The 55,290-nt window shown below is 43.9% G+C and carries 67 protein-coding genes, 4 tRNA genes and 1 pseudogene (1 of these 72 only partly in view); 54 read left to right on the top strand and 18 right to left on the bottom strand.

Annotated features, from left to right (window positions below):
* The 27 genes from rplD to FTU95_RS03095 all read left to right on the top strand — a co-directional run.
* Window positions 1-182, top strand: the final stretch of a protein-coding gene (rplD, locus tag FTU95_RS03225; protein WP_005094150.1) for a 50S ribosomal protein L4. It extends 421 nt beyond the left edge of the window; only the last 182 of its 603 coding nucleotides appear in the window; its start codon lies off the left edge, out of view; the stop codon is at window positions 180-182.
* Window positions 179-499, top strand: coding sequence for a 50S ribosomal protein L23 (gene rplW / locus FTU95_RS03220; protein WP_005094149.1), 321 nt, complete (start codon window positions 179-181; stop codon window positions 497-499). Before rplD ends, rplW begins: the two co-directional genes overlap by 4 nt.
* A gap of 11 nt (window positions 500-510) precedes the next feature.
* The gene (rplB, locus tag FTU95_RS03215; RefSeq protein WP_005094148.1) at window positions 511-1,335 is read left to right on the top strand and encodes a 50S ribosomal protein L2; all 825 of its coding nucleotides are present in this window, start codon (window positions 511-513) and stop codon (window positions 1,333-1,335) included.
* A 19-nt stretch (window positions 1,336-1,354) separates the two neighbouring features.
* Window positions 1,355-1,630 carry a 30S ribosomal protein S19 gene (rpsS, locus tag FTU95_RS03210; protein WP_004281508.1) on the top strand — a complete coding sequence of 92 codons (276 nt, stop codon included), beginning with the start codon at window positions 1,355-1,357 and terminating at the stop codon, window positions 1,628-1,630.
* An 11-nt stretch (window positions 1,631-1,641) separates the two neighbouring features.
* Window positions 1,642-1,971 (top strand): 50S ribosomal protein L22, encoded by a 330-nt coding sequence (gene rplV / locus FTU95_RS03205; RefSeq protein ID WP_001982638.1) that lies wholly within the window; start codon window positions 1,642-1,644, stop codon window positions 1,969-1,971.
* Between the two features lies 1 nt (window position 1,972).
* Window positions 1,973-2,725, top strand: a complete 753-nt coding sequence (gene rpsC, locus FTU95_RS03200) for a 30S ribosomal protein S3 (RefSeq protein WP_004281507.1) — start codon at window positions 1,973-1,975, stop codon at window positions 2,723-2,725.
* Window positions 2,726-2,728: 3 nt separating this feature from the next.
* A complete protein-coding gene (gene rplP / locus FTU95_RS03195; protein WP_004281506.1) occupies window positions 2,729-3,142 on the top strand; it encodes a 50S ribosomal protein L16 in 414 nt (137 codons plus the stop codon).
* Window positions 3,142-3,339: a 50S ribosomal protein L29 gene (rpmC, locus tag FTU95_RS03190; RefSeq protein WP_004281505.1), complete on the top strand. Its 198-nt coding sequence runs from the start codon at window positions 3,142-3,144 to the stop codon at window positions 3,337-3,339. The genes rplP and rpmC overlap by 1 nt, the downstream gene beginning before the upstream one ends.
* Entirely contained in the window at window positions 3,336-3,593 is a 258-nt protein-coding gene (rpsQ, locus tag FTU95_RS03185) for a 30S ribosomal protein S17 (protein WP_004281504.1), read from the top strand. Before rpmC ends, rpsQ begins: the two co-directional genes overlap by 4 nt.
* A 91-nt stretch (window positions 3,594-3,684) precedes the next feature.
* On the top strand, window positions 3,685-4,053 hold the full coding sequence (gene rplN / locus FTU95_RS03180; protein ID WP_005094147.1) for a 50S ribosomal protein L14: 369 nt from the start codon (window positions 3,685-3,687) through the stop codon (window positions 4,051-4,053).
* 9 nt (window positions 4,054-4,062) lie between these two features.
* A complete protein-coding gene (gene rplX, locus FTU95_RS03175) occupies window positions 4,063-4,380 on the top strand; it encodes a 50S ribosomal protein L24 (RefSeq protein ID WP_004281502.1) in 318 nt (105 codons plus the stop codon).
* 16 nt (window positions 4,381-4,396) lie between these two features.
* Entirely contained in the window at window positions 4,397-4,933 is a 537-nt protein-coding gene (gene rplE, locus FTU95_RS03170) for a 50S ribosomal protein L5 (protein WP_005094146.1), read from the top strand.
* Between the two features lie 9 nt (window positions 4,934-4,942).
* Window positions 4,943-5,248 (top strand): 30S ribosomal protein S14, encoded by a 306-nt coding sequence (rpsN, locus tag FTU95_RS03165; RefSeq protein ID WP_004732275.1) that lies wholly within the window; start codon window positions 4,943-4,945, stop codon window positions 5,246-5,248.
* A 12-nt stretch (window positions 5,249-5,260) separates the two neighbouring features.
* Window positions 5,261-5,656, top strand: coding sequence for a 30S ribosomal protein S8 (rpsH, locus tag FTU95_RS03160; RefSeq protein WP_005094144.1), 396 nt, complete (start codon window positions 5,261-5,263; stop codon window positions 5,654-5,656).
* A 13-nt stretch (window positions 5,657-5,669) separates the two neighbouring features.
* Complete coding sequence (rplF, locus tag FTU95_RS03155) at window positions 5,670-6,203, top strand: 50S ribosomal protein L6 (protein ID WP_005094142.1); 534 nt, start codon at window positions 5,670-5,672, stop codon at window positions 6,201-6,203.
* A 14-nt stretch (window positions 6,204-6,217) separates the two neighbouring features.
* Complete coding sequence (rplR, locus tag FTU95_RS03150; RefSeq protein WP_004281497.1) at window positions 6,218-6,568, top strand: 50S ribosomal protein L18; 351 nt, start codon at window positions 6,218-6,220, stop codon at window positions 6,566-6,568.
* 2 nt (window positions 6,569-6,570) lie between these two features.
* Window positions 6,571-7,068 (top strand): 30S ribosomal protein S5, encoded by a 498-nt coding sequence (rpsE, locus tag FTU95_RS03145; protein ID WP_004281496.1) that lies wholly within the window; start codon window positions 6,571-6,573, stop codon window positions 7,066-7,068.
* A 6-nt stretch (window positions 7,069-7,074) separates the two neighbouring features.
* Complete coding sequence (gene rpmD / locus FTU95_RS03140) at window positions 7,075-7,251, top strand: 50S ribosomal protein L30 (RefSeq protein WP_005094139.1); 177 nt, start codon at window positions 7,075-7,077, stop codon at window positions 7,249-7,251.
* 3 nt (window positions 7,252-7,254) lie between these two features.
* Window positions 7,255-7,695, top strand: coding sequence for a 50S ribosomal protein L15 (rplO, locus tag FTU95_RS03135; RefSeq protein ID WP_005094137.1), 441 nt, complete (start codon window positions 7,255-7,257; stop codon window positions 7,693-7,695).
* A 45-nt stretch (window positions 7,696-7,740) separates the two neighbouring features.
* Window positions 7,741-9,060 carry a preprotein translocase subunit SecY gene (gene secY / locus FTU95_RS03130; RefSeq protein WP_171063316.1) on the top strand — a complete coding sequence of 440 codons (1,320 nt, stop codon included), beginning with the start codon at window positions 7,741-7,743 and terminating at the stop codon, window positions 9,058-9,060.
* 20 nt (window positions 9,061-9,080) lie between these two features.
* Entirely contained in the window at window positions 9,081-9,197 is a 117-nt protein-coding gene (gene rpmJ / locus FTU95_RS03125; RefSeq protein WP_000867907.1) for a 50S ribosomal protein L36, read from the top strand.
* 105 nt (window positions 9,198-9,302) lie between these two features.
* Window positions 9,303-9,659 (top strand): 30S ribosomal protein S13, encoded by a 357-nt coding sequence (rpsM, locus tag FTU95_RS03120; RefSeq protein WP_004281492.1) that lies wholly within the window; start codon window positions 9,303-9,305, stop codon window positions 9,657-9,659.
* A gap of 19 nt (window positions 9,660-9,678) precedes the next feature.
* Window positions 9,679-10,065 carry a 30S ribosomal protein S11 gene (rpsK, locus tag FTU95_RS03115; protein ID WP_004281491.1) on the top strand — a complete coding sequence of 129 codons (387 nt, stop codon included), beginning with the start codon at window positions 9,679-9,681 and terminating at the stop codon, window positions 10,063-10,065.
* A gap of 12 nt (window positions 10,066-10,077) precedes the next feature.
* Window positions 10,078-10,704, top strand: coding sequence for a 30S ribosomal protein S4 (rpsD, locus tag FTU95_RS03110; RefSeq protein WP_005094132.1), 627 nt, complete (start codon window positions 10,078-10,080; stop codon window positions 10,702-10,704).
* A gap of 16 nt (window positions 10,705-10,720) precedes the next feature.
* A complete protein-coding gene (locus FTU95_RS03105) occupies window positions 10,721-11,728 on the top strand; it encodes a DNA-directed RNA polymerase subunit alpha (protein ID WP_005094131.1) in 1,008 nt (335 codons plus the stop codon).
* An 18-nt stretch (window positions 11,729-11,746) separates the two neighbouring features.
* Window positions 11,747-12,112 (top strand): 50S ribosomal protein L17, encoded by a 366-nt coding sequence (gene rplQ / locus FTU95_RS03100; protein WP_004281488.1) that lies wholly within the window; start codon window positions 11,747-11,749, stop codon window positions 12,110-12,112.
* A gap of 221 nt (window positions 12,113-12,333) precedes the next feature.
* On the top strand, window positions 12,334-13,824 hold the full coding sequence (locus FTU95_RS03095; RefSeq protein WP_180077506.1) for an NAD(P)/FAD-dependent oxidoreductase: 1,491 nt from the start codon (window positions 12,334-12,336) through the stop codon (window positions 13,822-13,824).
* 60 nt (window positions 13,825-13,884) lie between these two features.
* On the opposite strand, the gene FTU95_RS03090 is transcribed toward FTU95_RS03095, so the two are convergent.
* Window positions 13,885-15,057 carry an acyl-CoA dehydrogenase family protein gene (locus FTU95_RS03090; RefSeq protein ID WP_180077504.1) on the bottom strand — a complete coding sequence of 391 codons (1,173 nt, stop codon included), beginning with the start codon at window positions 15,055-15,057 and terminating at the stop codon, window positions 13,885-13,887.
* A 183-nt stretch (window positions 15,058-15,240) separates the two neighbouring features.
* Between FTU95_RS03090 and FTU95_RS03085 the strand changes: the two genes are divergently transcribed.
* The 5 genes from FTU95_RS03085 to FTU95_RS03065 all read left to right on the top strand — a co-directional run bounded on the left by FTU95_RS03085 (window position 15,241) and on the right by FTU95_RS03065 (window position 20,573).
* Window positions 15,241-15,498, top strand: coding sequence for a succinate dehydrogenase assembly factor 2 (locus tag FTU95_RS03085; RefSeq protein ID WP_005094125.1), 258 nt, complete (start codon window positions 15,241-15,243; stop codon window positions 15,496-15,498).
* Complete coding sequence (locus FTU95_RS03080; protein ID WP_180077502.1) at window positions 15,491-15,877, top strand: hypothetical protein; 387 nt, start codon at window positions 15,491-15,493, stop codon at window positions 15,875-15,877. The genes FTU95_RS03085 and FTU95_RS03080 overlap by 8 nt, the downstream gene beginning before the upstream one ends.
* 536 nt (window positions 15,878-16,413) lie before the next feature.
* Window positions 16,414-17,454, top strand: a complete 1,041-nt coding sequence (locus tag FTU95_RS03075; protein WP_180077500.1) for a hypothetical protein — start codon at window positions 16,414-16,416, stop codon at window positions 17,452-17,454.
* A gap of 67 nt (window positions 17,455-17,521) precedes the next feature.
* Complete coding sequence (rrtA, locus tag FTU95_RS03070; protein WP_180077499.1) at window positions 17,522-18,094, top strand: rhombosortase; 573 nt, start codon at window positions 17,522-17,524, stop codon at window positions 18,092-18,094.
* 196 nt (window positions 18,095-18,290) lie between these two features.
* The gene (locus tag FTU95_RS03065; RefSeq protein WP_180077497.1) at window positions 18,291-20,573 is read left to right on the top strand and encodes a TRAP transporter large permease subunit; all 2,283 of its coding nucleotides are present in this window, start codon (window positions 18,291-18,293) and stop codon (window positions 20,571-20,573) included.
* A 59-nt stretch (window positions 20,574-20,632) separates the two neighbouring features.
* Here the strand turns inward: FTU95_RS03065 and FTU95_RS03060 are convergent.
* The 6 genes and pseudogenes from FTU95_RS03060 to rnr form a co-directional block, all read right to left on the bottom strand.
* Window positions 20,633-21,285 (bottom strand): annotated as a pseudogene (locus FTU95_RS03060) (EamA family transporter).
* A gap of 53 nt (window positions 21,286-21,338) precedes the next feature.
* The gene (locus FTU95_RS03055; protein WP_180040655.1) at window positions 21,339-21,773 is read right to left on the bottom strand and encodes a hypothetical protein; all 435 of its coding nucleotides are present in this window, start codon (window positions 21,771-21,773) and stop codon (window positions 21,339-21,341) included.
* 18 nt (window positions 21,774-21,791) lie between these two features.
* On the bottom strand, window positions 21,792-22,001 hold the full coding sequence (locus tag FTU95_RS03050) for a YheV family putative zinc ribbon protein (RefSeq protein ID WP_171509128.1): 210 nt from the start codon (window positions 21,999-22,001) through the stop codon (window positions 21,792-21,794).
* A gap of 40 nt (window positions 22,002-22,041) precedes the next feature.
* Window positions 22,042-24,096, bottom strand: coding sequence for a M3 family metallopeptidase (locus tag FTU95_RS03045; RefSeq protein WP_180077668.1), 2,055 nt, complete (start codon window positions 24,094-24,096; stop codon window positions 22,042-22,044).
* A gap of 55 nt (window positions 24,097-24,151) precedes the next feature.
* Window positions 24,152-24,706: a hypothetical protein gene (locus FTU95_RS03040; protein ID WP_180077495.1), complete on the bottom strand. Its 555-nt coding sequence runs from the start codon at window positions 24,704-24,706 to the stop codon at window positions 24,152-24,154.
* Between the two features lie 79 nt (window positions 24,707-24,785).
* Window positions 24,786-27,233 (bottom strand): ribonuclease R, encoded by a 2,448-nt coding sequence (rnr, locus tag FTU95_RS03035; RefSeq protein ID WP_005168700.1) that lies wholly within the window; start codon window positions 27,231-27,233, stop codon window positions 24,786-24,788.
* A 263-nt stretch (window positions 27,234-27,496) separates the two neighbouring features.
* Between rnr and FTU95_RS03030 the strand changes: the two genes are divergently transcribed.
* The 4 genes from FTU95_RS03030 (at window position 27,497) to FTU95_RS03015 (ending at window position 28,176) form a co-directional block, all read left to right on the top strand.
* Window positions 27,497-27,586: transfer RNA gene (locus tag FTU95_RS03030), tRNA-Ser, on the top strand.
* A gap of 16 nt (window positions 27,587-27,602) precedes the next feature.
* Window positions 27,603-27,679: transfer RNA gene (locus tag FTU95_RS03025), tRNA-Arg, on the top strand.
* A 48-nt stretch (window positions 27,680-27,727) separates the two neighbouring features.
* Window positions 27,728-27,804, top strand: a tRNA-Arg gene (locus FTU95_RS03020).
* Between the two features lie 295 nt (window positions 27,805-28,099).
* Window positions 28,100-28,176, top strand: a tRNA-Arg gene (locus FTU95_RS03015).
* 105 nt (window positions 28,177-28,281) lie between these two features.
* On the opposite strand, the gene FTU95_RS03010 is transcribed toward FTU95_RS03015, so the two are convergent.
* Entirely contained in the window at window positions 28,282-29,580 is a 1,299-nt protein-coding gene (locus tag FTU95_RS03010; protein ID WP_074383571.1) for a hypothetical protein, read from the bottom strand.
* Window positions 29,581-29,740: 160 nt separating this feature from the next.
* On the opposite strand from FTU95_RS03010, the gene FTU95_RS03005 reads away from it, so the two are divergent.
* The 4 genes from FTU95_RS03005 to yddG all read left to right on the top strand — a co-directional run bounded on the left by FTU95_RS03005 (window position 29,741) and on the right by yddG (window position 32,900).
* A complete protein-coding gene (locus tag FTU95_RS03005) occupies window positions 29,741-30,238 on the top strand; it encodes a YcxB family protein (protein WP_005168696.1) in 498 nt (165 codons plus the stop codon).
* 42 nt (window positions 30,239-30,280) lie between these two features.
* Window positions 30,281-30,922, top strand: a complete 642-nt coding sequence (locus tag FTU95_RS03000; RefSeq protein ID WP_074383570.1) for a fumarylacetoacetate hydrolase family protein — start codon at window positions 30,281-30,283, stop codon at window positions 30,920-30,922.
* A gap of 155 nt (window positions 30,923-31,077) precedes the next feature.
* Window positions 31,078-32,016, top strand: coding sequence for a DMT family transporter (locus tag FTU95_RS02995; RefSeq protein WP_180077493.1), 939 nt, complete (start codon window positions 31,078-31,080; stop codon window positions 32,014-32,016).
* Entirely contained in the window at window positions 32,013-32,900 is an 888-nt protein-coding gene (gene yddG / locus FTU95_RS02990; RefSeq protein ID WP_180077491.1) for an aromatic amino acid DMT transporter YddG, read from the top strand. The genes FTU95_RS02995 and yddG overlap by 4 nt, the downstream gene beginning before the upstream one ends.
* Window positions 32,901-32,930: 30 nt before the next feature.
* Here yddG and FTU95_RS02985 read toward each other — a convergent pair whose 3' ends face one another.
* Window positions 32,931-34,178: a YihY family inner membrane protein gene (locus FTU95_RS02985; RefSeq protein ID WP_005168686.1), complete on the bottom strand. Its 1,248-nt coding sequence runs from the start codon at window positions 34,176-34,178 to the stop codon at window positions 32,931-32,933.
* A 114-nt stretch (window positions 34,179-34,292) separates the two neighbouring features.
* Here FTU95_RS02985 and wrbA point away from each other — a divergent pair, with 114 nt between their 5' ends.
* Entirely contained in the window at window positions 34,293-34,889 is a 597-nt protein-coding gene (gene wrbA, locus FTU95_RS02980) for an NAD(P)H:quinone oxidoreductase (protein ID WP_180077488.1), read from the top strand.
* A 53-nt stretch (window positions 34,890-34,942) separates the two neighbouring features.
* Here the strand turns inward: wrbA and FTU95_RS02975 are convergent, their stop codons facing one another.
* Window positions 34,943-35,347: a hypothetical protein gene (locus tag FTU95_RS02975; RefSeq protein WP_180077486.1), complete on the bottom strand. Its 405-nt coding sequence runs from the start codon at window positions 35,345-35,347 to the stop codon at window positions 34,943-34,945.
* Between the two features lie 868 nt (window positions 35,348-36,215).
* Between FTU95_RS02975 and FTU95_RS02970 the strand changes: the two genes are divergently transcribed.
* The 3 genes from FTU95_RS02970 (at window position 36,216) to FTU95_RS02960 (ending at window position 38,538) form a co-directional block, all read left to right on the top strand.
* The gene (locus FTU95_RS02970; protein WP_005094089.1) at window positions 36,216-36,593 is read left to right on the top strand and encodes a hypothetical protein; all 378 of its coding nucleotides are present in this window, start codon (window positions 36,216-36,218) and stop codon (window positions 36,591-36,593) included.
* Window positions 36,587-37,792 carry a CsgG/HfaB family protein gene (locus tag FTU95_RS02965; RefSeq protein WP_180077484.1) on the top strand — a complete coding sequence of 402 codons (1,206 nt, stop codon included), beginning with the start codon at window positions 36,587-36,589 and terminating at the stop codon, window positions 37,790-37,792. The genes FTU95_RS02970 and FTU95_RS02965 overlap by 7 nt, the downstream gene beginning before the upstream one ends.
* 83 nt (window positions 37,793-37,875) lie before the next feature.
* On the top strand, window positions 37,876-38,538 hold the full coding sequence (locus FTU95_RS02960; protein WP_034608358.1) for a hypothetical protein: 663 nt from the start codon (window positions 37,876-37,878) through the stop codon (window positions 38,536-38,538).
* A gap of 310 nt (window positions 38,539-38,848) precedes the next feature.
* On the opposite strand, the gene FTU95_RS02955 is transcribed toward FTU95_RS02960, so the two are convergent.
* The 3 genes from FTU95_RS02955 to FTU95_RS02945 all read right to left on the bottom strand — a co-directional run bounded on the left by FTU95_RS02955 (window position 38,849) and on the right by FTU95_RS02945 (window position 41,073).
* Window positions 38,849-39,424 (bottom strand): xanthine phosphoribosyltransferase, encoded by a 576-nt coding sequence (locus FTU95_RS02955; protein ID WP_005094083.1) that lies wholly within the window; start codon window positions 39,422-39,424, stop codon window positions 38,849-38,851.
* Window positions 39,425-39,512: 88 nt separating this feature from the next.
* A complete protein-coding gene (locus FTU95_RS02950; RefSeq protein ID WP_373686443.1) occupies window positions 39,513-40,196 on the bottom strand; it encodes a DUF3108 domain-containing protein in 684 nt (227 codons plus the stop codon).
* A 190-nt stretch (window positions 40,197-40,386) separates the two neighbouring features.
* Complete coding sequence (locus FTU95_RS02945) at window positions 40,387-41,073, bottom strand: hypothetical protein (protein WP_005094079.1); 687 nt, start codon at window positions 41,071-41,073, stop codon at window positions 40,387-40,389.
* Between the two features lie 261 nt (window positions 41,074-41,334).
* Here FTU95_RS02945 and FTU95_RS02940 point away from each other — a divergent pair, with 261 nt between their 5' ends.
* Window positions 41,335-42,192: an energy transducer TonB gene (locus tag FTU95_RS02940; RefSeq protein ID WP_005094077.1), complete on the top strand. Its 858-nt coding sequence runs from the start codon at window positions 41,335-41,337 to the stop codon at window positions 42,190-42,192.
* A 180-nt stretch (window positions 42,193-42,372) separates the two neighbouring features.
* Here FTU95_RS02940 and ybeY read toward each other — a convergent pair whose 3' ends face one another.
* The 3 genes from ybeY to miaB are packed head-to-tail and all read right to left on the bottom strand — an operon-like array spanning window position 42,373 to window position 45,450.
* The gene (gene ybeY / locus FTU95_RS02935; protein ID WP_005094076.1) at window positions 42,373-42,855 is read right to left on the bottom strand and encodes an rRNA maturation RNase YbeY; all 483 of its coding nucleotides are present in this window, start codon (window positions 42,853-42,855) and stop codon (window positions 42,373-42,375) included.
* Window positions 42,856-42,877: 22 nt separating this feature from the next.
* Window positions 42,878-43,954: a PhoH family protein gene (locus FTU95_RS02930; RefSeq protein ID WP_005094064.1), complete on the bottom strand. Its 1,077-nt coding sequence runs from the start codon at window positions 43,952-43,954 to the stop codon at window positions 42,878-42,880.
* 38 nt (window positions 43,955-43,992) lie between these two features.
* Entirely contained in the window at window positions 43,993-45,450 is a 1,458-nt protein-coding gene (miaB, locus tag FTU95_RS02925; RefSeq protein WP_180077480.1) for a tRNA (N6-isopentenyl adenosine(37)-C2)-methylthiotransferase MiaB, read from the bottom strand.
* Window positions 45,451-45,784: 334 nt separating this feature from the next.
* On the opposite strand from miaB, the gene FTU95_RS02920 reads away from it, so the two are divergent.
* The 6 genes from FTU95_RS02920 to FTU95_RS02895 all read left to right on the top strand — a co-directional run bounded on the left by FTU95_RS02920 (window position 45,785) and on the right by FTU95_RS02895 (window position 50,675).
* Window positions 45,785-47,719, top strand: a complete 1,935-nt coding sequence (locus FTU95_RS02920; protein WP_373688062.1) for a transglycosylase SLT domain-containing protein — start codon at window positions 45,785-45,787, stop codon at window positions 47,717-47,719.
* Between the two features lie 31 nt (window positions 47,720-47,750).
* On the top strand, window positions 47,751-48,389 hold the full coding sequence (locus FTU95_RS02915; RefSeq protein ID WP_005168674.1) for a hypothetical protein: 639 nt from the start codon (window positions 47,751-47,753) through the stop codon (window positions 48,387-48,389).
* Window positions 48,390-48,556: 167 nt separating this feature from the next.
* Window positions 48,557-49,543 (top strand): malate dehydrogenase, encoded by a 987-nt coding sequence (locus tag FTU95_RS02910; RefSeq protein ID WP_180077475.1) that lies wholly within the window; start codon window positions 48,557-48,559, stop codon window positions 49,541-49,543.
* Window positions 49,544-49,716: 173 nt separating this feature from the next.
* Window positions 49,717-49,977, top strand: coding sequence for a DUF2789 family protein (locus FTU95_RS02905; protein WP_180077473.1), 261 nt, complete (start codon window positions 49,717-49,719; stop codon window positions 49,975-49,977).
* A 70-nt stretch (window positions 49,978-50,047) separates the two neighbouring features.
* Entirely contained in the window at window positions 50,048-50,302 is a 255-nt protein-coding gene (locus FTU95_RS02900; RefSeq protein ID WP_180077665.1) for a DUF2789 family protein, read from the top strand.
* 115 nt (window positions 50,303-50,417) lie between these two features.
* Entirely contained in the window at window positions 50,418-50,675 is a 258-nt protein-coding gene (locus tag FTU95_RS02895; protein ID WP_005094049.1) for a DUF2789 family protein, read from the top strand.
* A 91-nt stretch (window positions 50,676-50,766) separates the two neighbouring features.
* On the opposite strand, the gene FTU95_RS02890 is transcribed toward FTU95_RS02895, so the two are convergent.
* Entirely contained in the window at window positions 50,767-51,294 is a 528-nt protein-coding gene (locus tag FTU95_RS02890; protein WP_004281425.1) for a hypothetical protein, read from the bottom strand.
* A 70-nt stretch (window positions 51,295-51,364) separates the two neighbouring features.
* Window positions 51,365-51,967, bottom strand: coding sequence for a 2OG-Fe(II) oxygenase (locus FTU95_RS02885; RefSeq protein ID WP_180077472.1), 603 nt, complete (start codon window positions 51,965-51,967; stop codon window positions 51,365-51,367).
* A gap of 117 nt (window positions 51,968-52,084) precedes the next feature.
* Between FTU95_RS02885 and FTU95_RS02880 the strand changes: the two genes are divergently transcribed.
* Genes FTU95_RS02880 through FTU95_RS02870 form a run of 3 tightly spaced genes read left to right on the top strand, consistent with a single transcriptional unit; the run spans window position 52,085 to window position 54,897 of the window.
* Window positions 52,085-52,942, top strand: a complete 858-nt coding sequence (locus FTU95_RS02880) for a 23S rRNA (adenine(2030)-N(6))-methyltransferase RlmJ (RefSeq protein ID WP_005094045.1) — start codon at window positions 52,085-52,087, stop codon at window positions 52,940-52,942.
* A gap of 38 nt (window positions 52,943-52,980) precedes the next feature.
* The gene (pssA, locus tag FTU95_RS02875; RefSeq protein WP_180077470.1) at window positions 52,981-53,802 is read left to right on the top strand and encodes a CDP-diacylglycerol--serine O-phosphatidyltransferase; all 822 of its coding nucleotides are present in this window, start codon (window positions 52,981-52,983) and stop codon (window positions 53,800-53,802) included.
* Window positions 53,803-53,820: 18 nt separating this feature from the next.
* Window positions 53,821-54,897: a DUF6670 family protein gene (locus FTU95_RS02870; RefSeq protein ID WP_180077468.1), complete on the top strand. Its 1,077-nt coding sequence runs from the start codon at window positions 53,821-53,823 to the stop codon at window positions 54,895-54,897.
* Window positions 54,898-55,290 lie beyond the last annotated feature (393 nt).

Below are 55,290 nucleotides of genomic sequence, written 5' to 3'. Positions count from 1 at the left end.
ATGCAACTCGTGCATTGATCGTTACCGATGCTGTTGATGAGAACTTGTATCTTGCTGCACGCAATATTCCACACGTAGATGTGGTTGATGCTGCTGCAATCGATCCGGTTAGCTTGATTGCGTTCGACAAAGTTGTTATGTCTGTAGCTGCTGCTAAGAAAATTGAGGTAGAACTCGGATGAACAACGAACGTATCTATCAAGTCCTGCAAGGACCTGTATTCTCAGAAAAAGCACAAGTTTTAGGTGAAACTGCTGGTGTTCAAGTGTTTAAAGTTGCTATCAATGCAAACAAGCTTGAAATCAAAAAAGCAGTGGAACAACTCTTTGGTGTAGAAGTTGTTAAAGTTAACACGACTATCACTAAAGGTAAGTCTAAACGCTTTGGTAAAACATTAGGACGTCGTTCTGATGTTAAAAAAGCATACGTCACCCTGAAAGCTGGCCAAGATGTTGAAATGGCTGACTTGGGCGATACCGCTGAAAGCACAGCGGAATAAGGACGAGAATTATGCCTATTCAAAAATGTAAGCCAACGTCTCCAGGACGTCGCTTTGTAGAGAAAGTGGTTCATGATCACCTTCACAAAGGCGCACCGTACTCTCCGTTGGTTGAAGCTAAAAAACGTACTGGCGGCCGTAACAACAACGGTCACATCACGACTCGTCACGTTGGTGGCGGTCATAAGCAGCACTACCGTCTAGTTGACTTTAAACGTAACAAAGATGGTATTCCTGCAACTGTAGAGCGTATCGAATACGATCCTAACCGTACTGCACACATTGCACTTGTATTGTATGCTGATGGTGAACGTCGTTATATCATCGCTCCTAAAGGCCTTCGCGCTGGCGATAAAGTACAGTCTGGTAACGATGCTCCAATTCGTCCAGGTAACTGCTTGCCGCTTCGCAACATGCCAATCGGTTCTACTCTTCACAACATCGAACTTAAAATCGGTAAAGGCGCGCAGATTGCTCGTTCAGCTGGTACTTCAGTTCAGCTGTTGGGTCGTGACGGTTCTTACGCTATCGTTCGTCTACGTTCAGGCGAGATGCGTAAAATTCACGTTGAATGTCGCGCTGTGTTAGGTGAAGTATCTAACTCGGAAAGCAACCTTCGTTCGCTTGGTAAAGCTGGTGCATCGCGCTGGCGTGGTGTTCGTCCTACCGTTCGTGGTATGGCAATGAACCCGGTTGACCATCCGCACGGTGGTGGTGAAGGGCGTAACAAAGGTATTCAACCTGTAAGCCCATGGGGTCAAAAAGCTAAAGGGTACAAGACACGTACCAATAAGCGTACGACTAAGATGATCATTCGCGACCGTCGCGTTAAGTAACAAGTAAAGGAATCTGACAATGCCTCGTTCTCTGAAAAAAGGCCCATTCGTCGATGCGCACTTGTTCGCTAAGGTTGAAGCGGCTATCGCGGCTAATAACCGTAAGCCGATCAAAACTTGGTCGCGTCGTTCGATGATCCTACCGGATTTTGTTGGTTTAACAATTTCTGTACACAATGGCCGTAACCACGTTCCTGTGATCGTTTCTGAACACATGGTTGGTCACAAGCTTGGTGAATTTGCACCAACTCGTACCTATCGCGGTCACGGTGTTGACAAGAAATCTAAACGTTAATGGGTGCTATGATGGAAGTAACTGCTAAATTACGCGGTGCCGCTATCTCGGCACAAAAAGCTCGTTTGGTTGCAGATCTTATCCGCGGCAAATCTGTTGCGCACGCGCTTAACATCCTTAACTTCAGCAACAAAAAAGCTGCAGTTCTAGTTAAGAAAGCGTTGGAATCTGCAATTGCAAACGCTGAACACAATAACAGTTTAGATGTAGACGACCTTAAAGTTTCTACGATCTACGTTGATGAAGGCATGAGCCTGAAACGTATTATGCCACGTGCTAAAGGCCGTGCAGATCGTATTACTAAGCGTACTTGTCACATCACCGTTAAGGTAGGGGTTTGATATGGGTCAGAAGGTTCATCCAATCGGTATCCGCCTAGGTGTTGTGAAACGTCATAACGCTAACTGGTATGCGAATCCGAAACAATACGCTGAATACTTGCTTAAAGATCTTCAAGTTCGTGAGTTTTTAATCAAAAAACTTAAAAACGCGATGATCAGCAACATTCTTATCGAACGTCCTACAGGCGCTGCTAAAGTAACTATTAGCACTGCGCGTCCTGGTATCGTAATCGGTAAAAAAGGCGAAGATATTGAGAAACTACAACGCGAATTAACATCTATCATGGGTGTTCCTGCGCAAGTAAGTATCAATGAAATTGATCGTCCAGACTTAGACGCGCGTCTAGTTGCTGAAGCAATCGCTTCTCAATTGGAAAAACGTGTAATGTTCCGTCGTGCTATGAAGCGTGCGGTACAAAATACAATGCGTGCTGGTGCTAAAGGTATCAAAGTAGAAGTTTCAGGCCGTTTAGGTGGTGCTGAGATTGCTCGTACTGAGTGGTATCGTGAAGGTCGTGTACCTCTACATACGCTTCGTGCAGATATCGACTATGCGACTATGCGTGCTGAGACTACTTACGGTACGATTGGTGTTAAAGTTTGGATCTTCCGTGGTGAGATCTTGGGCGGCATGAAACAAGTCATGAACCCAGCTCCAGCAGAAGAACGTCCAGCTAAACGCGGTCGTGGTCGTGGTGAAGGTCAAGAGCGTCGTGGTCGTCGCAATGATCGTTCTGCTGAAAAAGGAGAATAATCCATGTTGCAACCTAAGCGTACTAAATTCCGTAAAGTGCAGAAAGGCCGTAACACTGGTCTAGCACACCGCGGTAGCACAGTATCTTTCGGTACTATTGCACTTAAATCAGTTGAACGTGGTCAAATGACTGCGCGTCAAATTGAAGCAGCGCGTCGTACAATTAGCCGTCGTATTAAGCGTGGTGGTAAGATCTTTATCCGTGTATTCCCGGACAAACCGATTACTTCTAAGCCGCTTGAAGTGCGTATGGGTAAAGGTAAAGGTTCTGTGGAATATTGGGTTTGCCAAATCAAACCAGGTAAAGTCTTGTACGAAATTGATGGTGTTAACGAAGAATTGGCTCGCGAAGCGTTTACGCTTGCAGCAGCTAAGCTTCCGTTTAAAACCGCTATCGTGACTCGGACGGTAATGTAATGAAAACTAAAGATCTACGTGAAAAGTCGGTAGAAGAGTTGACAGCTTTGCTTGATGAGCAACAGCTTAACCAATTCCGTCTTCGTATGGCGAAAGCAACTGGTCAATTGGGTAAATCGCATGAAGTTGCACTTACTCGTCAGACGATTGCTCGTATTAAGACCCTCCTTACCGAAAAACAGGGGAACGGACAATGAGTGATAAAACAGTCCGCACGTTAACTGGCAAAGTTGTAAGCGACAAGATGGATAAATCTATCGTTGTTCTTATTGAACGCCAAGTTCAACACCCGTTGTATGGCAAATTAATCCGCCGTTCAACAAAATTACATGCTCATGATGAGAACAACACAGCGAAAGCTGGTGATGTTGTAACCATTAAAGAAAGCCGCCCAATTTCTAAAACTAAGTCTTGGACTCTAGTTGAAGTTGTTGAAGCAGCTGCTGAGTAATTAACGTTCTTGTTGCATCATCGGTCAATTTCGAGTACTCTTTGAGCCTTTCGAAATTTCGACCGGTGTTGCTCGGTTTTGGAGTAGGGCAATGATTCAGACCGAAACTATGCTCGACGTAGCAGACAACAGTGGTGCACGCCGCGTACAATGTATTAAAGTACTTGGTGGCTCGCATCGTCGTTATGCTTCTGTTGGCGACATTATTAAAGTTACTGTAAAAGAAGCAATTCCACGCGCACGTGTTAAAAAAGGTGACGTGATGAATGCAGTTGTGGTTCGTACAAAATTCGGTATCCGTCGTGCAGACGGTTCAGTGATTCGTTTCGACGATAACGCTGCTGTTATTTTGAACACCAACAAAGCGCCGATTGCAACTCGTATTTTCGGACCAGTGACTCGTGAACTTCGTACTGAACAGTTCATGAAAATTATTTCATTGGCTCCTGAAGTTCTATAAGAGGCGATCATGGCTAAGATTAAAAAAGGCGATCAAGTAATTGTGATCGCAGGTAAAGAAAAAGGCAAACAGGGTACTGTTCTGTCTGTTTCTAATGACCGTGTTAAGGTTGAAGGCCTTAACTTGGTGAAGAAGCACCAAAAGCCGAACCGTGCTACAGGCGCTGAAGGTAGCGTTGTAACTCAGGAAGCTTCGCTTCATATTTCAAACGTGGCAGTTTTTAATGCTACAACCCAAAAGGCTGACCGTGTTGGTTACCAAGTGATTGATGGCGTGAAAACTCGCGTATTCAAATCAAATGGTGAATCAGTGGCGGTAGCGAAGTAATAGGTTGATATAGGCCATGGCCAGACTTAAAACACGTTACAATGACGAACTTAAAGCTCAGTTATTAGAGACTTTAGGCGTTAAAAATGTGATGGAAATTCCTCGCATCACTAAAATCACGATCAACATGGGTGTTGGCGCAGCTGCTGCTGACAAAAAACTCCTTGATGGTGCTCTTTCAGATATGCAAGCTATCGCTGGTCAAAAACCAGTACTTACGTTAGCTCGTAAATCAATCGCTGGTTTTAAAATCCGTGATGGTTGGCCGATCGGTTGTAAAGTTACTTTACGCGGCGAACGTATGTACGAATTCTTAGACCGTTTGATCTCGATTGCGATCCCTCGTATCCGTGACTTCCGTGGTTTCTCTGCGAAATCATTCGACGGTCGTGGTAACTACTCAATGGGTCTTAAGGAACAGATCATGTTCCCTGAAATCGATTTTGACAAGATTGATCGTATTCGTGGTATGGACATTACCATTACTACGACTGCTCGCACCGATGACGAAGGCCGTGCGCTTATGCGTGCATTCGGCTTCCCGTTCAAATAAGAGGTCGATATGGCTAAGAAAGGTATGATTAATCGCGAATTGAAACGCGAAGCTACTGTTGCTAAATACGCTGCAAAACGTGCTGAATTAAAAGCTGTTATTGCAAACGTAAATGCATCAGACGAAGAACGTTTCGAAGCGATGATGAAATTGCAAGCATTACCACGTAATGCATCTCCAGTACGTCTACGTAACCGTTGTGGTTTAACTGGTCGTCCGCATGGCTATTTCCGTAAGTTCGGCTTAAGCCGTAACAAATTACGTGAAACAGTAATGCAAGGTGATGTACCTGGCGTTGTTAAGGCAAGCTGGTAAGGAGCACTATAAATGAGTATGCAAGATACCGTTGCCGACATGCTAACACGTGTTCGTAACGCACAAATGGCGAAGAAACAAACTGTTTCTATGCCTAATTCTAAGTTGAAAGTTGCAATTGCTAACTTACTTCAACAAGAAGGTTACATTTCTAACGTAGAAGTTGCAGAAGCTGAAGGCAAACCAACTTTAACAATTACGTTAAAATATTTTGAAGGCAAGCCAGTGATTGACACTGTGAAACGCGTAAGCCGTCCAGGTCTACGTCAGTATCGCGGTAAAGATGCACTTCCAAGCGTTAAGCAAGGTTTAGGTATTGCAATTGTTTCTACAAGCAAAGGCATCATGACTGATCGCGCTGCACGTGCTGCAGGCGTTGGTGGTGAAGTTATTGCTTTTGTTTCTTAATAGGTGATTCCTCATGTCTCGTGTGGCTAAAGCCCCAGTAACTGTACCGAATGGTGTAACAGTTACTCAGAACGGCCGGCAGGTCGAAGTGAAAGGCACTAAAGGTACATTGTCTTTCAACCTGCATGCGCTGGTCGAGCTTAAACAGGAAGACGGTACTCTGGCTATTGCTCCAGTACAAGAGTCGAAAGACGCTTGGATGCAAGCTGGTACTGCTCGCGCTGTGCTTAACAACCTTGTAAAAGGTGTTAGCGAAGGTTTCGAACGTAAGTTACAGCTTATCGGTGTTGGTTATAAAGCTGCGGTTAAAGGTGATGTTGTTCATCTTAACCTTGGTTTCTCTCACCCGATCGATTATGCACTTCCTGCAGGTGTAACTGCTGAAACTCCAACTGCAACTGAAATCGTACTTAAATCTGCTGACAAAGCAGCTTTAGGTCAGGTTGCTGCAGATATCCGTGGTTACCGTCCACCAGAGCCGTATAAAGGCAAAGGTGTTCGTTATTCTGACGAAGTTGTACTTCGTAAAGAAGCTAAGAAGAAATAAGGCGCGAGGTTCTTATGAACGAAAAGAAACAATCCCGTTTGCGTCGTGCGAAAAGCACACGCTTGCACATCCGTGCATTGGGTGCGACTCGTTTGTGTGTAAACCGCACTCCGCGTCACATCTATGCTCAAGTTATCTCTGCAGATGGTGGCAAAGTATTAGCGCAAGCTTCTACTTTAGACGCTACTCTACGTGCAGGTACAACTGGTAACGTTGAAGCAGCTCAAAAAGTAGGTGCTTTAATCGCAGAACGCGCTAAAGCAGCTGGTGTTACTAAAGTTGCATTTGACCGTTCTGGTTTTAAATATCATGGTCGTATCAAAGCCTTGGCTGATGCTGCTCGTGAAAACGGCTTGGAGTTCTAATCATGGCTAAAGTTGAACAAAACGAAGGTCTTGTTGAAAAGCTGGTTGCCGTTGATCGTGTAGCCAAAGTTGTTAAGGGTGGTCGTATCTTCTCTTTCACAGCATTAACTGTTGTGGGTGATGGTAATGGTCGCGTAGGTTTTGGTCGTGGTAAAGCACGTGAAGTTCCAGCTGCTATCTCTAAAGCACTTGAAGCTGCTCGTCGCAACATGATTACTGTTGACCTTGTTGATGGTACGTTACAGCACCCAATTCATGCACGTCATGGCGCTAGTCGCGTATTCATGCAGCCTGCCTCTGAAGGTACAGGCGTAATTGCTGGTGGCGCTATGCGTGCAGTTCTAGAAGCTGTAGGTGTACGTAACGTTTTGACTAAATGCCGTGGTTCTACTAACGCTGCTAACGTAGTTAACGCAACTTTCAACGGTTTGCGTGATATGACTACTCCTGAGAAGGTTGCTGCGAAACGTGGTCTTTCAGTAGAACAAATTCAAGGGTAATCAATCATGAAAACGATTAAAGTTACCCAGACTAAATCTGCATCGCACCGCTTGAAAAATCATAAGCTGAGCCTGCAAGGTTTAGGTCTGCGTCGTATTGGTCATACTGTAGAAGTGCAAGATACGCCTTCTAACCGTGGTATGATCAACCAAGTCTACTATATGGTTAGTGTAGAGGAATAAGCCATGACTCTGCGTTTAAATACAATTGCACCTGCAGAAGGTGCTAAACGTGACAACCTTCGTGTAGGCCGTGGTATCGGTTCTGGCGTTGGTAAGACCGGTGGCCGTGGTGTCAAGGGTCAAAACTCACGTAAGAGCGGTGGTACTCGTCCAGGTTTCGAAGGCGGTCAAACAGCACTTTATCGTCGTTTGCCTAAATTCGGCTTCACTAGCCAATTGGCTTTGAAAACTGCTGAAGTACGTTTATCTGAGCTTGCTAAAGTGGAAGGCGACATCGTGTCTCTAGAAACTTTAAAAGCGGCGAACGTTGTACGTAAAGACATGATCCGTGCTCGTATCGTACTTTCTGGTGAAATTACTCGTGCATTCACTGTTCAAGGTGTTGCATTGACTAAAGGCGCTAAAGCTGCTGTTGAAGCTGCTGGCGGCAAAGTCGAGGAGTAATCCCCAGTGTCTATGACTCCTAGTTCTTCAGGTCATGTCAACATGATGAAAGGCCAACCATTTCATGTGAAATACCGTGAAATTATTCGTCGAATGATGTTTCTCATTGGTGCGTTGTTGGTGTTTCGGCTAGGAGCGCATATTCCAGTACCGGGCATCAATAATGCGGCCCTAGAAAACCTGTTTAATGCAAACCAAGGTACTATCCTTGGTTTGTTTAACATGTTTTCCGGTGGTGCATTAGAACGAATGTCTATTCTTGCTCTTGGGATCATGCCCTACATTTCTGCATCGATTATCGTGCAGCTGATGTCGACAGTGGTTCCTTCGCTGGAAGCTTTGAAAAAAGAAGGCGAGCAAGGCAAACGTAAAATAAATCAATACACACGACAAGGCACATTATTTCTGGCGCTTGTACAAGCGATCGGGATGTGTGCAGGCTTGATCAGTCAGGGGATTACCCTGAATACTGGTTTGGCTTTTTATATTCCTGCAGTAACCTCATTGGTTGCGGGAACCATGTTCTTGATGTGGTTGGGTGAGCAGATTACCGAACGTGGGGTGGGGAATGGTATTTCCATGATCATCTTCGCGGGTATTGTTGCCGGATTGCCTAATTTAATTATGCAATCTTTGTCATCTGTAGATAATGGCCAGACCAGCCTGATTGGCTTGGTAATTTTTGGTCTGTTGTCTCTGGGTGTTTTGGCAGCCATCGTGTTTATCGAGAAAGCGCAGCGTCGTATTCCGGTCAACTATGCTCAAAAACAACAAGGTCGTCGTGTATTTACTGCACAGCAGACACATTTGCCATTGAAAATTAATATGGCGGGTGTGATTCCGGCAATTTTTGCCAGCTCATTGCTGTTGTTCCCTGCGAGCTTAGGCCAGTGGGTGGGTAGTGCAGATCCGAATGCCGGATTTATTCAGCGTAGCCTGCAAGATGTAGCATTGGTATTGTCGCCTGGTCAGCCGTTGTATTTGGTGCTCTTTGGTGCGTTAATTATCTTTTTCTGTTACTTCTATACAGCACTGGTATTTAGTCCTAAAGAAGTGTCAGAGAACTTGAAACGCAGCGGAGCTTATGTGCCTGGTATACGTCCAGGTGAGCAAACTGCTCGTTACTTAGATCATATTCTCAGTCGTTTGACATTTATTGGCGCGATTTACATCACCGTCATTTGTTTGATGCCGATGGTGTTGCAAAGTTCATTTGGTATTCCATTCTATTTGGGTGGTACTTCTTTGCTGATTGTTGTGGTAGTAGTGATGGACTTTATGGCTCAGCTGCAGTCACACCTCACCTCGCACCAGTACGATAATCAAACGTTAATGAGAAAAACGACAGCTCATCCTAAGGGATAAGCGCACTTAGAGGTTTCATCATGAAAGTACAAGCTTCTGTTAAGAAAATTTGTGGTAGCTGTAAAGTTATCCGTCGTAATGGGGTTATCCGCGTAATTTGTAGCGCAGAACCTCGTCATAAGCAGCGTCAAGGTTAATCTGATTAAGACCTGTTGATTTCTGTAGGCGAATTGGGTTATTATCCGCCCCTCAAGATTTTTGTGGGGCGGTTGATTATCTACTGCCTTTTTGGAGAAAATTGAATGGCTCGTATTGCCGGTGTAAACATTCCGGATAACAAGCACGCTGTTATCTCTCTAACGTATATCTTTGGTATTGGTCGCCATACTTCAAAAGCTATTTTAGCTGCTGCGGGTATTGCTCCAACGACTAAGATCCGTGAATTAGATGACGCTCAGCTTGATGCGATTCGTGCAGAAGTTGCTAAGGTTCCGACCGAAGGTGATTTACGTCGCGAAATTTCCATGAACATTAAACGTTTAATGGATTTAGGCTGCTATCGCGGTCTTCGTCATCGTCGCAGCTTGCCTGTCCGCGGTCAACGCACCAAAACTAACGCTCGTACCCGTAAAGGTCCGCGCAAACCTATTAAGAAATAAGATTTCTGGAAGCTAAAAGATGGCTAAAGATACTCGCGCACGCAAGAAGGTCACTCGTACCGTCTCTGAAGGTGTCGCACACATTCACGCTTCTTTTAATAACACCATTGTGACTATTACCGATCGTCAAGGTAATGCACTGGCTTGGGCCACTTCAGGTGGACAAGGCTTCCGTGGATCACGTAAATCAACTCCGTTCGCTGCTCAGGTAGCTGCTGAAGTTGCTGGTAAAGCTGCTTTAGACTACGGTTTGAAAAACTTGGACGTCCTTGTAAAAGGTCCTGGTCCTGGTCGTGAATCTGCGGTTCGTGCTTTAGGTGCAGTGGGTTATAAAATTAACAGCATTACCGATGTGACGCCAATCCCGCACAACGGTTGCCGTCCACCTAAAAAACGTCGCGTGTAAGGAGAAACATTCATGGCTCGTTATATTGGTCCAAAATGCAAACTCTCTCGCCGCGAAGGGACAGACCTGCAACTTAAATCAGGCGTTAAACCGTTTGATGTAAAAACTAAAAAACACGCTAAAGCTCCTGGCCAACATGGTGGAGCTCGTGGCGGTAAACAGTCTGAGTACTCACTACAATTACGTGAAAAACAAAAAGTACGTCGTATGTACGGTGTTTTAGAGCGTCAATTTAGTAACTACTACAAAGAAGCTGCTCGTGTTAAAGGCGCAACTGGTGAAAACTTGTTGAAGCTACTTGAAAGCCGTCTTGATAACGTTGTTTATCGTATGGGTTTCGGTTCTACTCGCGCAGAAGCTCGTCAGTTAGTATCTCACCGCAGCATCACTTTGAATGGCCGTCGTGTTAACATTGCGTCTATCCAAGTTAAAGCGGGTGATGTGATCGCAGTTCACGAAGGCGCTAAACAACAATTACGTATCAAAAACGCAATTGAATTAGCAACTCAACGTGGCATGCCTTCTTGGATGGAAATCGACCATTCTAAATTAGAAGGTACGTTCAAAGCTGCACCGGATCGTTCTGATTTACCTGCTGAAATCAACGAAAGCTTGATTGTAGAATTGTATTCTAAATAATCCTTGAGGAAGCAATATGACGCGTACTGCAAATGAGTTTCTAACTCCGCAAGCGATCAAGGTCGAAGCGGCAAGCGGGACCTCGGCAAAAGTTATTCTAGAACCTTTAGAGCGTGGCTTTGGTCATACTCTGGGTAATGCTTTACGTCGCATCCTTCTTTCTTCTCTACCTGGCGCAGCTGTGGTAGAAGTTGAGATTGAAGGGGTCGAGCACGAGTACAGTACTTTGGAAGGCTTGCAGCAGGACATCGTCGAGCTCTTGCTGAACCTAAAAGGATTGTCGATTAAGCTGTTCGATCAAAATGAAGCATACTTAACATTAGAGAAACAAGGTGCAGGCGACGTAACTGCGGCTGACCTTCGTTTACCTCATAATGTTGAAGTGGTTAACCCTGAACATTTGATCGGTACTTTAAGTGCCTCAGGCTCATTGAAAATGCGTCTGAAAGTTGCTCAAGGTCGTGGCTACGAGACTTCTGATTCACGCTTCCCAGAAGGCGAAACTCGCCCAGTGGGTCGCTTGCAGTTAGATGCTTCTTATAGCCCAATCAAACGTGTGTCTTATACAGTGGAAAACGCTCGTGTAGAACAACGTACTGACCTTGACAAATTGGTCATTGATCTTGAAACCAATGGTACTGTAGATCCTGAAGAAGCAATCCGTAAAGCGGCAACAATCTTGCAACAACAAATTGCAATCTTTGTTGACCTTCAGAAAGATCAAGCACCTGTGGCTCAAGAGCCGCGTGAAGAAGTTGACCCAATCTTGCTTCGCCCAGTAGATGATCTAGAGCTAACTGTTCGTTCTGCTAACTGTTTGAAAGCAGAAAACATTTACTACATTGGTGATCTTGTACAGCGTACTGAAGTTGAGTTGCTTAAAACTCCTAACTTGGGTAAAAAATCGCTTACTGAGATCAAAGATGTTCTGGCTTCTAAAGGCTTACAACTCGGCATGCGTTTAGAGAACTGGCCACCGGCTAGTCTCCGTATGGACGATCGTTTCGCCTATCGTAGCCGTTAATTAAGTAGGACTATCACCATGCGTCATCGTAATAGTGGTGTGAAATTAGGCCGTACAAGCAGCCATCGTAAAGCGATGTTCCAAAACATGGCTAACTCTTTGTTCGAGCACGAGTTGATCAAAACAACTGTGCCTAAAGCGAAAGAGTTACGTCGTGTAGCTGAGCCTTTAATCACTTTAGCTAAAAACGATACAGTAGCAAACCGTCGTTTGGCGTTTGCTCGTACTCGTTCAGCAGCAACTGTTGGTAAATTATTTACCGTTCTTGGCCCTCGTTACAAAGAGCGTAACGGCGGTTATCTACGTGTTCTTAAAGCGGGCTTCCGTGCAGGTGATGCTGCACCGATGGCTTACGTTGAGCTAGTAGATCGCGAAGTTAACTAATTTCGTGAAGAATAACGCGAGTTGTTCGAAAAGGTCGGTTGAATAAACCGGCCTTTTTTAATGTCTGAAATTTATTTTCAGGTATTTGCATCATGCAGAACTAATCTGAATCTGGCCTGAAAAGATAAAAAAATAATGGCTTTTTATCAAACTTGACATTGTGTATTGTCAATTTTGTGATTTAATAAAAACAGATAGTATCGCTTAGGTAAAAGAACAATATGGAAAAGCAAATCGATATTTTAATTGTGGGTGCGGGGATCTCGGGAATTGGTCTGGCAGCGCATCTTTCTAAACATTGTCCGCAGCGCTCATTTGAAATTATTGAGCGACGTGCCAGCATTGGCGGAACTTGGGATTTATTTAAATATCCGGGAATTCGTTCTGATTCGGATATGTCGACCTTTGGTTTTAATTTTAAACCCTGGAAAAAAGCCAGTGTACTTGCCGATGGCGCTTCGATTAAGGGCTATCTGGCCGAAGTAGTAGATGAATTTAATCTGGAATCGAAAATTCATTATCAACACCGTGTGTTAACCGCCAACTATGATTCTATGGCCTGCAAATGGTCAGTAGAGATTGAGGATGAACACGGCAAGAAGCAGATTTGGATTGCGAATTTCGTACTGAGTTGTACCGGTTATTACAATTATGACCAAGGTTTTCAGCCTGAGTTTCCAAATCAGGAGGCTTTTAAAGGTCAATTCATTCATCCGCAGCATTGGCCGGAAAATTTAGATTATCAGGGCAAAAAAGTGGTGATCATTGGTAGTGGTGCCACCGCGATTACTTTAGTTCCGGCGATGGTCAAAGGCGGCGCCGGGCATGTGACCATGTTACAGCGTTCCCCGACCTATATCGCTTCAGTGCCCTCCATTGATATGATTTATGCAAAGATGCGGCAGTATCTACCAGAAGATGTGGCTTATAAAATTACCCGTACCCGGAATATTGGCATGCAGCGCGGAATTTATGCCTTGGCACAAAAACAGCCAAAACTGTTAAAAACGCTGTTACTTAAATCCGTGCAGTTTCAGCTCAAAGGTAAAGTGGATATGAAACACTTTACCCCGAATTATGAGCCGTGGGATCAGCGCCTATGCGTGGTGCCGGATGGTGATCTGTTTAAAATTTTACGTGAAGGGCAGGCATCAGTTGTAACGGATCAGATCGAAAGCTTGACTGAAACTGGCATTCAGCTGAAATCGGGTCAACATCTGGAGGCAGATATTATCGTTTCAGCCACAGGCTTAAATATCCAGATTCTTGGTGGAATTCAGGCGACGATTGATGGTCAACCTGTCGATACCTCACAACATATGCTGTATAGAGGCATCATGGTTAGTGATGTGCCGAATATGGCGCTAATTATTGGTTATATCAATGCCTCTTGGACTTTAAAAGTGGATATTGCCGCTGAGTACATTTGCCGTTTGCTGAACTATATGGATCAGCAGGGCTATGCTGAAGTCATCGCTCAGGGTGATCAGACTGAATTGCTAGAGGATACTGTGATGGGTAGTCTCAGTTCGGGCTATATTGCCCGTGCTGCAGATGTGATGCCAAAACAAGGTAAACATGCACCGTGGAAAGTCAGCAACAATTATCTTGCAGATCGTAAGGAACTTAAACAGGCTTCGTTTGAAGATAGGGTGCTGAAATTTAAAAAAAACAGCAAGGCTCTCAAACATAAACCGCGTCTGGTCTCTTAAAGTCGGATATTGAACTAAAGAAAAAGGAGTCCTGAGTGACTCCTTTTTTATGCGTCCAGTTTACAGTGAACGTGCAATCAGTTCTTTCATAATTTCGTTGGTACCGGCATAAATCCGGTTGGCACGGTTGTCGATATAGGCCCGGGCAATTGGATATTCCAGCATATAGCCATAACCACCATGCAATTGCAGGCATTCATCTACCACCTTGCTATACATTTCTGAAATCTTATATTTGGCCGCAGCAGCGGCATCGATGCCTAATTCTTGCTTGAGTTGCAGCTCCATGCAGCGATCCAGATAAGCGCGACAAAACTCGATTTCGGTATGCATTTCTGCCAGTTTAAAGCGGGTATTCTGAAAATGGCTAATACTCTTGCCAAAGGCCTGACGTTCCTTAGTGTATTTCACTGTATGTGCGAAAGCAGCTTCAGCGCCAGCCTGACACATAATTGCCACAATCAGGCGTTCCCAGGCCAGTTCTTTCATCAACATCATAAAGCCCATGCCTTCCAGACCGAGCAAATTTTCTTGTGGTACGCGTACATCGTCAAAGAACAGCTCGCAAGTATCCTGGCCTTTCATGCCGATTTTATTCAGCGGTTTAGCTTTGCTAAATCCGGCCCGGTCGGCTTCGACCATAATCAATGAGAGATTGGCCGAGCCTTTGTCACTATGACCGGTCTTGCAGACCACAATCGCCATATCACAGAGATAGCCATTGGTAATAAAGATCTTGGATCCATTAATCACATAGTCATCGCCATCCAGTATTGCAGAGGTACGTACTGCTTGCAGGTCAGAGCCGGTTCCCGGTTCGGTCATGGCAATCGCGGTGACGATTTCCCCGGAAGCCATTTTGGGTAACCACTGCTGTTTTTGAGCATCATTGCCAAAGTTCAGCAGGTAATTGGCGACAATATCTGAATGTAATGAAAACCCCGTGGCTGAATCACCAGCATAAGCCTGTTCTTCAATCAGAATCATGCTATACAGCCGGTCTACCCCAGAGCCGCCATATTGTTCTGGCATGGTGGTGCAGAGTAGCCCCAGTTCACCCGCTTTAGTCCAGAGCTCTCGATCCACATGCTGTTGCTTTTCATAGCGCTCGCTATGCGGAATAACTTCCTTTTCATAAAACTTGCGTACGGTTTCACGAAATGCTTCATGTTCGGTAGTAAAAAGCTGGCGGGGTAGCATCGGGGCAAGCGGGCGAATGGCTGCGGATTGCATCTTGTTATTCCTTATTCTGATCTGTTTGCTTTAAAGTAGGTCAAGCATAGATCGGCAACAATGAGCGGAATGTTCAAATAACTTAAATATGCTGATGCTTTTGGTCATTTGTATGAAATCCCTCGAAATTCAGCGATGGCTTCAGGTAAACTATTCCGGTTTATAACGAATTGGGGAAATTCGATGACTGATGACATCACCTTAGAAGAGCGCAAAGTGATTTATCGCGCGCGTCGTGGTCTAAAAGAGCTGGATGTGTATTTTGATCCCTACGTAAAAAACTACTACTTAACTGCTGATCCTTTTGAAAAGCAGATGTTTGCTGAGTTGGTCGATCAGGAAGATCCAGATCTGCTGGACTGGTTTATGGAAGTCTCTGAGCCGCCGCGTCCTGAATTAAAAGATTTGATCAAGAAGCTTAAATTTTACGTTCATGGATAATCGCTGTTTCAAGCTGAAACGCAGTTATTGTGCACTGGCGTTTCAGCTTTTTATTTTTGCACTGTTGATGTACCTGCTATACCAGCTATTGCCGATTGCGATTTGGCTGCTGTGTGCTGCGATTGGACTGGTGATTTATCAGCTGTTTTATCGCAAGACGCCCCAGATTGAACAGTTTGAATATCTGGATGGACGTGAATGGTCATTGACGGCCAAATCTCGGCCCACCTGTCGGGTATGTGTTAGTCATGTGGTTGATCATCAAGCTTATATTGTGGTGTATTTTCAGCACGCCAAAGCTCAGCCTTTATTGATCTGGTGTGACCAATTGCCGCTAAAACAATGGAAATCCCTGAAAGTTCTGACCAAACTTATCTAGTTGTCAGACAACGCTATTTTAATCACTTGATTGAAATTTCAATAAAACAGATACTTAGATCATTAACGCGCTTTCATTGTCAGACAAAAAATAATAATGACTTATCAGTAAGATAAATTGTATGACAATTTCCCGCCTATGTTTTATTTTTAGCCTGTACATTGAACGCACCAACAGCAAATACGGGAGAACTCAATAGAATCTCCAGTGTGGATGTTCTTGATCGTAGTGATTGTTTCAGCTTTGGGGGTTGGACAATTCGCGACGGTGCTGAAGGATAAATTTTCATCTTAATCAAGCAGAGTTATTACCGGCTCTCTGTTTGTACAGTTAATAAGTAGCATGTGCTGAACCGTCGCAATGCTACTTTTTTTTGCCCAAAATTTGGTAATTCAACAGATCAAGTCAATTGCAGTCGGCCAGTTTGATGGCACAGTGTCTGGTCTAAATTAGAGTAAATACTCTTTTATTCACAAAATGCTTCTGATATCTTTAGCAGAAAGATGGACATAATCACAATTATAGAGGACAGGAAAATGTCAGGCGTCCGTAAAATATGCCAAGGTATGGCGACCATTGCAATAACAACAACAGTATTAACGGGGTGTTCCCATGTCATTAAAACCGGTGCCAATGTCGCACTGGGTTTTACCGAAAACCATATTGTCCCGCCAATTTTAGCCATGGATGATGCCGAGATGGTCTGTAATTCAGGCAATTCTCTAACTCCGGCCATCATGGCAACCAAAGAAATGGGAGCGGATCCGACGCGAGTAGCCGTATTGATGTATTCGGCTGCCGGCATTTGTGCCGAGCAAAAGGCGCTGGAAGCTGAGTTACGCTATTTACGTGCTTCAAAATCCAACCAGGTAGCGGAAGCCCAAGATGCGCGAATCGAGCAGAAGCGCTGGGCGGCTCTAGCGGCACAGCGTCAATATACCGGTTATCAATTGTTCCAGAGCCGTTATGAAAAAAAATATCAAAAAGCCTTGGGTGAAGAATGCCCGCGCATGAACAGCGATATAGAGCAAACGGTTTATCTGCTGGGCATGTTGAGTGGTTTACAAGCCATGACCAATGATATTAATTCCGGCGGCGCAGTGCATGTGCCCAAAGATATCGCTGCCGTGGTGGAACGTGGTATGACCTGTCTGGATAATGCCAAATTCTGGGGAGCACCTAATGCTACGCGTGCTGTGATCTGGACTTTATTACCAGGTGCAAGCGATGGTAAACCTGATCCTTACCAAACATTAAAACAATCTACACAAATTGGTGAGCAAAAAGGTGTACGTTTATCGCATGCTTTATATGCTGTAGCAGCACAGGCCAGCGGTGACGATGCCAAAATCCGCGATGCTTTAAAAACCTTTGCGCAGGCCCGTACCGAGGAAAAGCCGGTAAATCCACAATTCAAACTGATCGACAGTATGGCAGCGATTATGGTTGGTGGAATTTCAGACCGTTACTGGACAGAAAATACTGGTGTGCGCAGCGCCGATGATGGCATGCAACGTTTCTGGGATGAATCAGACAGCTCTTCGGAACTCGATGACCTGTTCAGTTCAGACCTGTAACCCAGATAGCCTGCATAGAATTTTAAGGATGAAATTAAACTAGATGGTTAGGGAGAAGCATAAGCTGATGCTAGATCAACATGTTCGACGAAAAATTATTTTTCTAGCGGCTTTTGTCTCTCTCTGTGCATGTCTGCAAATTTTCAAGGATAGTTTCATCTACTGGCAAGAGAGTTTGCTCAGTGAGTTTTGGCGACTGTGGACGGCACATTGGGTACATGTGGGGTGGACCCATTATTTCCTGAATATTCTCGCTTTTATCTGTCTGCCTTTTATTTTTCCACGCGCTATTCTATGGCACTTTTCTGCCATTTTACTGATCTTGCCACCTTTGATCAGTTTAAGTTTTTATTTTTTCTTACCCAATATTGAAGCCTACGCTGGCTTGTCGGGTGTGCTGCATGGTGCCTATGTTGCCGTTGCCTGTGTACATTTGCTGTATAAGCGGGAACGCAGTTTTGCTGCACTGGTGTTATTTTTGATCTTTGGCAAACTGGTCTGGGAAAACACCATTGGCAATGTCGGAACGGCGCAGCTGATCGGTAGTCCGGTTTTGGTTGAGGCACATTTACTTGGGGTGATTTGGGGCGTGATTCTGGCGCTGATCTATATTGTGAGCAATTATTTTCGGGATAATTAAAGTGCAGAGATAAATAATTTACTTGGCAAAAAAAACAAAAAGAAAATATAAATTGTCATTTTTATTGTGCTGATTTTGATGCAGAGTCAAAACATAGAATAAAAATCCTGACCTTTGAAAAGGAATTTTCGGGCCAGAAGGGAAGATCAGCGTCCTAGAACAAACACAGATCGCTAAAATAAAAATAGGAATATACATGCAAAATGATGATCAAAACAGATCAGGATTAGGTCTGTTGCGTTATATCTGGACAGAGTGGATCTCGACCTTCGTGGTGCTGGTCTTGCTTTTGCTTACACTGATTATTGGTACTGGAGAAATGATTCACGGCCAGTTGCTGCGCATGGGGGAGCGTCTCTATGGCGATCCGGCAACCGGGATGCAATATTCATTTTTACGTGCTGAACCGACACGTCCACAATGTGAACGCAAGATCAATGTCGATCAGCGTGTTCAGCAGCAGATGAAAGCCGATGCAGCCGATGAATATGCTGATTTCTTCGGCGTGCGCTCGCAAGCGGATGTCCGGGCTGCGGTATTACAGGCACAGCAGGTTTGTGAAGAATCTTATCTGTTCTACGATAAAGCCATTCAACATGTCGAAGCACAACCGAGTATTCGGGCTTATCGGGCTTTTGAAACGTCTTTCTTTGGAATATTCAAGTTTGGCACTGAGAACCGGGCCTTGCTCTTGGTCATCATGGTGGTATTCGCTGCGATCAGTGCCACCCTAAAAACCCATCATATTGGTCTGCGTAGTCCAAGTACAGGTATCGATTTTAAAGTCTATTCGGTCGCCATGCTGCTGGGTAATGCTTTTCTGGCATTCTCATCCTATAGTCAATACCAGTCTGTGCTGAACTCGGGCGTACCGATGGGCGAGATGAAATACATCTACTGGCTGTGGATGATTCTGTTTAGCAGCTTAACCTTAATCAGTTTATATCAGGTGGTTAAACAACCAAAACCAACGCGTGAGGGCGGCAGTTTTGGTCTGGCCTTTTTGAGTGTGCCACTGTATGCCTATATGGCCATTATTACCGGAATAAACTTCACCTTCTTTATGGATTATCCAATGGGACAGGGGATTTATCTGGGGCAACTGGTCGAGTTTTCCAGTATTTTCCTGAATCTGGCCTTGTTTATCTGGGCCGGTATGTTGCTGAAACAGACCCGGGTCGTGGATATGTTCCTGAACATTCTGCGTCCATGGAATCTGGCCCCTGAAACCTTGACCTGGTTAATTCTGCTGGCCGCTGCCTTACCGACTGCCTATACCGGTGCATCAGGGATTTTCGTGATTGCCGCAGGTGCGATCATTTATAAGGAAGTCTGGAATGCAGGTGGACGCCGTCAGTTTGCACTGGCCGCCACTGCAATGTCCGGTTCACTGGGTGTGGTCTTACGTCCATGCTTGCTGATCGTCGTGGTAGCATCACTGAATAAAGAAGTAACTACTGATTTGCTCTATCACTATGGGATTTATGTCTTCCTGCTCAGCTCGACTTTATTCCTGGTAATTTCTTTATTCTTTGCAGAAAATAAATTCCGGATTGCCGCACCAACCATCGCAGCTCCTCAATCAGGTCGTGCCTTCCTTGCGATTATTCCTTATATCGTGATTTTTATTCTGATCTGGCTATTCTACAAATATGCTTTGTCGACAGACCTGAATGAATTTACCGCCCCTGTGATGATGCCGGTCATTCTGCTGATGATTGTCTTATATGATAAATTACGTCATGAACCGGCACCGTTGCCACCGGTCGGTCATTGGGATGAGACTTTGAATGCGACCTTACATTCGAGAAATACCCCTGAACTGGCGACAGCTGCTAGCGTGGCCAATGTAGAATATCGTGAAGCAGAGCATGCCGGGCAGCGAGATAAAGAATTGGCTGTTGATCATGGTGTAAAGCATTCAAATGCTACAGAAATCTTGCGCAAGGTGGGTTTCTGGAAGTCGATGCATATCTCCACCAGTGAAACCGTGGGGCATATTGGTGCGCTGGTGATCCTGATGGCACTTTCTGTGAGTGTCGGTGGCTTGCTGGAACGTATGGAAATTATGGAAGCATTTCCAACCGATATCAGCAGTACTATTCTGGTCATTTCCCTGATTGTCGGCTTGATGATTTTTGTCGGGATGATTATGGATCCGTTTGGTGCGGTGATTCTGATCTCGGCGACTGTTGCTCCAGTGGCTTACCAATACGGCATTCATCCGGTGCATTTCTGGATGATCACCCTGATTGGCTTTGAACTGGGCTATGTGACGCCACCGGTGGCACTGAACCATCTGTTGGCCAGACAATCCATTGGCGATGCCGAAGTGGCTGAAGCGGATGCAGAAGTACGCCATCTGTCTTTTTACTACCGTTATGAACGCTGGATTTTACCGGTGATTGTGCTGCTGCCTGCAATGCTGATCATCGCCTATGTGCCTTATGTCTTTAAGCTGTTCGGCTGGTATCCATAAAAGATAGACACTAAAAAAGCACCTACGGGTGCTTTTTTAATTTAATCTGAATTCTTGGCTCAGATTTTAGATGAATTCAGGCGCTTTTGCAGGATTGGGCTACACAGCAGAATCGCGCAGAAAATCAACCCTAATCCGATCAGGCTATATAGATCAGGAACCTCCTGCCAGAACAGAAAACCCCCATATATACCGGCAAAAAAAATCACCACATAATTCACCGGCCCAATTTGTCCTGCCGACGCCAGTTTGTAAGCATTTGACATCAATAACTGACTGAAATTGGCCAGAATGCCGGCAGTAATCAGATAGCTGAAGTTCTGTCAGAGTAGTATAGGGCCGCCACACCCAAAACATCGGAATCACTGAAATCAGGCTGCCAATCAAACAGAAATAAAATACGATTTTTTCTGGAGATTCGGTTTTGGTCAGCGCTCGAACTGCAACAAAAGCCATACATGGTAATCAGACCGACCACCGCACGCCAGGTGTGCATCCACAGTTTTTCAGTTTTAAAAAATCCGCGACCTTGGTTAAAAATGAAAGGCAGGAAAATAAACAGCCCGACCACATTACAGAAGAAAACCACAGTAGCATAATCAACCGTTTGTGAGGCATAACGGATACATACGCCCATCACTGAAAATAAAAAAGCAGAGCAGGTCAGTAAAATAATGGCTTTGAATAGTGGTGAAGTGGCTGTGGTAGACAGGGAGACAATTCGGCTAGAAGATCTGCAGATCTTCTAGCCGAAATGCATCAAGATTATTGGCCTTGAGCCAGTTGTGCTTCGAGTAGCTTGATCTGTTCCTCTTTCAACTGAATGAGCTGGTCAGCATCGCTGTGCTGCGCATCTAGCGTGGCTTTTTGCTCATTGAGCTGAACTTGAATATCGGCTAATTTGGCCATCTCTTCGTTGGCCAAAGTAGCATTTTCCGGTACTGGCGCTTTTAACAGGCTGCCGCTGATTAATGCTTTGGTCTCGAGTGCCTCAGCCGCATTGCTTGCATCTGTATTTTCTTCAGTTGTCGCTGTAGATGTGGTTGCCGGAACAGCTGCGATTTCCTCCTGTTGCATGCGTTGTGTCTCCTTCGAAGGTGCATTCAACCATTGATAGAGCAGCACCAATACAACGACAGTAACTAAAGCCCCCATAATCCCCATTAAAAGTTTGGGGTTATTTCTTTGTTCTACTGACATAGCTTGAACCTTGATTTTTTATTTTGCTGAATGAGGTTTAAACTGAATCACGCCAATTTCATCTGGAACAGCTGGTGTTTCTGGTTGGTCAACATGTGTGGGACGATTTTCTTCATAACCACACTCGATACATTCAATCCACTCATCTTCACCAGAGGTCAGCATGACGACACGATCTAACGCTTGACATTTTGGACATTTTGCGCCTGCAATGAAACGACGTTTAATGGTCATCATACTCACCTTGTGATCAACTTAAAAAGCTAGTTTAAGCGTTTTTAGAGCGGTTCGTCCAACCTTGATGACGTAGCAATGCATCTATTTTTGGCTCGCGTCCGCGGAAATTGATAAATGCGTCAAGTGCTTGATCTTTTCCGCCAACTGCGAGGATATTTTCCCGAAACTGTTTTCCAGTGGTGGTATTAAAAATCCCTTCATTTTCGAAACGGTCGAAGGCATCACTGGCCAAAACTTCGGCCCATTTATAGGAATAATATCCCGCTGCATAACCGCCGGCAAAAATATGACTGAAGCTGTGCTGGAAACGGTTATAGTCGGTGGTGGGCAGAACTGCATATTTTTCACGAATTTCATTCAGTGTGGCCTGAACCTGTTCCGCATTTGAAGCCGGATTGGCACGGTGAATACTCAAGTCAAACAAGGCAAATTCAAGTTGACGCAGGGTTTGCATACCGGATTGGAAGAAACGTGCATCGAGCAGGGCTTTGAGCAGGTCGGCCGGCAAAGATTCCTTGGTTTCAATATGTTCACTGAGCAGATTTAGACTGTCCTGATCCCAAGCCCAGAATTCCATAAACTGGCTTGGCAGCTCCACGGCATCCCAAGCCACGCCATGCGTACCTGCCACCGCGATATTGTCCACTTCAGTCAGCATATGATGCAGGCCGTGACCAAATTCATGGAACAGGGTAATCACTTCATCATGCGTGAGCAGTGCAGGTCGGTTGCCAACAGGTGGAGTAAAGTTACCCACCATATAGCAGATCGGTTTTTGCAGGCCATCACGGGTCTGCATGCGCGAACGGAAACCGCTCATCCAGGCACCACCACGTTTGCCTTGGCGTGCATACAGGTCAAAATAGAAACCGCCAATCACCTGACCTTGATCTTCCAGTTCGAAATAACGCGCCTCTGGATGCCAAACCGGCGCTTCACGTTCAATCACTTGAATGTCATACAGGCGATTGACAATACTGAACAGGCCCTGCAGGATTTTTGGTGCAGGGAAATAAGGTTTCAGCGCTTCCTGTGACAGGTTGAACTGCTGCATTTTCAGCTTTTCTGAATAATAGCTGCTGTCCCAAGGTTTCAGTTCATCAATACCATCTTCAGCGGCAATGGCTTTTAGTTCTGCAATTTCCTTGGTTGCCGGCGCACGGGCATGCTCTGCCAGATCACGCAAGAATTCGTCTACTGCTTCTACACTTGGCGCCATTTTGCTGGCCAGGGATAATTCTGCATAATTGTTGAAGCCGAGCAGCTTGGCCATTTCCTGACGTAAGCTGAGGATTTCTTCAATTAAGGCGGTATTGTCAAATTCAGTTTGCTCGGACTGATCTGAAGCGCGCGTGGTATAGGCTTTATACAGCTCTTCACGCAGTTCACGATGTTCCGCATGGGTCATGATTGCCAGATAAGACGGGAAATCTAGCGTAGCCACCGGCTGATCCAGCTCGCGTTGCTGGCCATATTGTTTTAACAGCTCAATATTACTTTCAGAGAGACCCGCTAACTCATCTTCAGCTAATGGTCTGAAATAAGCCTGAGTCGCATCCAGCACATGGTTGGAAAAGTCCGAAGACAGTTGTGAGAGACGTGCAGAAATTTCCGCATAACGTTTCTTCGCTTCGCCTTCTAAGGCCACACCAGACAGTTTGAAGTCACGTAAGGCCAGTTTGATGGCACTTTGCTGGGCTACAGGTAATTCATTAAAAATTGATGCATCATGAACATGCTGATAAGTTTGATACAGCGCCGTATGTTGACCTAGTTGCGTATAGTATTCGCTCAGACCCGGTAATAAGGCTTGATAGACGTCACGGGTTTCGGCATTGTTCATCACGGCATTTAAATGCGACAGGATGCCCCAAGACTCACTCATATTGTTTTCAAGCGTGTCGACATGTTCCAGTGTAGTCAGCTGCTCCTGTACTGAAGTCGGTGTTTCGGTGAGTTCATTCAGGAACTTTTGCCCTTCAGCGATACAGCTTTCAATTTTTTCTTTGAGATCGGCCAGGGTAATCTGATCAAATTGTGGAACAGGCAAAGTTGCCTTTTCTAAAGTCATGTCGGTCTGCCAAATTAATTTTCTATATTCAGTCTAGATGTAGGGCCTTTGGTGGGGGAAATCAAGGGAGTTAAAGTTTTTTCTCTAGCTTTGTATTTAATATTTTCAATTCTTTATTAATATTTTGAAGCTGTTCAATAAATCCACCATCAGATGAAGGTAAGGCTTCTAGTTCATTTATATCGATGATGGAAATATCAGTGATTTGAGTTTTCCATAAGTTTAAAGGGTGCTGATACCAATACGTGACTTTCATGGTGATAGGATTATTATCTAAAGCCTCTCTGAGGCCGCCGTATTGTCCCCAATCGTATATATAGCTCTGATTGGGTGTAAATACTTTGACTCCATGTTTGAAAATACCGCTATCAAAATAATCTTTTGAAGTATTTAATTTTTTAATTCCGAAGGCCCGTTTAGGAATGGGTTGATCACTCGATATTTGTACATTATAGGCAATGGATTTTCCTATATTCTTTATCTGTAGTTGAATGAAAGATTGCTTACCGTAATGCGGAAGAGCAAAAACTATAATTTGTGGTTGCTGATCAGATTTAAATACGGCATAAGTCACAAGCAAAGCCATTAAAGAAATGATCAAAGTAAAAATAGTTATGGTATCCATTCTTATAATTTTTCTTATTTTAATATTTTGATTATAAATAAAAAAGAGCGCCTTAGCGCTCTTTTTATACCGTCAAAAATTATTCAGTCTTGGCTTTTGCATTCGACTTTTTCTTTTTCACTTTGGTCTTTTTCTTTACTTTATCTTTAGCCTTTGCTTCAGGCTTTGCTGCAGATTTTTTAGCAGACTTGCTGTTGTAAGAGCTGGGTTTTCCTTTGGCTTTTTTGCGTCGTATGGGCTGTTCTCCATCGGCATTCAGGCTGGATTTAGACTCGCGCTCATTCTTGCTAAAAACCTCTTCTGTTGCTGCTGGACGTACTGCCGGTTTTTTCTCGCTCACGCGCGGCGCACGAGCACGGATCGCACGGCCGGCATGACTGAGTTGCTGTACCAGTTCAAAGTCGATCTTGCGCTCTTCCAGATTGACGCCAGCCACCTTGATCTTGACTTCATCGCCCAGACCAAAGACCTGACCACGATTCTGGCCGACCAGATTCTGACTGACTTGATCAAAGACAAAGAAGTCATCGCCCAACTGGCTGACATGCACCATACCATCCACATACAGGTCTTTTAGCGTCACAAACAGGCCAAACTCTGCTGTGGCACTAATGATGCCAACAAATTCTTCGCCTAAATGCTGTTGCATATAATGACATTTCAACCAGGTCGTCACCGAGCGAGAGGCTTCATCGGCACGGCGTTCAGTGGCAGAGAAATGTGTTCCTGCTTCATCTAAAGCTCCACCTGAAAGCGGAGATGGCTTTTTATTTAAATGCGCTTTAATGGCACGATGCAATAACAGGTCTGGATAACGTCGAATTGGCGAAGTGAAATGTGTGTACGCCTCATAAGCCAGACCGTAGTGCCCCGCATTGTTAGGGCCGTAATAAGCCTGCATCATGGAGCGTAATAACACCGCATGAATGCTTGGTGCATCTATGCGGTCTTTGGTCGCTTCAATCACCGCCTGATAATCTGCTTGGGTCGGTTGCTCCGGGAATTTCAAACCAAGCAGCTTGACGAAATCACGGACTTTTTGAATACGCGAGAATTCAGGTGGCTCATGTACGCGGTACAACATCGGAATTTCATTTTTCAATGCATATTCTGCGGCTGCCACGTTGGCCAGCAACATACATTCTTCAATCAGCTTATGCGCATCATTACGACTACGCGGCAAAATCTCTTTAATTCCGCCCAGCTCATCAAAAGTCATATACGTTTCAACGGTTTCAAATTCCATGGCATGACGTTCAGCACGTAAACCTTTCAGAACCTGATAGAGTTGGAACAGGGTGTTGATCGACTTGCGAACTTCGCGATCTTCGGTAATGGCCTGACTGTCGCCTTCCAGATATTGGGCGACCTGATCATAAGTCAAACGTGCTTTAGAGTGCATCACGGATGGATAGAACTCAAAACCGGTAACACGACCGGCACGTGACAGTTTTAAATCACAGACCATACAGAGACGATCAACAGCCGGATTTAAAGAACACAAGCCATTCGACAATGCTTCAGGCAGCATTGGTAAAACAAAGTGCGGGAAGTAGACAGAAGTTCCGCGTTCCTGAGCTTCATCGTCCAGTGGTTTGCCTGTACGTACATAATGACTGACATCGGCAATCGCTACGACCACGCGATAGCCACCGCCCGGACGTTTTTCAGCATATACTGCATCATCAAAGTCACGTGCATCTTCACCATCAATGGTGACCAAAGCTAAATCACGCAGATCCACACGACCTTCACGGTCTTTTTCTGTTGGTTCTTTAAAGCTTTCTGCATCCTGAATCACTTCTTCCGGGAATTCATACGGTAAACCATATTCTAAAATGGTTTGTGGAATGATGATTTCGGTATCGGCTTTATCTGCCATGGACTGGACAATATGACCGGTCGCAAATTCTTCACGGGTCGGATAAGTATCAATCGCCACGCGAATCGAATCACCCAGATTGACTTGCGCATGTTCAATCAGTTCTTTTTCAAGAGTAATGGGCTGATGCGCATTTGGGCTGGCAGGTTGAACAAAGTATTCACCTTCATATAGGGAAACTTTACCAATGATCTGCTTAACGCGGTGCTGCACAACTTCAGTCACATAACCCCAGGCTTTACCTTTACGGTCTACTGAAGTTTGACGTACTTTGACACGGTCGCCATTAAAGACCAGCCGTAGTTCACGCTCAGCCAGTAAGAGATCGTCCTGGCCAGAAATGTTGGCAGTTCCCATCCCGCGGGAATTGATATAAACCGTCGCTTCGGATTCAGGCTGCTCGACGGCAATCTGGAATTTATAACCATCTTTCATCAATTGCCCGTCACGCACCATCGCAATTAAACGATGGCTGAGAGCATCAATACTTTTTTGATCTGCGATTTCGAAATGTTCTACCAGGTCGGCATGAGACTGGGCATTATTTTTTTCTATGGTTTCTAAAATTAGCGTACGGCTTGGGATAGGGTTGTCATAACGTTCGGCTTCAGCTTTTGCTTCAGGATCGACCCAGTTTTTCATCATGTCTTTAAATTTATCTTAGGAGATAGGTTTAGCATAAAACATGTGTGCGCAGACTGCACGTAAATGATTGCAATAATCCATTTAAGTTTTCAATTTTCTGTTCATTTTAGATAACTGGAAATTTATTCGGTTTTTTGAGCAGGAAAATGTACGAAAAATCGCTGAATTGCTTAAAAAGTATTTAAACGAGCAAAAATATGCACTTTTTTTCGATGCTGCGCTTGCAGTGCCATGCCGAAATTTGTATTATGGCCGCACGTTACGGTGAGATGGGTGAGTGGCTGAAACCACGTCCCTGCTAAGGACGCATACGGGTAACTGTATCGAGGGTTCGAATCCCTCTCTCACCGCCACGCTTACTTATGTCGCGCGCTCATAGCTCAGCTGGATAGAGCACTTGGCTACGAACTAAGGGGTCGGGAGTTCGAATCTCTCTGAGCGCACCAAGTAAGTTAAGCAAAAAAACGTATTGCCAACCTAGGCACACAAGTTACGCGCTCATAGCTCAGCTGGATAGAGCACTTGGCTACGAACTAAGGGGTCGGGAGTTCGAATCTCTCTGAGCGCACCAACTTGAACAATCAACCGCTTTCATAGCGGTTTTTTTGTGCCTGAAATTTGGGAACGTCTTTCTTGGTATTTGCTGTGTACTTTTCATCAGGATGAAATGGAGCTTGTCGCCACATTGAATACAGCGTCAAAGTCCGGATGGTATTAATTGTTTTTAGCTCTAAATGTGCAGAAATTCTCACAGAAAACTGTAAATACTGCTGTATCGTTTAATTACTATACATTCAGTTGTGCTTTTATTAAAAAACACTTAACAAGCCTTAAAAAAGCCGTATAATGCACCCCATCAAGACGTCGCGCTCATAGCTCAGCTGGATAGAGCACTTGGCTACGAACTAAGGGGTCGGGAGTTCGAATCTCTCTGAGCGCACCAATCTTGATAAGAATTCTGAAAAAACCGCACATTGATGCGGTTTTTTTACGTCTGTGATATTTAACGATTTTTCATATAAAAAACCAATAACTACCGATTCGTTGATTATCTTAATTTTTGCTGCACCTTGAGTGCATAGACGGTATTGCCACCCACCGCAGGTAATACATCGTGATAGGGCAGACTGCGCATGGCCCTTAATAAAAACGGTGCCTGATCATGAATCTTCATGCTGCTGGTGATTTGGAACAGATTACCTTGTGATTGCGGCAATAGCTTCATGCCGCCTTTGACAAACTTTAAGTCGCCACCATTGGCATTGAACTGATTCTGCAAGGGATCGGGCTGGTAAAAACGCATCTTGAAGTTAAATGGAATCTGAATCACGCCTAAGCCCACTGAAACTTTATAGTTGGCATCTACACTTTGGGTATTGATCGGGTTAAGTTCGACTTTCTTGATCTGGCGTGGGAAAAGCTGTTGACTGGCTTGTGCAGCCAACCACGGTCGTAGCTTGTCTACCGAATGCGGAAAGTATTGATAGGTGCTGCTAAATCTCAAATTTTCTGAGGCTTTTCCTTCTTTAATCTGATAGCTGGGCAAAATAAAACTGACCGGTTGGCCGGATTTTTGACTAAGCTGGGCAATCTTCTGTAGCTGTTGTGAATTAAATTTCAGTTGTGGAGTCGGGGCGGTGAGTGTTGTGGCATGACTGGTTTTAAAGCGCTGTTGCAGTGCTTCGAGTAGAAATGCGTTGGTACTGGGAGGAATGCCAAGTTTGGCTTCAGGCAGGGCATTGAGAATTTTACTGAATAGAAAACCTTTGGGCTGGTTCAGGTCGCCCCACTGGGTCACTGTCACCAGAGTTCTGTGCGGATCAAGCGCGAACCATTCCAGTTTTCCAGCGCCATAAGGAATGGGTGCATCAATAATTAAAGTGCTGATGCTGTTATTGCCCAGATGATGCTGCATCACCACGGTTTCTTTGAAGTTCAATATCGGAATTGGTGTGGGGATATGCACCTGATATTTGACCTGCTGAATCGAGCCTTGCTGTTCTAGAATTTTGGCTGACTTTAAAGTCGGAAACAGGCCAACATAATCCGGATAATGCTGTAGCAATTTCTCGACCTGTGTTTCAGCCACAGGCAAAACCACGGCGGCACTATAAAATTGTGCCTTGCTGGTGGCCTTACTGTTTAAGGTAGGAAGCTGGGTTTTAGTCACCGGATGCGCATAAATCAGAATCTTTTCGCCTGTCAATTCTGCCAATTGTTGGGCATTGCCCGGATAAGCACTCAGGCTACTGGGTAATTCTGCATCCCAGGGAATAATCTTGGCCAGTGATAGAGTAGACAGACCCGAACAGATACCGATCGCAATGCATTGCTTGAATCCTTTCATTCAACATCCTGTTGCATATTTTTTGTTTTAATTGCTGTTTATTTAAAACTAAATACACGTTTTTCCAAAGCAAAGTTATGTAATTGATGCGTCAGGCCATAAGCATTGTGCATATTTTGCTATAGTATTGGGCAAGATTTTATTTTTTTGATGTGATGCTATGACTGAGTCAGCACCGACTTTATCGACCCGTTATTTTCTGACTTTAGAAGAATCTCAGGATGGTTTTGCCTTGGCGACTTTTGGCAAAAAGCAGATTTCACGTTTTCTGACGCCTCTGGTCAGTATCGGGATTATCCTTTGGGGCTTTTCGATGGGCTTTGACGGGGTAGGACGCTATTACGTGGCTTTGGGGGCATTCTTCCTGATCCTGCAAGGCATCATGCGTTACTGGTTTCTGCCGATGATGTTTAAACGCCAGTTCGTCAAATATCAGTTTGGTAAGAGTGAACAAGGCCTTGATCTGTATCAGGACTATGCGGAGATTTTTAATAATGAGCGTAGCAAGCTGGTAGCGTATAGTGAAGTGCAGAATTTTGCTGCCGGCAAACTGACCTATATGCTGGAACTGAAAAACCGTACCGTCATCATTGTGCCAAAACGTGCCTTTAAAGATGCGACTGAGCAAAACATTTTTGAGAATGCATTTAAAAAATAATCCAGAGATCGATATAAAGACAAATAAAGGAAAGTTTTGATCATGAGTACACGCCCATCCAAAATTGTCTGCGTTGGTCGCAGTTATGCCGATCATGCCAAAGAACTCGGAAATGCGATCCCTGATCGTCCGGTCTTATTTATTAAGCCACCGAGTGCCTTAGGCTCGCTCGATGCAGGGATTGAATGGAATCCGGAGTGGGGCAACTGCCACTATGAATGTGAACTCAGTTTGCGTATTGACCGGACTTTAAGCAAAGAAAATGATCCTGTAAAAGCACTGCAAGCGGTGGGTGCGGTGACTTTAGGTCTGGACTTGACCCTGCGTGACTTGCAGGATGAACTCAAGAAAAAAGGCCAGCCTTGGGAACGTGCCAAAGCCTTTGATGGTTCGTGTCTGTTGTCAGACTGGATTCCTGTGAATGATGTGGTCGCGGACTGGCAAGATGTGCATTACACTTTGGAGGTGAATGAAGAACTGCGTCAAAAAGGCGATACCGCTTTATTGATTTTTGATATCGCGACTTTACTGGCAGATATCAGCCAGGTATTCACTTTAGAAGAAGGTGATGTGGTGATGACGGGTACACCCGCAGGTGTGGCGGCATTGCATGCAGGCGATCAGTTAAAAATGACCCTGAAAGGCCAGTCTCAGGATTATATCTGGACGACTTGGGTTAAATAAGCTGAACGGTTTATTTTTTGATTGAAAGGACTGCGAACGCAGTCCTTTTTTATCGAGTTTTAAAATATTTACAGCGCTGGCAAAATAATAGAAAAGTATTGTTTTACCGCAGAGAAGATTATAGTGGGCACTTTAAAGCGGTCACAGGAGTAGGGGTGAAGCAACGTCAGGCGCTAGATACCAAAGCATCTGCCATCATGTTTGTATTATGTATGTTGTGGGGGCTACAACAGGTCGTGCTGAAATGGGCGGCCAGTGATATTTCAGCCTTGATGCAAATTGCCTTGCGTTCAGCCTTGTCTGCGATCATGGTGTATCCCCTGATTCAGCAGAGCGTGCGCCGTCAGCTTTTGAGCACCCGCTATTTGCCTGCAGGATTGCTGGTCGGAATACTGTTCGCAACCGAATTTCATCTGATTGGGGAAGCACTACGCTATACCTCAGCTTCGCATACCATTGTTTTGCTTTATACTGCGCCGATTTTTGTCGCATTGGGTCTGCACTGGAAATTGCCGGCAGAGCGTTTGTCGCGTGTGCAATGGGGCGGTATCTTCGTGGCATTTAGCGGGATTGTGGTCAGTTTTTTACTCAGACCACAGACAAGCTCTACTTTACAAACCGATGCTTTGTGGGGAGATTTTCTGGCCTTACTCGGAGGTATATTCTGGGCAGCCACCACTGTCAGTGTACGTCTGAGCCGACTGGCTGAAGCACCTGCCACCCAGACCTTATTCTATCAATTATTGATGGGCGGCATATTATTGCTACCTTTGGCTTTTTTTAGTGGGCAAGCGACCATTCAATGGACGACCCTGTCTATTTCCAGTCTGATCTTTCATACCGTGCTGATTTCCTTTGCCAGTTATTTGATCTGGTTCTGGATGCTGAAACATTATCTGGCTTCACGTTTGGGCGTATTTTCTTTTTTAACGCCTGTATTTGGCATGCTGTTTGGGGTGTTGATTCTGGATGAACAGATCGAACTGAATTTTATTATTGGAACCTGTATGGTCATGCTGGGCGTGATTCTGGTGAGCTTGCAGGGATGGCTGAAAAAACCGAATACAACGAATAATCCTCAAGAGCAAACATGAACGTCTGGTCGATGAAACTGGCCACCTGGATTGGCCTGTCTTCCATTCTGATCTGGGCCAGTCTGGTGGCTGTGGTCAAATTGATTACCGAATCTACCAGTCCGGTGCAGGGGATTGCCCTGATTTACACTTTTAGTAGTCTGGCGATTCTGGCATTGATTGGATTTCCTAAAATCAGGCAAATGTCCAAGCGCTATCTATTGGGTTGTGGGGCTTTGTTCGTTGCTTATGAAATTCTATTTCTTGTTGCAGTTGCCTGGTCGGATCACCGTGAACAGGTGATGCTGATTGCGATGATCAATTATCTCTGGCCACCCTTGATGATTGTCTTTTCGATATTTGCCCGGCAATTGCAGGCGCGTCTTTGGGGCATTCCAGGATTTTTGCTTGCTATAGTCGGTCTGATGTTGGTGGTCAATCCTGAAATTACCAATCTATCGAAACTTATGCAGGTTTTAGCTGAAAATCCTTGGGCTTATGGCTTTGCTTTTATCGGTGCCTTGTTATGGCCATGTTATTGCATTCTGACCAGAAAATATGGTCGTGGACAAAATGGCGTACCGATTTTTTTTGTGGTCGCCGTCATTGCGTTATGGGGCTTACATCTGGGCTTGGATGAGCCTTTCAGGATGCCTTCATTGAAGCTCTGGCTGGGAATCGCCATAGTAGGCAGTCTGATCGGAATTGCTTATAGTAACTGGAATCAGAGCATGCAGTACGGCAATATCAAGGTACTGATTTTGGCCACCTATTTTATGCCAATTCTGTCTTCAGTTATGTCGATGCTGATTCTGGATATTCGGCCCGAGCTGAGTTTTTGGATCGGCACTGCTTTGGTGACCGCAGGTGCGATCGTCTGCTGGAAGTCTACGCAAACAACTTAAAAAAATCCTCTCAAGCGAGAGGATTTAGGATTATTTATTCCGGAACAATTCAGAAAGTGGAAAACTCAACTTTTCTTCCAGATATTGATCGGTTTCCTGTAGCTTAGGGGAGAATTTCTGCATCCAGATTTCCTCGGTATGTGCCTCGGTGAAGTGATGCTTACGTGGCAATGGATAAGGAAGTTGCAGATAAAAGTCCCAAAAACTCACCTGATCCAGATCACGTACCAAGACATATTCATTGTCATCGGTACGTTTGATCAGATTTTGTTTTTCAAACATGCTCACATAGTTTGGCCAGCGACCAATTTCATCACGACCCAAAGCATCTAATGCTTCTGCTTCACTAATGCTCTCACCAGTTTTTTGCTTTTTATGAAACAGCTCTAATAGATCCAGCAGCATGATGATTGGGTGACGTTTATGATCCTGACCAGATTCAAAGGCCGTCAGGGCATAACTGATCTCAACGCCGAGTAAGACAATATTCCAGGATAAATAAATCCACAGTAGAAAGATCGGCACAGCGGCGAATGCACCATAGACAATCTCATAACTGGTAAAGTTTGACATCACAAAACCGAACAGGTTTTTAAGCAGCTCAAACACCACTGCACTAAACAGGCCGGCAATAAATGCAGACTTGAGTGGCACACTGCGATTGGGGATGGTCCAGTTGAGAATGAAAAATCCGAGTACGGTCAGAGAAAAGGAAATGGCCCAGAGGACAAAAGCACCATTAAGTTCATACCCGGCAAAGTTATTGCTGAGGACACTCATGGAAGCCACGGTTGATGAAATGACGAAGGCACTACCCAGTAAAATCGGTCCCAGCGAAATGATAGTCCAGTAGCGCATAAACCCGATAATTCCACCTCGGGTCTGAGTCACTCGCCAAATTCGGTTAAAGGCCGTTTCGATACTGGTGAGCATCAATACGGTCGTAATGAATAAAAACAGGATACCAATCACGGTTAAATTACTGGATTTATCGGTAAAGGCATTCAGCGCTTTATCAAAGGCAATCGTGGTTTTGGGTAGAAAGTTACTGTAGATCAGCTGTTGCAATTGTTGTCGTGCAGGCTCTAAGGCTTTAATCGATGAAATAATGACCAAGAAAACCGTCAACATCGGCACGACTGCGAAAAGCGTAGTATAGGTCAGAGAACCGGCTTGCTCACGACAACGGTCTGCTTCAAAGCGTCGGAGTACGAATAAAATAAACTGAAACCAGTGTTTCTCATAAAAGGGTAACTTTTTTAAATACTCAACAATCATGTGCATCCAATCTCAATTTTTTTAATCATCATGAATTTTCATCCATTAGCTTAACCAAAAAAGTTACAGAATATCGTATAGTTTTATTTTTTTAAGTAATGAATAAGAAGCCTCATGCAACCTTATGTTCTTGTTTTATATTACAGCAAATATGGCTCAACGAAAGAAATGGCACATCTGATAGCCAATGGCGTTGAATCGGCAGGAATGGCGGTAAAAATTCGGACTGTCCCGAATATTTCTAGCGTTGTAACCGTAGCCGAGCCGAGTATTCCGGCAGAAGGAGATATTTATTGCAGTTTAGAGGATTTGGCCCAGTGTTCTGGCTTGGCCTTAGGTTCACCGACCCGTTTTGGCAATATGGCCTCAGAAATGAAATACTTTTGGGATCAGACCACCAGTCTATGGCTGAATGGTGCGCTGCACGGTAAGCCGGCCTGTGTCTTTACCGCATCGGGTTCCATGCATGGCGGACAGGAAAGTACCTTGTTGACTATGCTGCCACCATTATTCCACCACGGTATGATGATTATGGGACTCAGTAATGCTACAGCTGCCTTGTCCAATACCAAGACTGGCGGTACGCCGTACGGTGCCAGTCATGTCAGTGGCCCACGGCATGATCAGGGTTTAAGCCCAGATGAAAAAGTTTTGTGCGAAGTACAGGGCAAACGACTGGCTGACGTGGCTTTCAAACTCAATCAGTCTTAAGTATTAACTCACAAGGAAATGAAGAACTCACTCACTTCATTTCCTTCATGATATTAATCTTCTTTTTGATCTTTTTGATCTTTTTGATCTTTTTGATCTTTTTGATCTTTTTGATCTTTTTGAATAAATCTATGTTTGCATTTTAAACATTGATAATCCAAGAATAAATTACGGTCGACGGAAATCCCGGCTTTTTTGCCGAGGAAATTCCCTATTACGCCACCGGTAATGCCAACACTGATTGCCCCGACAAAAGTACCCACTGTCCCACCTAAAATTACACCTAAGGGGCCAGCAACAGTACCAATCGCTGCGCCAACGGATGCGCCAGAAGCAGCACCACCGACTGTACCCGCAGTAGCACCTGCCGAGCTCATGAGAATGCCACCAATTTTCTTTAAATTCTGTTCGTGATCACGCTGTTCGATGTCAGTGGAACCACATTTAGGACATTGCATAGGTTTTTCCATCAAGGATTGGTATTCACTTGTTTTAAGTTTATGGAGGAGATGCAATTTTCTCTAGATCAGCAGCTCTTCATAATATGCTGCAACAGCATATATACATGCTGAATCCTGAGGTCAGGAGCATTTCCTACCTTCCTGATTCTAGTTGAATTAACGCTCAAACATTGTATTTCAGCTGTAAATATATTTATTTTTATCTGCGTGAGTCATTTTTGAATTATTTCGATCATGCAGGACACTATAAGATTTTGGAGGTTTTTCTTCCTCAGTACTCTATCTATACACAGGCCTGATTGGCCATTTCTTTATATTCAAAGCAGCTGATGGTTTGCTGGCTGCTCTCAAAAGCTTGCAAACAGAAAGGAATCATTAAAGCTATTTGGCATTTTTTATCAAAAAAACAGCTTAAAATCGGCATTTTTTTATAAGTGGTTTTCATTCTCATTGATTAATTGTATTTTTAATAAAGTGTGATATTTATTATTATTAATGAGAAGTTCTAATAAAATAAAAATTTACAGATTTTTAAAATTAAAATAAATAATAATTTGGGTCGTGATTAGATAATTTATTTATTATTAATAAGATAAAAAATATATTATTTTAATCAAGTTTTTTAGGTGATTATTATATTCATATATTTTCGATATAATGATTTCTTACAAATCACAAATTATAATAAAAATAATTATTATAAATAAAAACAAATATATGGGTTTTTAATCAATATAAATAAATATGTGAATAATGCTGGATTCTACTTTTTATTTTTTTATGTGATTTAATATTTTTCAGATAAATTTAATCTTACTCAACTCAAGAATTAAATAAATATCTTAGATCAGAGGATATTAAGATTATGAGAATATTAGTCATCAATCTGGGTTTATTATGTTTTTGTTTTTTAAACAATGCTTATGCCACATCTGATGAGTGGACGCAGCGTTGGAAATCATCAAGTGCCCGCTCCAATGAAAATCTAGTTCAAGCCAATCTGATCGAGCTCAAGGAGTCCGATTATTATTCTGGATTAGGTAGAACCACTATTTACAGTACCTCAACCACCTCTATAGGTACCGTAAATACACCCACCAACAATATCAATGTCGAAGGTTCAGACAACAACATCGATATTTCGAGTGAATTACTCAATGAAGCACCTGTCAATTCAAATACCAATCAAAACGCTCAGCGCTGTCCTAATTTAAGTACTCAATCAGGAGAGTCGCTATGCTGAATTTCTCCTTAACCCGAAAATATATATTTTCTCTGAGTATTCCTGTTTTTTTTAGCTCGTTTCTAACAGGTTGTACAGGTTTAGCTCCCTCAAACAAGAAAGCAGTTAGTCTGGTGCAAGGACCACCCATTACCGATATTTTTACCCCTTTTGATATGGCGCTCTCCTGCCTCAAAGGGCAACTACGTAGTGATGTGAGTTTTTCTGTTGGCGCGATTCTGGATCAAACCGGTAAAGATGTAGTCACCAATGGCGGAAGTGGCAAAATGGTGACCCAGGGTGCGGGAGATATGGTGCAGTCTGCCTTGTTTCAGGCAGGCGTCAGTTTAATGAACCGACGTGACCCCCGTATTATCGAAAGTGAAGCCAAATGGGGGATTCGTGATCCAAGGCAAATTCAGGCCTCCGATTATTATGTCACCGGCAGTATTAACAGTCTGGATTTTATTCCGGGCGGAGGTTTTGACATGCAAATTGCCGGAGTGGGCCCAAATTACAGTCAAACCCGTATTATGGTCGGTTTGGATTTATCTCTGACCGATACCCGCAGCAGTAAAGTGGTGGGTAATGTTTCCTTGCAAAAGCAGATTGCTGCACAGGATTATGGTCTGAGTGCAGGCAGGTTCGCGGGTCGTACACTGTTAAATATTCAAATTGGCAAGGGAGAACGAGAGGCGACTAATTTTGCCTTACGCCAAATGTTGAACCTGGCCACTTTTGAATTACTCAGTCAGGTCGTGCCACCGGCAGTGTTTGCAAGTTGCCGTGCGGAAATTCCACCTGAATTTGGTCGCTTAGATCTCACTCGCAGTTCTGTTGCCTTGCATAAATATAAGAAAAATCAGCAACAAATCAGTACCGATTCCAGCAACCCTGTTCAGGAATCGGCCTCACGTCAGGCAGATTCATCCAATGAAAAAAACAAGTCGACCAATTCACCCAGCAAAGATACCAAGCCGCCTAAGCAGAAAGAATCTGAGGTGATTCAGAATCCTGAAGCCGAGCCTGAAATGAGCAAACAGGAACTGATTAAATATATTAGTAAGACTAAGCGCCCATCCCCTACAAGCAAAATAAATGACAAAAAAGATAGTCAAGAAAAAGCTGACAAAGAACAAGCTGAGGAGAAGTCATCCAGTTTATGGGATGCCAATCCAGAGGTAGTAGAGAATTACTGGTCAAATATTCAACGTGATTAAAAGATTTGAAAATGGGCTCGCTCCCATTGTCAGAAGAAGTACTTAGCGAGAGGTACTTCAAAATAACAGTAGGAAGAACAATGATGAAAAACACGATCAAAACAGTCGCATTATCCGTCGCCTTTCTGTCTAGTGCGGGGATGGCATATGCTCAAGAAACCAATGTGGAAGTAGATACCGGTTTACAAGCTACTCTGGATTCTATTTCTCAGCAGGTTGAAAATGGTTCTGCGCTGAATCTGGCAGTGAATACAGGTGATGTTGATGCAAGCGTCGATTTAGAAGCACTTGCAGGAGCAGTAAGAGAAGTACCAGATGCGATTAGTTCAATTGAAGGAACAATTGAAACTACTGCAATTGGTGCAGCGAACACAGGTAGTATCACGATTGAGCAAGGCAGCTTCAATCAGGTGATATCAGACGTATCAGATGAAACATATGACTATGATTTCAGTCAAGTCACTAGTGCAACGAATAATTCTGAAACCTTAGAAGAGTTATCCGAGGTTGCGGATAGTTCAGATCTATCGGAAGTTGTAAGTTCATCACTGTCTACCAACTATAGTGAGCAGATCAATGAAACTTTAAGCAATTATAGTGTAGCGAACATTGCCTATAATGCGGGTACCATTGATGCCTCTGTCAATGCAATTGCAGAAGGAACTCAAACTGCTATTAATAATAGCATCACAACTACCGCTATCGGTGCTGTAAATAGCGGCAGTATTACTGTGACGGTTAAATAAACTCTTGTTTAAGGTGAACAGAGGTCTAATTATTTGCAGATAGTTAGACCTCTTTATCTTATAATAAAATTGCTATAACTGGTTGTTTATTCATCGGATAGAAAAATTATTTATTTTATGACACGATCTATTTTAGAGGTTTAATCACTTCGAATTTAAAAGTAAGCCATTCATCTAGGATCAAGTCAGGAATCATGAATAACACATTAGATTGAACTAGAGTCGAGCTTTGAATATTTTTAATTTATTTCATCAGATAGACAAAATAAAAAAGAGCGCATAAGCGCTCTTTTAAAATTGATTGTCGAGCTTAGTCGCGAACAAATTCAACTGTGCCATTTGCCAAAGATTTTACGCGTGCCAGTGACTCCACACGGTAGCCTTTTTCAAGCAGCAAGTCGCGACCAGGCTGGAATGATTTTTCAATCACAATACCAATACCGACCACTTCTGCGTTTGCCTGATGAATCAGATCGGCCAGACCCAGCGCCGCCTGACCATTCGCCAGGAAGTCATCAATCACTAAAACCTTGTCGGTTGAGCTGATGTGTTTATTTGAAATCGCGATGGTGCTTTCAGTCTGTTTGGTAAATGAAAACACTTTAGAGCGGTATAAATCATCTTTCAGGGTCAAAGACTGGTATTTACGTGCAAAGATGACAGGTACACCAAGTTCTAAACCTGCCATCACTGCAGGTGCAATACCTGATGCTTCAATCGTAATAATTTTGGTGATACCAGCATCCTTAAACAGACGCGCAAATTCTTGACCAATTAATTGCATCATGACTGGGTCAATCTGGTGGTTTAAGAAAGAATCCACTTTCAAAACTTCTTCAGAGAGAACGATGCCTTCGGCCAAGATTTTCTGTTCTAGTGCATGCACGGGAGAATCCTCAAGAGCAGGTGCTTTTTCAAGCAAAAGCGTATTGTAAAAAGCACCCGGAAAAAATCAAGTGAAATTCACCAAAATCTTAGTTGCTTGCACCTTTATAGTCAGTTAATAGCAAACCATAAGAGGTTTTCTTGTCTACATGCGAAACCTTGACTGGCAGATAGTCAAGGTTCGGTGCCAGCCAGAAGATGGTTTCACGACCCGGCTTGCTATGCTTCATCACCACCTTGATGGTATTAAAAGAACCATATTTGGTACTGACCGTTTCTGAACCTTGTCGAACAAACTTACGGCCTTCGACCTCTTTAGCATCAGCAAGATAATAATTCGATTTTAAGCCACCATTTTTTAGATCTTCACGAATTTGTAATTCCGCATTCAGTTCATCCAGAACATCGGCTCTCCAGGCAAAAGAACGCTTTTCATCATCTTTTCTGGTATTGATGGTTTTGCTGGAAGGATTAAAGTTAATACTCATGGTGTTGTTATGCACCAGGATTTTACTGCTACGACTGAAACTGCTGGAGCCAATCTTGCCGTTATTAAAGGTGAAACGGCTGGTTTCAGTTGCTGAAGCAATACCACCGGCTTTTGCAGCAAAGACGTAAGTCCAGTTATTGCCAGATTTACTCAGAGTACGGGTGGCAGAACCCATATTCTTGCCATTATAGCTAAATTGATAATTGGCTTGGAAAGGCGTCATGGCAAAAGCCTGGCTAGAAATACCAGTCAACAGTATTGCACCGCTTAGACCTGTGGTCATCGCTAAAGTCTTAAATACAGTCTTCACCATTAGTCATTTTCCTATATTGGTTAAACGGGCAAAACATCTTACTTGTTGTAGCTTTTATTCTTTAGGCAAAATATGGAAATTTAAGGGATATTTCTAGCAAAAATGTATCTTTCATGTAGTTTTTTTCAACAAAAGTTCAAAAAACGAGATTGAATAGTATTCAAGACGGATCTTTCTGTTTGATCGGGGTCACCAGGTTATCGTCCATTTCGTCTTCATCCCAATTTTCCTCTCTGTCTTGAGAAAGTTTCCTAAACAGGGCTGCCAGATTCACATTACCAATCACCACCAGTTCAGCTTCGCGAAGCACTGCATGATTCACATGAACTTTTCCTAGAGTATCAATAATCGAACGGTTTTTGCCTAACCAGCGGTTCAAGTCCAGATACAGCAAGTCATCAATGACTTTAATAACGCCAAGTTTTTCCAGAATCATGCCCAATGGATCTTTGTTCAAGATGCGTTGATAGAAGAACAGGGCAAAACGCACCCCAAGCTTATACAACAGATTTGGATATTTGGCGTCAATAAGCTGTGTATCACTGATTTGCTCGAATACAATCAGCTGGGTGGTCTTATTCAGTTCCATCTGAACCAGCTTCAAGTCTACCGACAAAGTGATATTCAGGCCTTTATAGTCTAGTGTCGCGTAGAGACGCAGCCAGTCTTCATGCAGGTCTGCGTGTAAGTCTTTCAGTGCATCGACATTGTCGGTGACAAAGCGTTGAAAAGTTGCATTTAAGAAGACTTGCGATAAAGGGAATTCACGCTCATCCTCAATAAATCCTTCCGCCCTCTGATACACTTGGCGGATTCGGTTGGAAATATTGGAAATTAGCGTTTGCATATTGAAGCATCCTAGCAACTTTATTTTTGACTCGAAGTGTATCTTGTCGAATTGTATGAAAAATACAAGTATTCAAGCTTGAAGTTTAGCAAAATAAATAGCACCATTTTTATAGTTTTAGTTATGTAACGTTGAAGATTTGATGGATTTGGCATTTTTAAAATAGAAATGCCCAATTTGTTTATTTTTAATCTTTAAAATACTTTTTTGGGGAACTGAACTCAGGACTGAGTTTGGGTAATGTGATAAACAATGATATTAATGCCTCTGGTCAGAACCTGGTGGAAAGATCCAGTGTTTAGCAGTGCCGTGCTCACCGCAGGCATTCTGCATTTGATCGTATTGACACTGGAATTTGGTATGCCGCAAGATCGGGAGACCAGCACCAAAGAAATTGCAGTCAGCTTGCGACAGACAGATGAAAAAATTGAACACGCTGATTTTCTGGCCCAGACAGACCAGCAAGGTTCTGGCAAGTTTCGAGAAGCGCACCGGATGTCGAGTGATATGCCATCTCCTTTGTTAGAGCAGAAGGCAGGGGAAGAACAACAAGAAAGTCCGGATCTGCTGCAACAGAAACAGGAACTCAGTTTTGAAGAAAAAGTGCTGATGACCACCTTGAGCTGGCAAAAACAGGCAGAAGAAAATCAGCGTAAAAAAATGCAGGAGCAGTTACAAAGCCAGTTTCAGGCCAAAGCAGCCATGGTGGCCAGTCTGGAAGCGCAATATTTACAGCGTCAGCAAAATTTTAGTCGTCAGCAAAAAATTAAAACTGTGGATGGCATTCAATCCAAGCAGGATGTCTCTGCAGCCTATCTGGAAAAGTTCCGTCAGAAAGTAGAGTTTTATGGCAATCAGTATTATCCGGAAGCTGCCAAGCAGCAGAATCTGGCAGGTGAAGTTCGTCTGATGGTGATCCTGAATCAGAATGGCGGGATTCGTGCCATCCGATTAATTGACAGTTCAGGACATGCCATGCTGGATGAGGCTGCGAAATCTTCTGTACGTAAAGCGGCGCCATTTGGTGCGTTTGATGCCAAAATGAAGGAAATTTCTGAATTGCGGATTATCCGAACCTGGCGTTTTGATCCGGCTGAAGCAGAGTTTGAAGTGCGTTAATTCATTCTAGTTCTCTCTCCCTTTGGGAGAGAGTTAGAGAGAGGGGTTTTAACAGGTATTAGAACCTCTCCCTTGCGAACTCAGAATATATTCTGAGGCTTCTCATCTCCTAGAAGAAGAGCGAATATAAAGCATTAAAAAAGCGAGCCTCAGCTCGCTTCCTTCATTTTCTTTTAAATCTTAATCTCGTTCCAGATAAGGATTTTCAAAACCCAGTTTGGCCAGAATTTCAATTTCAATGCCTTCCATTTCTTCCGCATCTTCATCTGATGTTTCATGATCATAACCCATTAAATGCAAGGTGCCATGCACCAGCATATGGGTGAAATGCGTCAACGGCGCTTTTTGCTGCTCAAGCGCTTCAGCAAGTACCACAGGAATACAGATCACCAGATCGCCAATCGGAAAGGCATCCAGAAATTGCGCCATTTCATCTGGAAGATCGCTCGGAAAAGACAGGACATTGGTCGATTTGTCTTTGCCGCGATATTCCAGATTCAGTTTATGACTTTCATCATGATCGACACAGGCAATTCCGATTTCGCAATTACTTTGCGTACCGATATGACCTAAAGTGGTTTCGACTACTTTTTTAATAGAGGCACGTTTTAGTACCAGTTCAGGTGACTGAAAATCCTGCTGTAAGGAAAGACTAAGTTTCAACACAAATCCTTAAATTGAAAGCTTAATGCTGTGCATCTGCGGCAGCATTATTTTCAGCGATCAAGGCGTCCTGACGTGCTTTACGTTCGGCACGTGCTTCTGCACTTAAACGCTGCTGATCACTGTCCCAGCCTTCATAGGCTTCAACAATTTTCTGTACCAGTTGATGACGAACCACATCACGCGAATGAAAACGGGTGATATGAATTTCAGGGATTTTATCAATCACACGCAGGGCATGTGAAAGACCAGACTGTTGGCCGCGCGGTAAATCCACCTGCGTCACGTCACCAGTAATGACCGCTCGTGAACCAAAACCTAAACGGGTCAGGAACATTTTCATCTGTTCTGGGGTGGTGTTCTGTGCCTCATCCAGAATGACGAAAGAATGATTCAAGGTACGGCCACGCATATAAGCGAGTGGCGCCACCTCAATCACTTGACGTTCAATCAGCTTGGCCACTTTTTCAAAGCCGAGCATTTCATACAAAGCATCATACAATGGACGCAAATAAGGATCGATTTTCTGGCTTAAATCCCCTGGCAAGAAACCCAGTTTTTCACCGGCTTCGACCGCAGGACGCACCAGTAGAATGCGCTGGATTTCATTGCGTTCCAGCATGTCCACAGCAGCAGCGACAGCCAGATAGGTTTTACCGGTTCCGGCAGGACCTATACCAAAAGAAATATCACTTTGCAGAATACGCTGTACATAACGTTTCTGGTTGGCACCACGCGGATTGATCCGGCCTTTACGGGTTTGTAACCAGACATTGTCCAGGCCGGTATGTTCTTGGTCTTCTAGATCTTGCTGGAGTTCACGGTCAGTCTGACTGCCCTGAATCATTAGGTGCAGGGTATCTGCGCTGATCTGCTGGCTCTGTTCAGATTCTTCGTGTAGACGTTGCAAGAGCATTTCGGCTCTTTCAACGGCATCGATTCCACCATCCACAATAAAACTCTCTCCGCGATGGGAGATTTTGACATCTAAACGTTGTTCAATTTGCTTCAAATGACCGTTATAAGCACCTAACATCGCTTGGATACGGTCCATTGAAATCCCAGGAAAAGCTACTGTACGTCGAATCGCTGCAGTCAAAGAGTATTCCTTATGAAGTGTACGTTATATGCTCTACATTACGCCACGTCAGGCTCAAGATTCAAGAGTTCACCATAAACTAAATTCAAAGTTTTAATTTCGGTCACTTCGATCTCGGCAAAGCGACCTACCCAGGCAGGATCACCAATAAAGTTGACATAACGGGTGTTGTCCGCCGTACCCACCAGAATATTCGGATCTTTATCAGAGACTTTCTCGATCAGTACCCGCTGGATGCTACCGAGCATGGCATCCGTTTTGTCAATACTCGAGCGTTTAATCCATTGCTGAACTTTGGCCAGACGTTCTTTTTTGACATCTTCCGGAATGGTATCTTCCAGTTCTGCCGCAGGCGTACCCGGACGTTTTGAATAGATAAAACTATAAGAATGATCGAAATCCAGATCTTTAATAAATTGATAGGTCTCTGCAAAGTTCTCATCAGTTTCACCCGGGAAGCCAATGATAAAGTCTGAAGATAAATGCATATCGGGACGAACTGAGCGTAACTTTTTAATTTTCTCGATATAGACATCGATGGTATGATTACGTTTCATGGCCTGAAGCACATCATTCGAGCCACTTTGTACCGGCAAATGCAGATGCGAAACCATTTGTGGCAGGTCGCGATAACACTGAATCAGGTCATCATTAAATTCGAGTGGATGCGAAGTGGTATAACGAATCCGGCCAATGCCCGGAATATCCGCGACTAAACGCAACAGATCGGCAAAAGTACAGATATTGCCTTCAAAGGTTTCACCACGATAGCCATTGACGTTTTGACCCAACAGGGAAATTTCACGTACGCCTTTTTCAGCCAGACCAGCAATTTCAGCCAGCACATCATCCAGTGGGCGAGAGACTTCTTCACCACGGGTATAAGGCACCACACAGAATGAGCAATATTTAGAACAGCCTTCCATAATGGAGACAAAGGCTTTATAGCCCTCAACGCGCGGTTCAGGCAGGAAGTCGAATTTCTCGATGTCCGGGAAGGAAATATCCACCAGTTTGATTTTTTCTTTTTTTGGTTTTTCAATCTGTTCAAAATGCTGATCCAGCATTTGTGGCAAACGGTGCAGGGTTTGTGGGCCAAAAATCATATCGACATAATTGGCACGTTTCTGGATGTTGTCACCTTCCTGAGATGCCACACAACCACCGACACCAATGATCAGATCCGGATTTTTGTCTTTCAGCTTGCGCCAGCGACCCAGCTCGGAAAATACTTTTTCCTGGGCTTTTTCACGGATCGAGCAGGTATTCATCAGCAGAATATCGGCATCTTTCGGATCGGTGGTCAGCACATAGCCATGAGAATCGCCTAACAGGTCTGCCATACGGTGACTGTCGTACTCATTCATCTGACACCCTTGCGTTTCGATATACAGTTTTTTCACTGCAATCTCGTGGGCAGGGGTGTGCGCTGGCTGGGTAACAGTGTTTTCTGAGGCAGCTGGGGCACCATTCGGAATGAAGGTTTGAACCGTCATGTAGGCTCCTACAAGGTAATACGTTGAAAGAGTGAACGAACAGCCTGCTTGACGCATCAAACAGGTGAATAAAAATTCAATTCACGGACTGAAATCTTGGAAAGGCGCATATTTTAGCAGGAAAGTCGCTTAAACTTATAGCCTAAATTAAACGTGGAAAAATATTGATTTATGGGCAAAAATGGGCTGTAAATTAATATTGCCTAATCATAAGGTTACATAACTGAACAATACAGTTGGTTATAATATTGCAACAAAGCTTTTATGATAAGCAGCATGGGCTTGGCACAAAATCGATGAGAGAAGGCAAAGGATGTTGAAACACACTGAAAACATGTATAAATATTCTAAATTAATTACGTTAAGTGTGGCGTGTGTCTGTTCAGCAAGCACATATGCAGCTGAGGAGCAATTTAACGATGCCCTACGTGCCGCCAATGCCGGAAATACTGAATTATTACAACAATATCGTCTGTCGATGCAGAATGATGCCCTGGGTTATTATCCGGAATACTGGATTTTAAACCAGAATCTTGCCTTGCAACCTGCCAACCAGATCATCAGTTTTGCCCAGCGCTACCCGCAATCTGCAATGGCCGAAAAGCTGGCAGCGGACTATGTTGAAGAAAAAGTCAAAATGGCCGACTTCACGACTGCCCAGCCGGTATTACCTTATGTGACCAATGCCGACCCAGCCGAAGCCTGTGCAGTAGCGCAGGTGCGTGCCAAAGCCGGAGATGAGCTGGTCTATGCCGAATTTAAAGAGGTCTGGCTGACGACGAATAGCCAGCCGGATTCCTGTACCGGTCTTGGCCGGATGATGCTTTCCAGTCCTTTAATGACAGCAGAAGACCGTCAACAGCGACTTTGGGGACAACTGCGTGCCGGACAGTCTGGTCAGGCTATTGCCACCGCACAAGGGATCGGTTTGAATTTATCATTGGCACAATTGAACTCGATTCAGGCCAATCCAACCAGTTATTTATGGTCTGCGCCGAAAAGCACTGCTGCAGAACATGCCTATCTGATTTATGCACTGGGACGTCTGGCAGATACGGATCTGGACTCGGCCTTGTCTATAGTGAAACGTACTGCTGAAGGTACACCAGTACAGGTACAACGTGCCTTATACCGAGCTGTGGGCTATATCGGTGGCACCACGGTAATGAAGAACAACTTTAACCGTGAAGTATTAAATGCCCTGGATGCCAGTTATGGTTTGCCCTTTAGCCCAGAAGAAGCCGAAATTTATGCACGTCAGGCCATCCGTTTTAGTGCCTGGGAAAGTCTGATCCGTGCGATTGATGTCATGAGTGTCAATCAGAAACAGGAAGATCGCTGGCAATACTGGCTGGCCCGGGCCAGTGAACAGCGTGCAGATCGTAGCGCGAAAAAAACCGCAGAAAGTATTTATCGTAAACTGGCCACCGGGGATGATTATCACAATCTTCTGGCACGCGACAAGTTGGGACAGCTGACTGCGAGCACACCCAATCCAATTCAGCCATCGAATCAGGCCATGCAACGTTTGAATCAGGATATTCATTTCCGTCGTGCGTTCACGCTACGTAATATCAGTGCACCGAATAACTACATTAACCGTGAATGGAACTGGGCAGTGCGTCAGGCCTATCTGAAGAAAGATGATGAGCTGTTGCTGGCCGCAGCAAAGCGTGCCATGGACATGGGTTGGCATGATCGGGCCATTTATGCAGCTGACCGCACCGTGAACAAACATAACTACAATTATCGTTATCCAATGCCGCACCAGAATTACGTGGTCAGTCATAGCCGCAATGCCGGGATCGATCCGGCTTGGGCTTATGGCTTGATGCGTCAGGAAAGCCGTTTCAATACCGTGGCACGTTCACATGTGGGTGCCGGTGGCCTGATGCAAATCATGCCAGATACTGCCAAGCTGGTGGCGCGTCAAATGGGTGAGGCTTATAATCCGGCAGCTTTGACCGATATGAATACCAATATCCGTTATGGCACCTTTTATTTATCGACCATTCAGCGTCAGCTCAGCGACAGCCCAGTCTTGGCAACCGCAGGCTATAATGCCGGACCAAACCGTGCCCGCCGTTGGCAGCCAGAATTTCAGGGCATGGCAGCAGATCAATATACTGAAAGTATTCCTTTACTTGAAACCCGAGATTATGTGAAACATGTCATGACCAATGCCACACATTACGGTCTCTTGTTAGGACAGGGTGCACAGTCCGTGGGTAAGCGTATGCAACTGATACCATTACGTAATACACAATAAAATTAAAATTATTGGGGATGGTGATTTATTCATGAAAATAATGAAGGATCGTCGAGTTTGGGGGAAATGGGCAGCGCTTGTATTTTTGGGCAGCAGTCCGGCAGCATTCGCCATGCCGACAGACTATGTCATGGATGTAGAAATGGTGCCGGCTTTATGTAGCCTGTACCCTGAATATGCAAAGAAACGAAAATGTCTGGAAGGCTATTCCTTGAATATTTCCGGCTTATATCCTCAGGCTACGTCAGAAAACTGTACAACCAATAGCTCTGCGAAACTTTCACCACTTCAGTCCAAGGTGGTGGCCAGAATTATGCCGGATGAAAATACCCGGACTATTTTGTGGCGCAACATCGGCGGCTGTGTTCCAATGAATGCCAGCCAATATTTCCGGACGATTATCAATTATGCAGACCGGCTTAAAGTGCCGGCAGAGCTGACTGAACAGGAAAATATCACCATATCAGTCGATGCGCTGCGTGTGAAATTTGTGAGAATTAATCCGCAATTACCCGCCAATGCTTTGAGATTTAATTGCCAGCTTACTCAAGCTAGCAGCGTGTTGACCTCGATCAAAGTCTGTTATCACAAAAATGGCAATTATAAATCCTGTCCTGCCAACATTATTAATACATGCCCAAAAACTGTCACAATAAAAGGAACATACTGAGCTTTTTTGCCGGTTTAATTTATATTTCCTATCAGACTTTAGATGAAATCCGTCCTCTTTTATATGCATCCGGCAAAGGATTGGAGTACAATCTTTCGCGTTTACGATTATTAGATTAAATACTAACTATTTAATCGCGTTGAATATCCTCAATTGGAGATAATTAGATGAAGCAAGCAGTTCGTGTTGCCGTTACTGGCGCTGCAGGTCAAATTGGTTACAGCCTATTATTCCGTATCGCAAGCGGCGAAATGCTAGGTAAAGATCAACCAGTGATTTTGCAATTGCTCGAAGTTCCTTTTGAGAAAGCTCAGCAAGCGCTAAAAGGCGTAATGATGGAGCTTCAAGATTGTGCATTCCCTCTTCTGGAAGACATGATCGGTACTGATGATCCTAAAGTTGCATTCAAAGATGCTGACTACGCGCTTCTAGTTGGTTCACGTCCACGTGGTCCAGGTATGGAACGTGCTGACCTTCTTAAAGTAAACGGCGAAATCTTCATCGGTCAAGGCCAGGCACTGAACGAAGTTGCTAGCCGTGACGTTAAAGTTCTTGTAGTAGGTAACCCTGCGAACACGAATGCTTACATCGCAATGAAATCTGCTCCAGATCTTCCAGCGAAAAACTTCACTGCAATGTTACGTCTTGACCACAACCGTGCTGCATCTCAAATTGCTGCGAAAACGGGCAAAGCGGTTAAAGACATCAAAAACCTTACAGTTTGGGGTAACCACTCTCCAACTATGTATGCTGACTACCGTTTTGCAACAATCAACGGCGAAAGCGTTAAAGACATGATCAACGACCAAGAATGGAATGCAAATACATTCCTTCCGACTGTTGGTAAACGTGGTGCTGCGATCATCGAAGCACGTGGTTTGTCTTCTGCTGCTTCTGCTGCAAACGCTGCAATCGACCATATGCGTGATTGGGCGCTTGGTACAAACGGCGAATGGGTAACTATGGGTATTCCTTCTGACGGTTCTTATGGTATCCCTGAAGGCGTAATGTTCGGTTTCCCTGTAACGACTGAAAATGGCGAATACAAAATCGTTCAAGGTCTTGAAATCGACCAGTTCAGTCAAGAGCGTATCAACTTCACGTTGAACGAACTTGAAGAAGAGCGCGCAGCAATTGCTGACATGCTTAAATAATTTAGTCTTTTAGATTAAGTTAAAAAAGCACTCCATTTGGGGTGCTTTTTTTATAGCGATTATTTTTAATGAACAAAAAATAACATGCTGTGATGCAGCAGCAACTGAATCTGCTGCAAGCCTGCGCTAAATTGATAAGTATAAATAATGCAATAAAAGGCGAGGTGAAGAAGATGTTTCATCAACATCCAACGTTAGAAATGTTCTTCCAGCAACTCGGATTGGACTCTAGCCCTGAAGCCATTGATGAATTTATTAAAACACATCAAATCGGGATGGATGTTCCTTTACATAAAGCCCCGTTCTGGTCTAAGGCACAACATGATTTCATCATCGGTAACTGGAAGGAAGATGATGAATGGGCCATTGTGGTCGATATCCTCAATGAACAGTTGCATAGCGAAGCCCAAACCTCAGGATCATGCGATTTATAGCCAGCATGATCAGTCATTAAGCTAATTTCTATTTGATGAATATTACAATTTTTATAGCAGGAGCACGTGAATCATGTTTGAACAACAGCCAACTTTAGAATTATTATTTGAACAATTGGGTTTACCTTCTGATGAAGCCGCAATTAATGAATTTACCCATAGCCATCAGTTGCCATCTGAAGTCGCTTTACCGGATGCCGAATTCTGGAGTGAGGGTCAAAGTGCATTCTTACGCGAGCACTGGCATCAAGATGATGAATGGATTGTGATTATTGATAAACTGAACCAGCTGTTACATGTCGAAAGTGACAAGCAAGGTGTTTAAATTATAGTCTACAAAAAGAAACAACAAACCTAGTGAAATGACTAGGTTTTTTTTGTCTTATCTTATAAGTTAGATCTATAAATAATTACAATTTATCTGATATAAGGAGGGCGACATGCTCATGAAGAACCAACCATCCTTAGAAATGTTATTTTCTCAACTCGGTCTGGCCAATAGCGCTGCTGCCATTGAGTTGTATATCCGGACTCATCAGCTTCCAGCAGGCCTGTCCTTGCATGAGGCACCATTCTGGAATAAATCCCAGCGTTCATTATTGATTAGTCATCTGGTACAGGATGATGATTGGGCAATTTGGGTCGATGAACTGAATCAGCAATTGCACATGGACGCCTATAGACGCCAACCGGCTTAATCATTTTTCCTGTGCTTTTCTGATATTTAAAATAAGACAATATAATTTGCATTAAAAAAACGCCTCATCTGAGGCGTTTTTGTTCTTTGGCTTAATGCATTTTGCTTTTTAATATTTTGTTAAACCATTCGTGCTGACGATAATCATTAAATGCATGATGCTGCTGTAATAATTCAAGCTCAAATTCGGCAGTCGTAGTGTATTTACCTAACCAGTGACGGGTCAGGGCAGGCTCATTTTTACTGGCGCTGGCATAGGCCAGAAAGAAATAAATATCGCCATGTTCATAACTCGCCATTGGTTTTAGAATTTGCTGGGTAATCAGGGCGAAATGGTGCTCTTTGGTCAATTCAAAGAACATCATATAGGCCTTGGCCAGATGCAAAGATAGGTTGATATACATGCGCAGCGGCATTTCTTCAAATTCTACCCGGCCTTGTTCCAGCAACACTACGGCTTCTTGCAGGAAATGTCGCTGTTCCTGACGTAATTCACTTAAAGTCACCAGCTGTAAACGAAGATCAGCACGTTCAAGCGTTAATTCTGGCGTATTGCCTTTTAAATACAATTGGTCAGTTTCACCCAGACGTTGAATAATCTGTTTGGTTGTTAATCGCATCAACGCAATCCTCATTTCTCAATAATGGCTATATGAGGCTAAAAATTAAAATTTAAAGCGGCAGGTCGTCTTAGAGCAGTGAGGTATCACTTCTTAGCCAGGCGGTAATGGATAGGCGTTGCTGTTTAGAGATCAAGACTTCATGTAATAAATCGCTCTGGAACAGCGCCATTCGGTTCGGTTTTGGCTGGATAATATGCCATTGGTCATGTTTATCCTGTAGGCGTAGTTCACCGCCCCAGTCCGCCTGCCATTGTTCATGCAGATAATACACACTGGAAATCATCCGGCCATTTTTACTTTGGGGATTGTCGCGGTGCAGGGCATAGAACTCACCCGCGTGATAGCAAGCGAAATGGGCTTCAATATCTTTGATGCCTAAATAAAACGCACGGTTTAAAGCTTGAGAAAACTGTTGCAGGGTTTGGGTGTGTAGGTGGGAAATTTGAAATTCAGGTCGTAACCAAAGAATATGATCACTACGGATGTTGCTGACGACGCCATTTTGAATGGCTGCATTACGAAATTCGTTTAAGTGGCTTAAGCATTCCTGACTTACCGCATGTTGATATTCGCTAGAATAAGCATCGTCAACAATACTAAAGCCATGTTGATCTAAATCATCTAAGATTTGATCAACATTCCAATCCCCTGGGATGATAACAGCTTCCATTTTTTTCAATTCTCGATAGTGTGGCAAAACAGGTTCGCTATTTTAGTGTAAGAATCGTGCCTGAACGAAACTATTTTTCATGTTAAAATAGCTGTTGATATTAGGAATTAATGAAACATGAATTACCGTCACTCTTACCACGCAGGCAACTTTGCCGATGTCATGAAGCACGTTTTATTGCTTCAGTTGTTGACTCGACTGAATGCAAAAGACAAACCTTATCGCTATGTAGATACACATGGTGGTGCGGGTAAATATGATTTATCGACTGCTGAAGCGCAAAAATCAGGTGAGTTCTTAAACGGTATTCATCGTCTTGTTAAACTGGATGACTCGATCAAGCGTAATGCACCTGAAGGCGTACAACAATATTTGAAAGTTGTTGAGAAAATGCGTGAAAACTTTGGTAAGGGTGCTTATCCCGGTTCACCTTGGTTTGCCCTTGAAGGTATGCGCGAGATTGATAAAGCGACTATTTTTGAAATGCAGCGTGATGTGTTTCAGCAACTTCGTCATAATATTTTTGACAAGCGTGCCGGTTTGCATGAGCGTGATGCTTATGAAGGTCTTTTGGGGGTGATTCCGCCGAAAGAAAAACGTGGTCTGGTGATGATCGATCCACCTTATGAGCTTGAGCGTAAAGATTTTCCACAATTGGTAGAATTACTGGTTGCCGCTTATAAGAAATGGCCGACAGGTGTATTTGCTGTTTGGTATCCAATTAAAGACCGTGCCATGATTGAACGCTTCGAGAAAAAAATGTTCAAGACCGGCATCCGCCGTCAACTGGTGTGTGAAGTCTGTGTATGGCCGGATGACACCCCAGTCGGCTTGAATGGTTGTGGTTTGCTGGTGATTAATCCGCCTTGGAAATTCTCTGAAGATGCAGATGAAGCACTACAATGGTTATTCCCACATCTTCGCATGAGTGAAAATGGTGGTCACGCTGCAGTTCGCTGGTTAGTCGGCGAATAATTTTTTCAAAGCACAGGTCATAGCTAGGATCGACAAGAATGACAAATATAAGCAAACCGGAACGCGACTCTTCAAAAGACTTGCCTTTTGATGGCATCACCTTTGAGGTGGAAGAAGAGGAACATACCCAGGAAGGGCAGAAAGTTAAGCGTCGAGGCATCTATCTATGGCCGAACCTGATTACAACCGCTGCGTTGTTAGCGGGTTTCTACTCCATTATTGCCAGTATGAATGGCAATTTCCAGCAAGCGATCTATGCAATTTTTATTGCGGCTTTGCTGGATGGTTTGGATGGGCGCGTGGCGCGTGCGATTGGTGCGCAAAGTCCGTTTGGTGAACAGTTTGATTCGCTTTCCGATATGCTGGCTTTTGGTGTGGCTCCCGCGATTTTGATGTATAGCTGGGGGTTGAGTGATTTAGGCCGGATTGGTCTGGCCGCCTGTTTTGTCTATACCGCCTGTGCTGCTTTTCGTCTGGCCCGCTTTAACGTACAGATTGGCGTGGTAGACAAGCGTTATTTTATTGGTGTGGCCAGTCCATTGGCGGCTCTCATGATTGTTTCGCTGGTCTGGGTCGGTTTAGATTTTCCTGAAATTTTTGATATTCATGAAGCATCCATTCAGATCATTAACGCCGTTGTCATTATTGCGGTGGGCTTGTTGATGATTTCCAATATCAAATATTATTCATTCAAGACCGTAGAGCGTAAACGCGTTCCGTTTTTTGTATTACCAATTGCCGTATTTGTCTTTGCTGCGATGACTTATAATATTCCTGTCGGCATTCTGGTAATTTCTATTCTCTATGCCTTATCTGGTTTTGTGACCACCTTTATGGCAAAAAGATCGAGTAGATTATAAAAATATAAGGAGTCTGAGATGCGGTTTCTTCAAGATTTTTTAGATCGTTCGAAACAGCTGAATCAGACTCCAACTGTTTCGCATTATCCTGCCTATCATGGCCCCAACTCAAAATATAAGATTATTCATCAAGGTTTGATGATTCCTGGACTTCCGGCGCCGCTGCACTATCTAAATTTTCTCAGCATTATCGGGCAGCCGAATGCACCGATGCTGGCCAATCCCAGTGCAATTCAAACCAACGCACTGGATACCGCAATAGTGATTTGCAGCACCAGTTCGCATATGGTCGGCCAACTGCATCGTTATTCAGTACAGCAGGACTGTAACTTTGATGCTGGCTTATTTCAGTTTTTAGATCGGGAGCAACTGAGTGGGACCTTTCCTCATTTTCGTTTGCAGCGTTTTGACTCGGAACTCAGTTTCGATTTAAGCATTCATACCACTCAGCTCATTTCCCACTTTAGCCAGGTGCGGTTTTCACTTGCCGAGCACTGGTCTTTGCTGTGCTATTGCCAGGGCACATTAAAATATAAACAACAGACATATAATATTGATAGCCTCGGAAGTTTTGAATATGCACGAAGTTTCAATTTCCCTTATCTGCCTTTGGCCTTCCTGACTTATCAAATTATTAACCTGAGTGAAAACCGGCAGCTACTGTTGGCGCAAATTCGGGATGGGGTGAATAGTATTGTTCAGTCTCGGATGTATTTGCGTGATTTAAACAAGATGCAGACTCAGATGTTTGACCAAAAAGTGTATTTTAAAGTCCATCGTGTCTATCCGCGCGTCACTACGCCGAATGGGCAAAATATGTATTTGCCACGTGAATTTGAATGGTGTTACGAAGCTAAAGATGGCACCTGTATCTGGGTACAGGGACAAAGTCGTGGCGATTTTAAATTTGGCCTGGCTGCGGGCTATGTCGGCAGCTTCAGCTATCAGGTAAAAATAAATGAAGAGACTGAAAATGGTGAAGGGGGTTACTGTGAATACATTGATTGCCGTCCTTTGCGCTTTCAGGAGCAGGATAAAGCCGACAAACTTCTCACGCATTTAGCTAATTCTGTACCTTTAATGCTCAAAAAATAGTAAAAACTGCATTTTCTGTAGAATAAATAAACAGTCGTTGGGTTTTTGCTGAATTATTTAAAAAATGGGGTTGTGTTGGGTGTGAAATGCTGTAGAATGCACATCCATCGGCGGTGATGTTGATTAAAACTTGTTGAGAAACAGGGATTTAGCTCAAAGGGTTTAAATCTGGAAGTCTTGAAGAAGTTTGAAAATAATCGACTAAACCTGTTGACTCTTTCGAAATAAAGAGTAATATAGCCGACCTAGCTTGCTGCTGACGAAGTAGCAAGAAGATCATTAAGAGCTTATGAAGAACAACTTGTGTGGATTTTTACTGGTTGATCGATCGAAATTATTTTCATTGATTGATGGTAGAAATGACTCGAAGTTTATTTGAGAAATATTTGTCAG

The sequence above is a fragment of the Acinetobacter sp. YH12208 genome, assembly GCF_013418055.1.
Taxonomy (GTDB): Bacteria; Pseudomonadota; Gammaproteobacteria; order Pseudomonadales; family Moraxellaceae; genus Acinetobacter; species Acinetobacter pseudolwoffii.
Note: the sequence above shows the minus strand (reverse complement) of the source record. Positions and strands in the feature narration are given on the sequence as shown.

Coding starts and splice junctions, on each gene's coding strand:
- rplW (WP_005094149.1), top strand. CDS start 179: ATGAACAACGAACGTATCTATCAAGTCCTGCAAGGACCTGTATTCTCA.
- rplB (WP_005094148.1), top strand. CDS start 511: ATGCCTATTCAAAAATGTAAGCCAACGTCTCCAGGACGTCGCTTTGTA.
- rpsS (WP_004281508.1), top strand. CDS start 1,355: ATGCCTCGTTCTCTGAAAAAAGGCCCATTCGTCGATGCGCACTTGTTC.
- rplV (WP_001982638.1), top strand. CDS start 1,642: ATGGAAGTAACTGCTAAATTACGCGGTGCCGCTATCTCGGCACAAAAA.
- rpsC (WP_004281507.1), top strand. CDS start 1,973: ATGGGTCAGAAGGTTCATCCAATCGGTATCCGCCTAGGTGTTGTGAAA.
- rplP (WP_004281506.1), top strand. CDS start 2,729: ATGTTGCAACCTAAGCGTACTAAATTCCGTAAAGTGCAGAAAGGCCGT.
- rpmC (WP_004281505.1), top strand. CDS start 3,142: ATGAAAACTAAAGATCTACGTGAAAAGTCGGTAGAAGAGTTGACAGCT.
- rpsQ (WP_004281504.1), top strand. CDS start 3,336: ATGAGTGATAAAACAGTCCGCACGTTAACTGGCAAAGTTGTAAGCGAC.
- rplN (WP_005094147.1), top strand. CDS start 3,685: ATGATTCAGACCGAAACTATGCTCGACGTAGCAGACAACAGTGGTGCA.
- rplX (WP_004281502.1), top strand. CDS start 4,063: ATGGCTAAGATTAAAAAAGGCGATCAAGTAATTGTGATCGCAGGTAAA.
- rplE (WP_005094146.1), top strand. CDS start 4,397: ATGGCCAGACTTAAAACACGTTACAATGACGAACTTAAAGCTCAGTTA.
- rpsN (WP_004732275.1), top strand. CDS start 4,943: ATGGCTAAGAAAGGTATGATTAATCGCGAATTGAAACGCGAAGCTACT.
- rpsH (WP_005094144.1), top strand. CDS start 5,261: ATGAGTATGCAAGATACCGTTGCCGACATGCTAACACGTGTTCGTAAC.
- rplF (WP_005094142.1), top strand. CDS start 5,670: ATGTCTCGTGTGGCTAAAGCCCCAGTAACTGTACCGAATGGTGTAACA.
- rplR (WP_004281497.1), top strand. CDS start 6,218: ATGAACGAAAAGAAACAATCCCGTTTGCGTCGTGCGAAAAGCACACGC.
- rpsE (WP_004281496.1), top strand. CDS start 6,571: ATGGCTAAAGTTGAACAAAACGAAGGTCTTGTTGAAAAGCTGGTTGCC.
- rpmD (WP_005094139.1), top strand. CDS start 7,075: ATGAAAACGATTAAAGTTACCCAGACTAAATCTGCATCGCACCGCTTG.
- rplO (WP_005094137.1), top strand. CDS start 7,255: ATGACTCTGCGTTTAAATACAATTGCACCTGCAGAAGGTGCTAAACGT.
- secY (WP_171063316.1), top strand. CDS start 7,741: ATGAAAGGCCAACCATTTCATGTGAAATACCGTGAAATTATTCGTCGA.
- rpmJ (WP_000867907.1), top strand. CDS start 9,081: ATGAAAGTACAAGCTTCTGTTAAGAAAATTTGTGGTAGCTGTAAAGTT.
- rpsM (WP_004281492.1), top strand. CDS start 9,303: ATGGCTCGTATTGCCGGTGTAAACATTCCGGATAACAAGCACGCTGTT.
- rpsK (WP_004281491.1), top strand. CDS start 9,679: ATGGCTAAAGATACTCGCGCACGCAAGAAGGTCACTCGTACCGTCTCT.
- rpsD (WP_005094132.1), top strand. CDS start 10,078: ATGGCTCGTTATATTGGTCCAAAATGCAAACTCTCTCGCCGCGAAGGG.
- FTU95_RS03105 (WP_005094131.1), top strand. CDS start 10,721: ATGACGCGTACTGCAAATGAGTTTCTAACTCCGCAAGCGATCAAGGTC.
- rplQ (WP_004281488.1), top strand. CDS start 11,747: ATGCGTCATCGTAATAGTGGTGTGAAATTAGGCCGTACAAGCAGCCAT.
- FTU95_RS03095 (WP_180077506.1), top strand. CDS start 12,334: ATGGAAAAGCAAATCGATATTTTAATTGTGGGTGCGGGGATCTCGGGA.
- FTU95_RS03090 (WP_180077504.1), bottom strand. CDS start 15,057: ATGCAATCCGCAGCCATTCGCCCGCTTGCCCCGATGCTACCCCGCCAG.
- FTU95_RS03085 (WP_005094125.1), top strand. CDS start 15,241: ATGACTGATGACATCACCTTAGAAGAGCGCAAAGTGATTTATCGCGCG.
- FTU95_RS03080 (WP_180077502.1), top strand. CDS start 15,491: ATGGATAATCGCTGTTTCAAGCTGAAACGCAGTTATTGTGCACTGGCG.
- FTU95_RS03075 (WP_180077500.1), top strand. CDS start 16,414: ATGTCAGGCGTCCGTAAAATATGCCAAGGTATGGCGACCATTGCAATA.
- rrtA (WP_180077499.1), top strand. CDS start 17,522: ATGCTAGATCAACATGTTCGACGAAAAATTATTTTTCTAGCGGCTTTT.
- FTU95_RS03065 (WP_180077497.1), top strand. CDS start 18,291: ATGCAAAATGATGATCAAAACAGATCAGGATTAGGTCTGTTGCGTTAT.
- FTU95_RS03055 (WP_180040655.1), bottom strand. CDS start 21,773: ATGTCAGTAGAACAAAGAAATAACCCCAAACTTTTAATGGGGATTATG.
- FTU95_RS03040 (WP_180077495.1), bottom strand. CDS start 24,706: ATGGATACCATAACTATTTTTACTTTGATCATTTCTTTAATGGCTTTG.
- rnr (WP_005168700.1), bottom strand. CDS start 27,233: ATGATGAAAAACTGGGTCGATCCTGAAGCAAAAGCTGAAGCCGAACGT.
- FTU95_RS03010 (WP_074383571.1), bottom strand. CDS start 29,580: ATGAAAGGATTCAAGCAATGCATTGCGATCGGTATCTGTTCGGGTCTG.
- FTU95_RS03005 (WP_005168696.1), top strand. CDS start 29,741: ATGACTGAGTCAGCACCGACTTTATCGACCCGTTATTTTCTGACTTTA.
- FTU95_RS03000 (WP_074383570.1), top strand. CDS start 30,281: ATGAGTACACGCCCATCCAAAATTGTCTGCGTTGGTCGCAGTTATGCC.
- yddG (WP_180077491.1), top strand. CDS start 32,013: ATGAACGTCTGGTCGATGAAACTGGCCACCTGGATTGGCCTGTCTTCC.
- FTU95_RS02985 (WP_005168686.1), bottom strand. CDS start 34,178: ATGATTGTTGAGTATTTAAAAAAGTTACCCTTTTATGAGAAACACTGG.
- wrbA (WP_180077488.1), top strand. CDS start 34,293: ATGCAACCTTATGTTCTTGTTTTATATTACAGCAAATATGGCTCAACG.
- FTU95_RS02975 (WP_180077486.1), bottom strand. CDS start 35,347: ATGCAATGTCCTAAATGTGGTTCCACTGACATCGAACAGCGTGATCAC.
- FTU95_RS02970 (WP_005094089.1), top strand. CDS start 36,216: ATGAGAATATTAGTCATCAATCTGGGTTTATTATGTTTTTGTTTTTTA.
- FTU95_RS02965 (WP_180077484.1), top strand. CDS start 36,587: ATGCTGAATTTCTCCTTAACCCGAAAATATATATTTTCTCTGAGTATT.
- FTU95_RS02960 (WP_034608358.1), top strand. CDS start 37,876: ATGAAAAACACGATCAAAACAGTCGCATTATCCGTCGCCTTTCTGTCT.
- FTU95_RS02950 (WP_373686443.1), bottom strand. CDS start 40,196: ATGACCACAGGTCTAAGCGGTGCAATACTGTTGACTGGTATTTCTAGC.
- FTU95_RS02945 (WP_005094079.1), bottom strand. CDS start 41,073: ATGCAAACGCTAATTTCCAATATTTCCAACCGAATCCGCCAAGTGTAT.
- FTU95_RS02940 (WP_005094077.1), top strand. CDS start 41,335: ATGCCTCTGGTCAGAACCTGGTGGAAAGATCCAGTGTTTAGCAGTGCC.
- miaB (WP_180077480.1), bottom strand. CDS start 45,450: ATGACGGTTCAAACCTTCATTCCGAATGGTGCCCCAGCTGCCTCAGAA.
- FTU95_RS02920 (WP_373688062.1), top strand. CDS start 45,785: ATGTATAAATATTCTAAATTAATTACGTTAAGTGTGGCGTGTGTCTGT.
- FTU95_RS02915 (WP_005168674.1), top strand. CDS start 47,751: ATGAAAATAATGAAGGATCGTCGAGTTTGGGGGAAATGGGCAGCGCTT.
- FTU95_RS02910 (WP_180077475.1), top strand. CDS start 48,557: ATGAAGCAAGCAGTTCGTGTTGCCGTTACTGGCGCTGCAGGTCAAATT.
- FTU95_RS02905 (WP_180077473.1), top strand. CDS start 49,717: ATGTTTCATCAACATCCAACGTTAGAAATGTTCTTCCAGCAACTCGGA.
- FTU95_RS02895 (WP_005094049.1), top strand. CDS start 50,418: ATGCTCATGAAGAACCAACCATCCTTAGAAATGTTATTTTCTCAACTC.
- FTU95_RS02890 (WP_004281425.1), bottom strand. CDS start 51,294: ATGCGATTAACAACCAAACAGATTATTCAACGTCTGGGTGAAACTGAC.
- FTU95_RS02885 (WP_180077472.1), bottom strand. CDS start 51,967: ATGGAAGCTGTTATCATCCCAGGGGATTGGAATGTTGATCAAATCTTA.
- FTU95_RS02880 (WP_005094045.1), top strand. CDS start 52,085: ATGAATTACCGTCACTCTTACCACGCAGGCAACTTTGCCGATGTCATG.
- pssA (WP_180077470.1), top strand. CDS start 52,981: ATGACAAATATAAGCAAACCGGAACGCGACTCTTCAAAAGACTTGCCT.
- FTU95_RS02870 (WP_180077468.1), top strand. CDS start 53,821: ATGCGGTTTCTTCAAGATTTTTTAGATCGTTCGAAACAGCTGAATCAG.